Below are 52476 nucleotides of genomic sequence, written 5' to 3'. Positions count from 1 at the left end.
AACTAGAGAGTGTAGACTCACTCCCTCACCCCAAAGACTCGGTTTGCGTGGATACTCGTCATCTCACTTGGTTACTGCTTAAGCCTTGGAAACGAGTCAATTTCCTGCATTTAGCAATTTCACCATATTTAAATTTTACCAGAAAGCCGTGCTAGAAGCACGGGGTTTCAAACCCAGAGGTTTCGATGAATAATCAAGAGTTGGATGTGGGTGAGTATGTGGATCAGATGGCTTTGTTGTTGGATTTACGGTTGAGGGGTGAATATAGGGATGGAGTTATAGCAAATTTTGAGAGAATTAAAGCGATCGCTCAATTAGTAAATTCTTTTCCCCTACCACAAGATATTGAAGCAGCGCCAATATTTGAACCATGAATCTAGACTCTGCGGATGCTGTATCTATTGCTGTAGCAGTGCGTGAAGGTGAAGTTAGCGCGGTGGAAGTAACGCAAGCTGCTTTAGAAAGAATTGCAGCACGAGATCGGGAACTCAATTGTTTTACCACTGTGACTGCTGATGCTGCTTTGGCTGATGCAGAAAGAATAGATCATGAAATTGCCCAGGGTAAAGATCCTGGTTTACTGGCTGGTGTACCTTTCGCTGTCAAAAATCTCTTTGATATTGCTGGGATTACAACTCTTGCTGGTGCAAAAATTAATGCTGAAAACCCGCCAGCAACGCAAGATGCAACGGCGGTAGCGCGGTTGAAGCAAGCAGGTGCAATACTTGTAGGTGCGTTAAATATGGATGAATACGCCTACGGGTTTGTGACAGAAAACTCTCATTACGGCGCGACTCATAACCCCCATGATTTACAACGGGTTGCGGGTGGTTCATCGGGTGGATCAGCAGCAGCAGTTGCAGCTGGGTTGGTTCCACTGACGTTAGGTTCTGATACGAATGGTTCAATTCGTGTACCTGCTGCTTTATGCGGCGTTTTTGGTTTGAAACCAACTTATGGCAGGTTATCACGTGCTGGTGTAGCTTTATTTTCTAGCAGTTTTGATCATATCGGCCCTTTTGCACGTTCAGTACAGGATATCGCTACAGCTTTTGATGTGTTGCAAGGGGAAGATGAACGCGATCCGGTTTGCACAAAACGTCCTCCCGTAGAGACGCGCCATTTTTTATTACAAGATATAGAAGGTATTAAAATTGCGATCGCAGGTGATTATTTCTGCAAAGGAGCTAATCCTGAAGCTTTAGCAGCAGTGCAGAAAGTTGCCGATGCTTTGTGTGTGAGTGAGTATGTAACTATACCCGAAGCCCATCGCGCCCGCGCCGCCGCCTTTGTGATTACTGCTTGCGAGGGAGCAAATTTACATTTGGAAAAGTTGCGTCAACGTCCCCAGGATTTTGATCCAGCCACACGCGATCGCTTTCTTGCAGGTGCATTAATTCCTAGTCATTGGTATATACAAGCGCAGCGCTTTAGAAAATGGTTTCGCGATCAAATACGAGAAATATTTGAAAAAATTGATATCATTATTGCCCCAACTACACCTATTTCTGCACCGTTAATTGGGCAACAAACGATGATTTTAGATGGAGAAGAAATTCTCGTTCGTCCCCATTTAGGATTATTTACTCAGCCATTATCATTTATTGGTTTACCTGTTTTATCAGTACCAATTCAATATGCAAATGCTTTACCTTTAGGAGTGCAATTAATAGCTGCACCTGATCAAGAAGCGTTAATTTTACGAGTCGCCTCGGTTTTACAGACAAAAGGAATAATTTCTGCGTTTGTCGTTTCATAAAAAGTATTTCACAGGTAAATAATGTGATACTATTAGCTGAATGTTAGGGTGTAAGATGCCTCTTTACAATCGCTCTCCAAAAATTATGACTTTCTCTATGAAGTTAGTCGCATCTACCTAAGTTTCAGCAAAATACGACAATAAGATTTTTTAGAGCAAGCCTTCTGTTGGCATTTTATTTAAGAATGTCTCTTCATGCTCGGAAGGTATTAATTAGCGTTGGGTGTATTCACCAAATATTTTCTGAAATAGTATTCATGACTTTTTCAGAAAAGAGTTTTTCATCTGTTCCCCATATTATTTATCACTCCAAGCACAAGCCAAAATCTCACATCAATAATTTATTGAATAGGAAGATAGTTTCATGACCATTTTCAACAAGTTATCAATGATGACTGCTGGAGCCATATTAACTGCTTTGGGAACAATAGCTACATCATCATCTGTTCATGCTGCGACAACTTTTTTTGGTCCCAGTCCTTACCAAAGTTTCAATGACAGCCCTTTGAAAGGAGGTGACTATTCTTACTTTTATCTGGAAGATTTTGAGGATGGCGCTTTGAATACACCAGGCGTTACATCTTCCAATGGACAAGTAAACGGGCCTGAACCATTGAGAGATTCTGTTGATGCTGATGATGGCTTAATAGATGGTAATGGCGTAAATGGCTATAGTTATTACTTAGCTGATAATAGTGTAATTTTCACCTTTGATCAGAATGTTCTGGGTTCGCTTCCAACCGATGCAGGTATAACTTGGACAGATAGCTTTCCTATTGGTGATGTTGTGTTTGAAGCCTTCAATGCTGACAATGTTTCTTTAGGGACAATAGTAGCCTCTTATCTTGGCGATGGTTCAGTTGCTGGAGGAACAGCAGAAGATCGCTTTTTTGGGGTGTTTAATACAGATGGTATTTCTGCGATTAAAATCAGTATGCCCAACAGCACTGACTGGGAAGTAGATCACTTGCAGTATGGTTTAAGTAATTCTAAACCTGTACCCGAACCTGTAAGTATATTAGGTTCGCTGGCTGCTGGTGCAATTGGTGTATGTTTACGACAACGCCAACAAAAAAATTAGCTAGCAAACGCAAAACAATTGTATAGAGTTTTGCTAACCAAAGCATGTATATGCTTTGAAATAAATTTGAAGTAGGGTGTGTTATGCCGTAGGAATCGCACACCCTGAACTCGAATTGATTAACATAGTTTGAAATATTAGCACTGACTTAGCTTAAGCAGAATTTGCATTCAAGGAAAGCAGAAAATTTTGAAACTTTAAGTAACAAAAATTACACTCGCCAAAAAGCTAACCTGTGAAGATACTCCATTTTTTTTTGTAAAAATATTTTTATTTCCTTCTGTTTTATGAGACTATGCTTATAGTCAAAATAGAAAATTTTTGGCTAATTTTGTGGCTCGTTCAACAAAAAAGAATCACCAATTAGTTTAGTTATCAAGGGGTAATCTCGTGCGTAGCAGAAGAATGCAGATGGTCATGGATAAAGCTGCGATCGCGCTGTCAACTACGTGTGCAATCCATTGTATGTTTTTACCAGTTTTGCTCGTCATGCTTCCTGCACTAGCAACAACCTCTCTTGGTAGCGAAAACTTTCACCGTCTTATGCTGTGGTTTGCTTTTCCTGTCAGTGTTTTAGCTCTCACACAGGGGTGTCGTCGTCACAAAGATCGAATAGTGCTAACGGCTGGGATCTTAGGGTTGGTACTTCTCGTCACAACCGCAGTTTTTGGACATACCCTACTAACAGAAGATGGTGAGCGTATTGCCACAGTCTCAGGGGCAACGGCCTTAGCCTTTGGTCATATTCGTAACTATAAGTTATGCGGCAAAAATAAATGCAAAACTTGATACAAAATATAGCTGACCAATAATTTCTTGATGTAAAGAACTCCTCACCGCTAATTATATTAGAAAACACTTTTGCAAGAGTTCTTAAGATTTGGTGGAATTTTTACAGTTAGCGATCGCAGCTCTGAGATTACCTTGATTTTCAGAAAGTAGTTCTAGACCTTGTTCTTGATCTAAGCCTGTCCAGTGCATTAACAGCGCCAACTTTACCCATTTACCACTGCGTTCTAATAACAAATCTGATGCTTCACGACTTAAACCTGTTAAGTCTTGCAAGATTCTTAAAGCGCGATCGCGTAATTTGTTATTGGTCACGGCTACATCAACCATGCGATTTCCGTAGACTTTGCCCAAACGCACCATCACACCCGTAGACAGGATATTTAAAGCAAGCTTGGTTGCGGTTCCTGCTTTGAGGCGAGTAGAGCCAGCAAGCACCTCTGGGCCTGTTAACAGGCGAATATCAATATCTGCTTCTATATTCACTTGTTCAGCAGGTACACAAGCCATAAAAATTGTAGTAGCTCCCCGCTGACGAGCAGCATTGATAGCACCATGAACATAAGGTGTTGTCCCACCAGCAGTAATACCAACGACTACATCTAGTTGGGTTATCTGTCGTTGGGCGATCGCCGCTTCTCCATCTTGAAAGCGATCTTCTAAATCTTCGGAACTGCGTAACAGCGCCCCAGCACCACCAGCAATAATTCCTTGTACAAGTTCTGGAGGTGTACAAAAAGTTGGTGGACACTCAGCAGCATCTAAGACTCCCAATCGACCACTCGTCCCTGCACCAACATAAAACAGCCGTCCTCCGTGTTGCAAACACTCGGCGGTTAGTTCAATAGCTTGAGCCAATTGCATCTTCGCACCAGCAACCGCAGCTACCGCATTCTCATCTTCGCGATTAAAAATTTCTACCAACTCTAAACAACTGAGTTGGTCTAGATTCTGACTATTAGGATTAATTTGCTCTGTGAGAAGATGGCCACGTTGCTGTAAATCAGTCATTTGTTTTTTGTCCTTAGTCATTGGTCAATGGTCTAGAGACGCGATGAATCGCGTCTGTACAATAGTCATTGGTCATTGGTCATTGGTTGTTGGTCTAGGTAATGGTTGAAGTCCTGAGTCGCCAGAGGTGTGATGTTCCTCGTGTCTATTAGTCCAAGATAATTGGCTAATGACAAATGACCAATGACAAATGACCATTGACTAATGACCATTGACTAATGACTATTTATAGTAACCCTTCTAATCGGCGACGAATACTATCTAGTTCGGAATCAGACAATTCTGATTTTGGTGGTGATTCTTGGTTACTAGACTGGGTGTTAGTCTGTGTTTGCTCGATTTCAGAGTCTGGTTTCCAATCGGTTTCTTCTACGTTTATTTCTGGGGGAACCATTAAAGCACTATTTTCTGTCACCATTTGCCAATCATAGCCAGTACTTTGACAAAACTCTTTGATTTGTTCAGCATCAATTGCTTCAACTGCGGGTGTAGCAAAATCTTGGGCTTCTAGCATCAAGGCAAAGCGCGTGGCGTCGTCTTCTGACTCAAACATCAGAATTGTATTGCGATCGCCTACTCGAATCGTGTGAATTCCTTCGTTATCTGTGCCAGCGTTAAATATCAACACAAAAACACGCATGGGTGTAATCATCTTTCCTTTTTTTGGGTCTACTGTTAATTAAAGTTCTAGCTGGTCACTAAGGAAAAGGTTATGAGCTAATAGGGTTTAGTTAAGATTTTAAGTCTTTGGAAAAAAGGGTCTGCCTTTCTTGGTAATCGTGGTTTCGGTTTGAGCTGAATCTGTACCTCTGTGGAGGAGGGTATCTCGGTGTTAAATGGGGGGTGGTAGATTGCAACTATCCGTAACTCTGGCGACTCATAAAACTCTGAATTTATCCTAGCGAAACTTGGTGCTTACGAGTAAAATTTTCTCCGCAAAAATTTGGGTGCGATCGCACTCTCAATTCTTTCATGCAGACTCTTCTGGGAGATTTACGGAAATTCCACACAAATAGATTAATATGCTTTATGTTAGGTATGGGCTTAATATAAATTTAATAAAATTTGATTTGAGCTTGATTGAAACTTTATTCAGGCTTTGTGCGTCTACCAAAATGGGTCAAACTCATTATTTATAGAGCATTCTACGACACTGTGTTTCTACCAACACAATACATCGTTCTCACTATTTACATATAAAGCGCTCTAATTACTGATTTGAGTGAGTTGTTTGACCAGCATAAACAGCACTTATTAAATACAAGGTGTAAAAAATGACTTTTTTGTTCATTTGGTTGAAAAAAGCCTGCCCAACTTAATGGTGGAAAAGTATTCAAGATACTGGATATCTAATTTGAGTAAGCCGAATAAGTTAAGTGTGGTCGTTTGAGGATTCAAACATGATTCGGATTAAAGATGTTGTGCAAAAGGCTTTATCAACAGGATACCTGACTATAGAAGCAGAAAATCAGCTACGGCAATTATTGAGTACACAATATGATCTTGAAGATTTTAATGCTTTTATGAGTTTGCAAGAAGCTGCTATGACAGGTAAAGTCAAGCAGGAGTCTCGCGAGCGTTGTGGGATCAAGTAGAGATTTGACTTGTGATGTCTCTATTGATTAACGCTCACGCTGATCATCCTCACTATCGTCTAAAAACCCCCAATCCTCTTCATCTGCTTGATTCTTTTTATCGGTTGGATTATCTTTATCGGTGAAATCATCGCTTGATGGTTGATATGGGGGAATAATTACCCGATAGTCTGCATCATAAATTGATTCAGTTTTGCCCACTCCAGAGTTTTTAGGTTCGCGGTAGCTGTAAGAATATGAAGAACCTGCTCGGAAACTGTCTGTAGGTTCTTGTCGGCGTTCATAGCTTTTTGAGTCTCTGACTTCGGTATTTTGAGAACTTGTGGCGTCTGGCTTTTCCTCAAAATCCCAATCTTCGTTGTCGTTTGTGTCCCAATCATCATCTGGATTAGATGGAGATGGAGTTTTAGTCGCTGATGGTGGGGGACTAGTATAACTACTATAACTACTATAACTGTCGGCAGATTTTTCTCGCGTTGAGCGATCGCTCTTTGCTGTAGTTCTCCGAGATTTGGATGCAGCAGAAGTTGGGCGTTGTGGTACTGCCAAATAACTGGACAATTGAAATAAACCAGAGATCACCAAAGAAGTAGCAGCACCAGCAGCTGTGCTGAACAAAATCCATATTGCTAAAGGTAATGATTTCGTCTGCACACCTAAAAAGACTAATGGGAGGATAGGGGACCAATTTTGCGCTAACAACAGCGCCAGTCCTCCCATAATTGCTACTAACAAAATTAATCGCAAAAGAGCCATAAGGAATAGAAAGGATGAAGGATGTAGACGCGCCTACGTGTGACGACCTTGCCAACGTTGAATGGGAATACAATCAATATCTAATTGATCTAAAGCACGGGCGACTACAAAATCAACTAAATCCTCAATACTTTGAGGATTGTGATACCAAGCAGGAATAGCAGGTACAATTCTCACTCCGCTTTCTGCAAGGGTGGTTAAGTTGCGTAAATGGATCAAGCTAAAAGGAGTTTCACGGGGAACAAGGACTAGTTTTCGTCCTTCTTTTAGCTGCACATCTGCGGCCCGTTCTAATAAGTCGGAACTTAACCCTGCTGCAAGCTTGGCTACCGTACTCATACTACAGGGAATTATAATCATTCCTAAAGTACGAAAGGAACCACTAGCGATATTCGCTCCCACATCTCCCCAAGGATGACAGCGTAGTTTTCCTCCTGTTTCAACTCCTGCTTGTTGTCGCCAAAATTGCTCTTGTTGAGCAGGTTCTACAGGCATACGAATATCCTGCTCAGATTGCCAAACCATGTAGGTTGATTTAGAAGCAACTAATTGAATTTCATAATCAGCACAAAGCAAATATTTTAAAGCGCGAACCGCGTAGATTAAACCAGATGCACCTGTAATTCCTAAGATGAGTGGCTTGTTATTGTTGGACATATTTTTCAAATATGGGGCATTGGGCATTGGGCATGAATCAGTTAACAGTTAACAGTTACCAGTTTAATTTGATAACTGATAACTGATAACTGATAACTGAGAAGTTGTCCCCCTTGTCCCCGATCTCCGATCCCCGTTGCCCCTTATCCCCAGAGGGGGCCCCACCTGCCCCTTATCCCCAAAGGGGACCCCTACCTTCCCCGATCCCCGATCCCTAACCTTTATTCGTCGTCTTCATAGGATTCTAAATCGTCTGGTTCCATGTCGTCACGTAAGTACATATCTGATTCTTCACCAGTTGTATTGATATCTTGGCGATAAGGAATACCATCACTACCAACTGTGACTAGATCAATTTGTTGACGGTAGTAATCGACGCTTTTAACTTGTACTGCAACGCGATCGCCTAATCGATAGGAAGCGCGATTTTTTCGTCCAAACAACGCCTGTTGTCTGGCGCGATATTCGTACCAATCGTCTTTGAGGGAGCTGACGTGTACTAGTCCTTCGACTCGTAAAGGTACATTTTGCTCACCACCATCATCTTTTGGCGGGACTTCAATTTCCACAAAGAATCCGTAAGATTGGACGCCTGTAATCACACCACTGAAAACCTCGCCGATGCGCTGTTTCATTAAAGAGGCTCTTTGCAAACCCTCTAAGTCGGCTTCGGCTTCTTGAACTTCTTTTTCTCTGTCGTTGATTTGGGTAATTACTCTTGTCAGTTCGCTTTGCAACTCTTGTTGCAATTCTGGCGGTAAAACGTTCCAGTTAATTTCCCCGTGGCTAGTAGAAGAACGTAAGTTTACACGCTCTTTGACACGAGTGTTGCGGCGATCGCGTCCGTGTTCAAGTAGTGCATAATATACCCTCTGCATCAGCAAATCTGGGTAACGTCGTAAGGGTGCGGTAAAGTGGACATATTCTGGTAGTGCCAAACCAAAGTGGGGTGCTTTGTTGTTGGTGCTGTAAACTGATTGTTTGAGGGTGTCTTGCAATAAATAAGTCAAAACTTGCTCAGATGATGACTCAGCAAACACTCTTGTCAATTGTTGATAATCTAGAGGTTGAATATCAATATCTGGCTCTAGTGACAATTCGATCCCCAAATTGATCGCCAGTTTCAACATCTCTTGTACATCTTCGGGATCAGGTGCGCCTTGGACTCGCCAAATGCTGGGAATACCTAAAGCACTCATGTGGTTTGCCATGATTTGATTCACCAGCAATACGAATTCTGTGAGCAGTGATCGCACGGGTGAATCTTTTTCTACTACGCATCCGAGAATACCTTCATCATAGAAGGGGTTTTTATTTGTGGGCAGATTTAACTGCAAACTTCCGCGGGAGGTGCGTTGTTGTTTGAGAAACATCTGCAACTTTTTCAACTCTTGCAGCATTTCTACTGCTTCAGTAGGGATTTTGGTGACTTTTTTACCCAGAAGAATTGTTTCTGCTTGCTGAGTATTTACTGAAGCATCTACTTTCACTACACTGGGTTGAATTTCCCAATCCAGTACTTCTCCTGATTGCGGGTCAAAGGTAACTAGACAAGAAAGACTCAGGCGATCGCTTCCTGATACTAGAGAACACCGATCTATCACATTTTCCGGTAACATTGGCAACACTAAATCACCAAGGTACACAGTTCTACCCCGTCTGAGTGCTTCCCGATCAAGTGCTTCATCTGGCTGTACGTAGTGGGAAACATCAGGAATATGAAAGCCTAACTGTAAGTTACCACCACTAGTTGTTTCCAAGGAGAAAGCATTTTCTACTGTTTTTGTGTCAATATTATTACCTAGTATTGTAATTGTAAACTTGTTACGTAAATCTAGCCGATCTTTGAGATCAGCTTTTAAAATCCTTTTTGGTAGTTTAGTAGCTGCTTCTTGGACGTTATCTGAGAAAGTACGGGAAAGGTCATGCTTGCAGGTAACTAAATCAATATCAGCGGCTGCTTCTGCATCGCTTCCCAGGATCTGTACAACTCGCCCTAATGGGGGATACTGTGCTAGTGGGTAACGTAGAACTTCTACATGAGCCAGATGGTCGATCGCTTCTTGTAATTTTAGACCATTGGCGTAAAGTTTCAGTTCAAATAGCAGTCGATCATCTAAAGGTACAGCCCGATAGCCCGCTTCTACTTGTTTGATGCGTGCGAGTAAAGTGTGATTGGAGCGCTCTAAAATTAGTTTCACTTCGCCTTCAGGAGAACGACGGCGACTACCTTCTTTGAGAACCCGCACTAAAACGCGATCGCCATTCCAAGCATTACTCAAATGGCTTTCTCGAATATAAATATCCTCAGTTCCTTCTACGTCTTGAATTGCAAAGCAAAACCCTTTGCTGGAACAGCGCAACTTCGCTTCTATTAACCCTTCTTCTGTGATGCGGCGATACTTACCGCGTTCTTTTACTAAAATGCCAATTTTCTCTAATACCTCCAAGATGATGTGAAGTGTCTGTAAACTTTCTTCATCTTCACAACCAAGTTTCTTTTCTAGAAGTTTACGAGCTACCAATTTATCATCAGTAAAATTGGCAAGGAGTGTAGCGATTGAAAATTCCATGCAGTGAACCGACCTTTGGTCAAAACATCTTTTTTTTGTTGAGGACAATTGTGTGTGGGGGTTCCCCTCCACCTTTGCAATGTATCCGTTGTTGAATTTGGTTCTTGGTTGATTACCTCACACCCACAGACACTAGCGGTGAACGAACTTCCCAACAGGTAGGGCGCTACACAATCATCTTTTGAGTACCAGTTCGTTCAAGTCCCTTCACTTGGCCAATCTGACAAGGCAATCCTGATTGCGGATTTTACCCTACTAGGTTGTGACGCAACGGGTTTTTGAGAGGCTGTGTTCGGATCGTTCTCAGTGGAACCGCCCAAACGCGCTACGCAGGGAAAACCACAGGTGTTCAATTGCCTAGTTGAAAGGTACTTTACGCGATTAGACTCTGATTTTTCACTAGGAGAAACTGCTGATCAACCTAAATGTTCCATATGTAGAATCAGTAACAACTAGGTAGCAGTTTAATAATCTGTGAGCACGAACCATTACTTCATTATTGTAGATTTAGTCGTACTTCCAGAAAAGATTTCTGGATATTAAATTGGGTAAACAGTATAGCATTGCTTGCAATAACACTTAAAATTAGTTTGTGGTAGCCAATAATTTACCCAAAAAAATTTATTTTACAAACAGTATACCCAAATTTTTAATACAATTTCGGTAACTCAGGGTTGCATGATCGATCTCAGGGTGCGAGGTACAAGAAAATTATTGGTAGTGTAAAGTTTAAAATAGATCCATACCCAATCGTGAATCCACAAGATAAACAAAACAAGAATGGGTGGGCAACTCAAAAGCAATACTTAAATTAGTTATCAGCTTTATCAATTGGATAAAATTATTCTGCTGATTGAATATCTTACCTGCTTCTTTCTTGCCTCTTGCCTGTTGCTTCTGACTTGAAATTATTCTGACGTAGATTTGGTGAAATTATGATGTTGGCTCAACTTCAGAGCTTGTATCCCACAGCTAGTTTAATCTCTGAATTAGTGCAAATTTATCATGGTAAATATATTGTTCGGGCAAGCTTACAAATAGAAGGTATCACTCGCGCTACTGGTATGGCAGCAGCCGCAACAGTAGAGGAAGCAGAAGATCAAGCCAGAACTAGAGCTTTGATGGTTTTGGGAATTGCTACTACCTCACAAGTACAGACAGGAAGTTTGATTGAGACCAACAGCGTAACTGATGTTGAGACTACCACTTCACCAGTACAGACGGGAAGTTTGATTGAGACTAAGAGTGCAACTGATGTTAAAACTACCGAAAGTAGTGGACCTGCTCAAACAGAAGAAAACGTCTCCGCTTCTGACCATCTGTGCGTTTCCGTCTCTTCTTTTACCCAAACTCCCATTGATACCTCCAATCTGGAAACCCAAGCAAGCACACCCATTAAATCAACTGTTTCTTTAACTTCTTCAAATTTTTCAACTTCTTCAAGACACACAATTGATACCTATGGTCAGGATCAGGATTTAGAGCCAAATTGGCCTGCGAACGCACAACCAGAACTCCCCTTAGATATTCAAGCAGAAGACTTCGGGGAAATTTCTAGCAACCAGAGTGAAAGCAAACCTTTACCAGAGATTAAATCTAGTAACGTCACACCATTTCCCCAACGCAGTTATCACAATACTCCTACCGAAGAAGTAGTACCTGCGACGTCACCAGCACCGACAACGAAGAAAAAGAAGAAAAGCGAACCAGTGGATCAATCAGACGATATCGCCAAAATCGGCGTAGAAATGCAGCGCTTGGGTTGGACAACAGAACAGGGTAGGGACTATTTAATTCAAACCTACGGTAAGCGATCGCGCCATTTACTCGATTCCGAAGAATTACGTGATTTCCTCAAATATTTAGAATCCCAAGCTACACCTGTAGATCCACTAGCAGGATTTTGATAAATTATTTGTCATTTGTCATTTGTTATTTGTTATTGGGGATCGGGGATTGGGGATCGGTGTTTATTCTCTCCCTTGTCTCCCTTGTCCTCCTTGTCTCCCTTGTCCTCCTTGTCTCCCTTGTCCTCCTTGTCCTCCTTGTCTCCCATGTCTTCCCTGTCCCCTTTCCCCGATCCCCGACCCCTATACTCCTACACAACCGCCATTGGACGGCTACCAGCAGCGTGACGATCAATCACCTGGTCGATTAAGCCATAATCTTTGGCTTCTTCGGGTGACATAAAAAAGTCTCTTTCTGTGTCTTCGGCGATTTTCTCTAACGGCTGACTGGTATGTTCGGCTAAATATTCGTTTAGCCGTCGCTTGTGGTAGAGAATTTCGCGGGCTTGGATTTCAATATCAGTTGCTTGTCCGCGAGCGCCCCCCAAGGGTTGGTGAATCATAATCCGCGAATGGGGAAGACTCATTCTTTTACCCTTAGCACCTGCGCTCAGGAGAAAAGCACCCATACTCGCCGCTAGTCCGGTACAGATGGTACAGACATCTGGACGAATGTGCTTCATCGTATCAAAAATACCCATTCCTGCTGTCACCGAACCACCAGGAGAATTGATGTACATATATATGTCTTTCTCTGGATCTTCAGCATCTAAAAACAGTAGTTGGGCAACAATCAAGTTAGCAACGTTGTCATCAATCGCTTGTCCCAAAAAGATAATACGTTCACGTAAAAGGCGTGAGTAGATATCAAAGGCGCGTTCGCCACGACCTGATTGTTCAATAACGATAGGAATCATTTAGCCAGCTTGTAACTAATGTAGATACATTCTATCGATTACAAAGGCTGATTGTTTTCCGAAACCATATCATCCACTGTGTAGTCATATATAGCAGATGGTGCTTACCCGATTAATTCGGCTGTTAGCCAGTATTATTTTTTAATAGTTTTGTAAAAATTGCCATATTTTTACTGAGAAAATTCCTGATATTTCTACCTAATGGGGAAAATCATTAGTACGAGGGGCATCTAAGCAGGACACATCCCAATCAAAAACATCCACCGAAAGAGAGGAAGCTGCCATGCTGGAAAAATTGTTACAAGCTGCTATTATTACCTTTTTACTGCACTTGATCGTCGGACTGAATACAAACACTACAATGAGTACCAAAGCAGCACCTCCCTCTGGTACGGCGCTTACACCAGTGGCTAGTTCTTTTTTGCGTTCTTTAGAATAAAAAATCACTGGTTGAATCAAAATGTATATTGATTTAGTGTCAGTTATTTGTTGGTAGTTGTTTGTTCTCAATCACTACCAACTACCAAAAAAATTATTAATCCCCATTTTTGAATCCAAAATCTAAAATCTAAAATCTAAAATCTTTCGAGGTAGACTGAACAGAGAAGGCAAATTCTAGTGTCTAATCATGACTAATCGCCTTGCTGAAGCAAAAAGTCTATACCTCCGTAAACACGCCGAAAATCCGATTGATTGGTGGCCTTGGTGCAACGAAGCACTTACAACCGCAAAAGCAGAGAATAAACCGATTTTCCTCTCGATTGGTTACTCCAGTTGTCACTGGTGTACTGTTATGGAAGGAGAAGCGTTTTCTGACCTGGGCATTGCTGAGTACATGAATGCCAATTTTATCCCGATCAAAGTAGACAGGGAAGAAAGGCCAGATATTGACAGTATTTACATGCAAGCTTTGCAGATGATGAGTGGTCAGGGGGGTTGGCCTTTAAATGCTTTTTTATCTCCAGATGATTTAGTACCATTTTATGCAGGTACTTACTTTCCAGTTGAACCACGCTATGGTCGTCCTGGTTTTTTACAAGTTTTACAAGCGATTCGCCGCTACTACGATACAGAAAAACAAGATTTGCGCGATCGCAAAGCAGTAATTCTCGAATCTCTCCTCACCTCTGCGGTATTGGAGCAACAAGGTAATACCGCAACTCAAGACAACGAATTATTAAAAAAAGGCTGGGAAACCAGTACGGGGATCATTACTCCCAACCAGCATGGTAATAGTTTCCCCATGATCCCCTACGCAGAATTAGCATTACGGGGAACACGATTTGAGGTGACATCTAAATATGATGGCAAACAAATTTGTACCCAACGGGGTTTAGACTTGGCATTAGGCGGTATTTATGATCATGTGGGCGGAGGCTTTCACCGTTACACTGTTGATCCCACCTGGACAGTACCACATTTTGAAAAAATGCTCTACGACAATGGTCAAATTGTAGAGTATCTCGCAAATCTTTGGAGTACAGGTATAGAAAAACCTGCTTTCCGTAGAGCGATCGCTCTTACTGTAGAATGGTTAAAAAGAGAAATGACCTCACCTGAAGGTTATTTCTATGCGGCTCAAGATGCTGATAGTTTTACAACACCAGTAGAAGCAGAACCAGAAGAAGGTGCTTTTTACGTCTGGACTTTCAGCGAACTCGAACAACTGCTGAATGCTGAAGAACTCACACAATTACAACAACAGTTTACAGTCACAGCTAACGGTAACTTTGACGGTCAAAATGTCTTACAAAGACGCCATAGTGGAGAACTGAGTGAAACCGTAGAAACAGCGCTCAAGAAATTATTTGTCGCGCGTTACGGTACGACCCCCGAATCACTCGCAACGTTTACTCCAGCACGCAACAACCAAGAAGCTAAATCTCATAACTGGCCTGGTCGAATTCCGGCGGTGACAGATACTAAAATGATTGTGGCTTGGAATAGCTTAATGATTTCTGGCTTGGCAACCGCGTATGCTGTTTTCCGAGAACCCGTGTATTTGAAACTAGCAACCACAGCCGCAGACTTTATTTTAGATCATCAATTTGTTGATGGGCGTTTCCACAGATTGAATTATGAAAATCAACCAACCGTATTAGCTCAATCAGAAGATTTTGCCTTTTTTATCAAAGCACTGCTGGATTTACAAACTTGTAGCCCAGAGCAAAACAAATGGTTAGAAAGAGCGATCGCACTCCAAGAGGAGTTTGACGAATATCTCTGGAGCGTGGAATTAGGAGGATATTTTAACGCCTCAATTGACGCGAGTCAAGATTTAATTGTGCGCGAACGTAGTTATGCAGACAACGCTACACCCTCAGCCAATGGAGTAGCGATCGCCAATCTTGTACGTCTGGCTTTGTTTACAGATAATCTACATTATTTAGATTTAGCCGAACAAGGCTTAAAAGCATTCCGAAGTGTAATGAATAGTAGTCCACAAGCCTGTCCGAGTTTATTTACAGCTTTGGATTGGTATTGCAACAGTACCCTGATTCGTACCACCACTGAGCAAATACACTCACTCATGTCTCAATATTTACCAAGTGTTGTGTTTGCGATCGCCTCAAAACTACCAGAAAACAGTGTAGCCTTAGTTTGTCAAGGGTTAAAATGCCTACCAGCAGCAGAAAATGTAGAGCAAATGTTGCAGCAAGTTCGCCAAAGTCAAGTGAGAGGGTGATATCAGTTATCAGTTATCAGTTATCAGTTATCAGTTATCAAATTAAACTGTTAACTGATTCATGACCAATGACCAATGACCAATGACTAATGACTAATGACTAATGACTAATGACCAATTAACAGCCATCATCTTAGCAGGTGGTAAGAGTACGCGTATGGGTAGGGATAAGGCTTTGATCCCGATTGAAGATGTCCCGATGTTGCAACGAATCTGTGAAATTGCGGAAGCTTGTACAGAGCAAGTATATGTGGTTACTCCCTGGCCAGAACGTTATCAAGATTTGCTACCACCCAAAAGTCAGTTTCTTCAGGAAGTACTTTTACCAGATGAAACTGGTAAGGAATCGAAAACTCATGGACCACTGGTGGGGTTTTCTCAAGGATTGACGCAGGTAACAACAGATTGGGTGTTACTGTTGGCTTGTGATTTACCTAATTTGCAAGTAGAAGTTTTGCAAGAGTGGATAGCTGGATTAGAACAAGTACCAGAAGAAGCGATCGCAGCTTTGGTTTATAGAAATAATAGATGGGAACCATTGTGTGGTTTCTATCGCCGTCGCTGTTTACCAGAATTAAATAAGTATATTGAGCAGGGTGGGCGATCGTTTCAGGAGTGGTTGAAGCAATATCCTGTACAAGCATTACCTTTGCTTGATTCAGAGATGCTTTTTAACTTCAATAGTATGATTTGAGAGAGGCGTTTCAGTTTAAAATATATAATCTCTCCTCTCCCTAGCCTCTCTTGGCGACAATGAAACATACCCTATCAGTACTTGTAGAAGATGAAGCGGGTGTTCTTTCCCGCATTGCTGGTTTATTTGCTCGTCGTGGCTTTAATATCGAAAGTCTTGCAGTGGGACCAGCAGAACAGTCAGGAGTTTCTCGGATCACAATGGTTGTACCCGGTGATGATTGGGTGATTGAACAACTCACCAAGCAACTATACAAGCTAATTAACGTTCTCAAAGTGCAGGATATTACTGAAATTCCCTGTGTAGAACGCGAATTGATGCTACTCAAGGTGAATGCTACCAGCAGTACCCGTTCGGAAATAGTCGAGTTATCGCAAATTTTCCGGGCGCGAGTGGTAGATGTAGCCGAAGATTCTTTGACTTTGGAAGTTGTCGGCGATCCAGGAAAAATGGTGGCGATCGTGCAAGTGTTACAAAAATTTGGCTTGAAGGAAATTGCTCGCACTGGCAAAATTTCCTTAACTCGCGAATCGGGAGTAAATACAGAGTTGCTAAAATCTTTGGAAGCCAAAGCTTCGTAGCAAGGGGTAGCTGTAACTGGCAAAATATACTTTTAATCAAGAAATTATCGAGGTTTGGATGATTATGTCACAATAAATCCAAACCTCTGTGATTATTAACCGATGACTTGGGTTACGAACCACGGCTCTCATTTAAGACTGCTTATAGAATAAAATCATTTTTGAAGACATCATTTTCTTATTCATCAATCACTAATCTGCTTAATATTTCGTTCCATTTTTCTTTGTGAATTTTTTGTATTTCGTTATCTGACTCTATGAGTTGAGAGTATCCATCAATAAAGTCTGTTATAGACATTATTAGCCTCAAATAATATTTGATTGTAGGAATAATTCCATTAAGAATTACTTGACATCCATGTTCAGATGCGATTTCTTTAATTAAATTGTTAATTTTATCTGACTCTGATTGCCTGATATCTTTTGAAGCAAAAATGTAATATCTACTAGGATTATATCTAATAATTTTTTCTTTAGCTCGGTAAACGAATTGCAAAGTTATTTCTTGACCATGCTTTACTTCTATAGCTTCAATTAGAGCATTATTTTTGTTTAAGATTTCAATATCTCCAGCAGTCTTGGCAGTTCTATCAGAAGCTGTATGACTACCTAATTTTCTTAACTTACATGAACTATATCTAGAGATTTCTCTAATTAAAAGTTGATAGATAGCATAGAAAGCAATAACGGGTAATTTTGAACCACCAACAGTTTTATAGTCATAATTAAAATGTTCTTCTAAAGCATTTACTACATTTTTTATATCTAGTTTTTCATAATTCGTTAGTTTAATGATTTCAACAACGCTATCATTTTTAGCTGCTCTGACCAATTTAAGAAGCAGCTTTAACACATCTTCAGCTTTTTCAGGAGATGTTTGTACAAAATCAATTATATTTAAAAAGGCGATTTTTAGAGGTTTAGGAGTTATATTTCCGTTGTAATTTAAAGTATAAGGGTATGGTTGTTCAAGAGAGCGAGTTAACCAACCACTTTCGGCCATTGCAGGTAGTCCTAACTCCGTCAATGTAGGAGTGATGTACTTTGTATCTATAATTCTTGCGGAAAAACCATCTTGCATTTCAGCCTGGTGATATCTAATATCCTGAGATGGATGCAAAATTTTATGTACTAAAAGAGTAATTAATGCTGTATAAACCCCTTTTCTCATAAAGCAGTTTTTAGCAATTTCTGAAACATACGCTTGATACTCTTCTGGAACTTGTATTTGATTAAATTCAAGTTCAGATGTGATTTTATAAATCTGTAGAAATTTTTCTTTGTGATTCATTATTAAAGGTAGCTCTAGTTGAATTGCTTGTTCAGTATTATTTTTATTATTAAGATTGATGATTTCATCTTCCATCTTTTGAGAGGAAAAAACTTGTTCTTTAATCTGATTAGCAAGTTCATAAACTACTGGTATAGCAACAGAATTGCCTATCTGTTTATAGCACTCTCCTAAATTACTATGGGTCTTGAAACTATCAGGAAAACCCATAATTCTGTAACATTCTCTAATTGTTAATTTCCGAACTAAATTTTCTTCTGGTATATAAATAAAAAATCTACCTGAAGTCTCTTGAGATGGTATTGTTGGATGTACTCCATATATAGAATAAATTCTATTTGGTTGATGGTGAACTCTGGATAAATGTTCCGTATTTGGTCTAATACCAGTTTTCCAAATGTTTTTATTACGGTATCCCACAAAAATCAAACCAGAGGATTGTTGTTTAGGGTTATCTATCAGCGTATACTCTTGAGGATTTAAGTATTCAAAATCTCCTGAATCACATAAAAATGTTCTTAGAATTGGGAATGGGTGGGTTTTTCTGAGCAAACCAAAATTAAATTTTTTATTTTTAGTACCAACGAAAATTACTCGTTCTCTATTTTGCGGTAATCCAAAATCTTTAGAATTTAATATTTCATAGTTAACCACGTAACCTAAATCTTCTAAAGCATACAGTATTACTTCTAATGTTCTACCTTTATCATGATGTAATATATGCTTAACATTCTCAAGTACAACTACAGGAGGATGAACATGCTCAATTATTTCACAAATATGAAAAAATAATGTTCCTCTGGTGTCATGAAAACCTTTCCTTCTTCCACAGATACTAAAGGGCTGGCAAGGAAAACCTGCTGTTAGAACGTCAAAATAAGGGAGATTTTGTATGTCAATTTTTCTAATATCATGAGCGGGAATTTCTTCAAAATTATTGTAGTAAACTTTTTGGCACTCCTCGTTAATTTCACAGGAGAATACACACTCATACTTAGCTTTTTCAAAAGCTAACCTAAACCCTCCAATGCCAGAAAATAAATCAGCGAACTTAAGTTTTACATCCTCCATAAATAAGTTAAATATAAAATAACGACAAGATTAGACATTATAGCAAAAAAATCTTCTCTCTTTAAAGATTTTAATTCTTAGAGCCTAAGCATATTTAAAATAGCGAAATAATGTTTGGTGTTGTATTGAATCATAAAATGAGCAGTCACCTTTAATTACACCAGAGATCCAAAAGCCTATTTATGCTGCAATTATTGGGGAGTGCAAAAAACTCGGATGCACTGTGATCGCAATTGGTGGAATAGAAAATCATGTACATCTATTGACAGCTTTTCCCACAACCATAACAGTATCCCATTTAATTAAACAAGTAAAAGGTAGTTCTTCCCATTTAGTTACTCACGAAATCCAACCAGGTAAATTTTTTAAATGGCAAGGTAGCTATGGCGCTTTTACTGTTAGCCATGATGGTATAGATAAAGTAGCAAACTACATTAGGAATCAACCAATTCATCATCAACAAAACTCTCTGATTTCCACTTGGGAACTAAATAATTGAAACCCGCGTAGGCGGGTTTTGTTTGTGTAGCCGAGCCAGTGCGTTGCGGAGGTTCCACGCCACCTGCTTTATGCCGGGGAACCCGTCCACCGCAGTGGCTCCTCCGTTGTAGCACCTGGCGTGCGATTTCCAATCGCCGGGGCTTTTTTTATTTCTTTGTATACTTATCGATTCAAAAACCTATCAACACAGCGCACAAACATCTCTACACCCATCGCCAACGCTGTTTCATCAAAATCAAAACGGGGATGATGATGAGGATAAGCTAAATTCTTCTGTTGATTAGCAGAACCCAAAAAGAAATAACAACCGGGAACTTCCTGCAAAAAGTAGGACATATCCTCACCGCCCATTGTTTGACACTCCGGTACAATACCCACGGGCGTTTCTACCACTTCTTCTGCAACCGATCGCACTAATTCCGCCATCCCTGCATCATTAATTGTGGCTGGGTAGAGTTCGCAGTATTGAAAGTCATAATTAGCACCAAGAGTTTGACAAACGCCAGCAATAATTTGCTTGATCCTTTGGGAGAAAAAGCCCTGCAAAGCCGGATTAAAGTACCTAACAGTACCACTCATTCTGGCTGTATCTGCAATCACATTGCATTTTGTACCTGCATGGAGTTCACCGACTGTCACCACTGCTGAATCAATCGGATTGACGTTACGAGCCACAATTGTTTGTAGAGCATTGACGATTTGGGCTGCAACTACTACTGAGTCTACAGTTTGATGGGGCATAGCGCCGTGTCCGCCTTTACCAAAAATCGTGCAGTTAAAGGTTTCTACAGCTGCCATTAATGCACCTGCACGTACACCCAGGGTTCCCAACGGCAAATTATTCCACAGGTGCAAACCGATAATGGCATCGACATCAGGATTTTTCAACACCCCAGCATCAATCATTGGTTTTGCGCCTCCTGGTCCTTCTTCCGCAGGTTGGAAGATGATTTTCACAGTCCCGGCGAAGTCTTGACGATGTTGCTGGAGATAATAAGCTGTACCCAGAGCGATCGCAGTATGTCCATCGTGTCCACAAGCGTGCATGATCCCGTCATGCTGAGAACGATAGGCTACTTCGTTCTGTTCTTGGATGGGTAAAGCATCCATATCCGCACGAATCGCCAAGACTTTCGATTTTGGATTTTGGATTACCCTGCGCTTCGACACGGAGTGGCTTCCGTAGGTAGCCGCAGAAGCGTCTATAGATTTTGGATTGGATGCTTCTGGTTGTTTTTCACCCCGGATAATCGCAACGATACCAGTCTCTGCAATACCTGTTTGATGCTCAATTCCCCATTCTTGTAATTTCTGGGAGACAAATTCAGCAGTGAGTTTTTCTTGAAAACCGAGTTCTGGTTTTTGGTGTAATCTACGTCGCCATTCGACTAATTGCGGTTGCAATGAGCGAATCGCAAGGCGAACGCGAGATAAGTCAATATTGGTAGAGTTGGGAAAGGTCGAAACCATTTTCTTTAAATTACTGTCGGTTATTTATATTGTGAATCGGGATAGTTATTTGTCATTTGTCATTTGTTCTTTGCTAATGACTAATAGGTTTCATTACACATTCTTTAAGCTGTTCGCCGTTCCCCATTCCTTATTCCCTGTTCCCCGTTCCCTGATCTAATGACTAACAAACGCTCTAAATCTAAATTTGAAGCGACTTGTGCAAGTTTGTCTATATCTGCTGGATTTTCTAAATAGGGTAAACAGCCTAAAACACGGGTATTTGTCAAAGACTGAATTAAATCTGCTGGCGTCCAGTTGGCGATTTCCTCATCTGTGCGGGGTTGGACACAATTTAGAACAATTCCCAGCAATTGGACTCGTGTTTGTTTTGCTAAGGCGACATTCGCCACTGCTTGAGCGATCGCGCCTAATCTGACTGGTACGACTAACACCGTAGGTAAGCGCCATTCACCTGCTAAATCTGCTACTGTCAATTCCTTAGTTACAGGTGAACCCAATCCACCTAAAGCTTCTACTAAAACAAAATCTCGACGCTGACATAAAGCTGTGTAAGCTTGCCAGACTACTGCTAAATCTACATGGCGATTTTCTTGAATTGCGGCAATTGGGGGGGCTAGAGGTGCTTGAAAATACAAAGGTGTGATTTCATCAGGAGATTGTTCCAAGCTAAATAGTTGTTGATACCATTCGCGATCGCCCACTCCTGATTGTATGGGTTTCATAATACCCAAACTACGAGCAGAACAATATTTTTGCCAATAGGCTGCTAATGCTGTTGTTAAAACAGTTTTGCCTGCTTCTGTATCTGTTCCAGTGATTAGTAGTGCGTTCAATTGTAATAGTTAGTGGGTAGTAGATAGTAGTTAGTGGAGGAAGTTTGAATTATTGCTAGCTGCTTCTTCTCTTTTAATATTGTCAATATATTATCGTTAAATCAACCTATCGAGAGTAGAGACGTAGCATTGCTACGTCTCTACTAACAATTTCTTAGTCAAGTTCGTAGTAAGGACTTAATTCCTTATTTTTTAAGCACTAAAGTGCTTACTACAAACTCTCATCTTCTTAGCAACTAATTAGACGTGCCATTAGTCGGTTGATTATTGGGATTTTGATTGGGAATAGGTAGAAATGGAGTATTAGTAGGTGTTTCTGTAGGTGTTTCTGTTGGGATATCGGTGGGTATTTCTGTTGGGGTTTCGGTGGGTGTTTCTGTTGGGGTTTCGGTGGGTGTAGGCTGAGGTGGACTTTCTACTTGGATATTGAGGCTATAGTCGCCTTCACTAATTCCTAAAGGTAGAGTTAAATCAATCGTATATCTACCATTAACAGGTAATGTACCTTGATAGAAAGTGGTATTTTTAGCAGAGTTTTCAATTGGTTCTCTATCTGGGTCTAAAACAGTTAATACAACACCACTTTCTTGTGTTAACAACGCAATTATATTTTGCCCTTCCTGACCCCGGAATGTGTATCGGATGATTTGATTGGCTGTGATTGTACCCTCAACTTTGGTACCACCAGATGCATCTAAAGTCAGGCGTCTACTTATAATTGTTGGCTCGTTTGTCGTAGGTGTAACTGTGGGTGTGGGTGAAATTGTAGAACCGTCAGGAACTACTGGAGAAGGAAAAGTTTGTGTTGGTACTTCAGTTGGTTGTGCTGATGGTGTCCCGCGAATAGTACGCACCAGCGCCCAAGAGCCGATTCCTGCTATACTCACCACGGCAACAGTAATCAATCCGACTGCTAACGGGTTATCTAAAAATGACCTACTAGCAGGTTCTGGAATTGTGTTAGCGGGTGTATTAGGTGTTGATGGTGATGCTGGGTCAGGAGGACGAGCAACGGGAATTGTTTGGACGTTGGAGACTCCTGGGCTGGATGCAGCTGGTATAGAGGCTGAAGCTAGGGGTGTTTGTTGCCCACCAGATGCCAATGCTTGTGCTACTTGCGTTGCACTTTGGAAGCGATCGCTCGGTCTAAAGCTCAACATCCGATTTAAAATATGAGTTAAGTGTGGACTCACACTCACCCAACGTTGCCAATTCCAAGTCAAGAGATTTTCATCAAATAATTCTTGAGGTTCTTTACCACTCAGCAATACTATTGCTGTCACTGCCAGTGCATATAAGTCACTGCTGGGATAAGCTTGTCCTGTTTGCATTTGCTCACTGGGGGAATAACCCAATTTTCCGACATAAGTTGCTGGTACTGTCGGATTAGCAGATTGCAATCGTGTCGCTAGTTCTTTTACCACCCCAAAGTCAATTAAGACGGGCTGATTGTCAAGATCACGCAAAATAATATTGTCTGGTGAGATATCCCGGTGAATAATGCCTCGACTGTGAATATGTTCTAGTACTGGTAACAAAGAGCGCATCAACTGTAAGACTTCTTGTTCTGTGAATGCACCACCAACAGCTTTACGTTCATCCAGCAAAGTATGGTAGGTTTTACCAGCTACATAGTCTTGCACCAAAAACAATCGTTGGTCTTGTTCAAATCTTTCCCGGAATTTTGGTATTTGCGGGTGTTCTATTTGATACAAAATATTTGCTTCTCTGAGGAAAAGCTCTTGTGCCTTTTGCCAAGCAACAGGATCTGTTGTGTTCGGAATTAATTCTTTGATGGCACAAAGTTCGTTAAAGCGCCTCTGGTCTTCTGCCAAATAGGTTCTACCAAATCCCCCTTGACCAAGAATTTGAATAATTTGATAACGGTTTTGCAAAACAGTACCAGTTGAAATTGGTGGTTGCATCTTTTAGTTAATTGAGTGTAACGGCACTACTCGGAGTAACTCACTCGCAAAAATCATATCCAACAGTTGTAATTTGTCAACTGCTGTAATTGTACGTATATTAAAGAAAATCTTAATACACTTGCTTATAATCTATTTTCGCACTGCTTTTCCGGTACAAAATAGTAAAAATGATCAAAAAATCCCTATTTTAGTTCCCATTGCTTTGTGAGCTTCGATTCATTTCTTTTTCCTTGGTGGTGGAAAACTATCTTGCAAGTCTGGTAATCTATTTATTTGCAGCTAGTATCATAGGATATCTAGACGACTATAATTAATTGATTCATAGGTGTTTTTACCATTACAAGTAAACTAGAATAGTCTTCTCCTATCTGTAAATAGGGTGCAAAAAAATAAAGTAGTCCGTCCAAGCAATCTATATGAGACTTCAGGTTTTGAGAGCGAGTTAAAACTCTCGACTACAGGTGTGAGCTAGTAAAAGTGTGTTTACCACAAAAACAGAAAAATGAGAACCTTGTAGTTTCATGGAGGTATGTATCAAGTTTTGATGAAAGCTTCAACAAAACTCACAAATGTTTTTCGGACTATTGCTCTTAAACAATCTAAATATCTGATGATAATATTGCCATGAATGCACATCGAGGACCTGCTGTGCTAAGTACTGCAACTTTCAAACTGCCATCAACTGCAACAGGAATAGCTGAAAATAATCGCCTGCGGCTGTTCTCTGGTTCTGCTAATGTACCCTTATCTCAAGAAGTAGCTCGTTATCTAGGCATGGACTTGGGGCCAATGATCCGCAAGCGATTTGCCGATGGAGAGCTTTATATTCAAATTCAGGAATCTATTCGGGGCTGTGATGTTTATTTAATCCAACCCAGTTGTCAACCGGTAAATGATCATTTGATGGAATTACTCATCATGATTGATGCTTGTCGGCGAGCATCGGCTCGACAGGTAACAGCAGTAATTCCCTATTATGGCTATGCTCGTGCTGACAGAAAAACAGCAGGAAGAGAATCAATAACTGCCAAGCTGGTTGCTAACCTGATCACTCAAGCAGGTGCGAACCGGATTTTGGCCATGGATTTGCATTCAGCACAGATACAGGGATATTTTGATATTCCCCTAGATCACGTGTATGGTTCACCAGTTATTCTGGATTATTTAGTTAGCAAAGAACTGTCTGACATTGTGGTAGTTTCACCGGATGTTGGCGGTGTGGCAAGAGCAAGAGCATTTGCGAAAAAGCTCAATGATGCTCCTTTAGCAATTATTGACAAGCGTCGTCAGGCTCACAACGTCGCTGAAGTGTTGAATGTCATCGGTGATGTGAAGGGTAAAACAGCAGTGCTGGTAGATGACATGATTGATACTGGCGGCACAATTACAGAAGGAGCCAAGCTACTTCGTGAAGAAGGAGCGCGTCAGGTATATGCCTGTGCTACCCATGCAGTGTTCTCCCCGCCTGCTATCGAGCGGTTGTCAAGCGGTATCTTTGAGGAAGTAATTGTGACTAATACAATTCCGATTCCAGAGAGCGATCGCTTCCCGCAATTACAGGTGTTGTCAGTAGCGAATCTCTTAGGAGAAACGATTTGGCGGATTCATGAAGATAGCTCTGTAAGTAGTATGTTCCGCTAGTATCAAAAGTTACGATTATACAGAAGATCGCAGGCTTGTTTTGCCTGCGTTTACTTAATTTATATCTATTCAGGGTGTCATCTTTTTAACAAACCAACCGCGAGCGATCGCTTGATTAAAGCAAACCTAAATCTTTGAAACTGCGTCGTGTGATCTCAATCCTCATAGGTGCGTCTGATGGTTGACGCATGTCCATTGTCGTTGCAAAAAAATAGACATTTTTGTTCTGTTCTAGATAACCCACAAACCAACCCAATTCTGGTTTAGTACTGTTTAGCCATCCTGTCTTACCTCGCAAAGTATATTCTGGAGTCTGTTCGCGCACCATGATATCTTTCACTAGATCCATTGTCCGTTGCGAAAACGGCAGGTTATTTCGATGCAGCCGTTGTAAAAATTGAATCTCTGCTTTCGGTGAAATTTGCAATGGCCCCTCTAACCAAAAGCGATCAATATCTTCAGCAGTACCAATCTGACGATTACCGTAGCCTACTTGATCAATAAATTCTTGCATTCGCTTATATCCGGCTCGACGTGCCAACACTTGATAAAACCAGACAGTAGAATCTTTGAAGGCTTGACGTAAATTCGTATCGTGATTCCATTCCTCAATTGGACGTTTAATTCCATCCCAGGTCAAAACAGCTACATCATCTGGTATAATGCCAGTCTCTAACGCCACCATTGCATTAAAAATTTTGAACGTCGAACCGGGAAACATTGCTGTAGCGTTGCGTGGAGGATTGTGTTCATAGGTGCGGTTGTTGTTCAAATCGTAAATTAAGATTGAGCCTTCTAGTCCTAATTCCTTGAAATGTCTTCCTAAATTTGGTGCTTGAGCCGTAACTGTAGTTAGATGTTTAGGTGTGGTGGAATTATTTTGAGCAAGAACACGTACACCAGAACTAATTGCGAACGTTAAGATAAGACATCCAATAGCTGTAAAAATAATAAAACGCGATCGCCACAAACGAAACGGCATTTTTTCCCCTCACAAATTGCATCAATAACAAGCAGGAAATTTTATCCTTCTTCTACTAATTTCTCCAATTCTGACACTACCCGTTCTAATTCTTCAAAAATTGGACTAGAGCCAGTTTGGGAAAAAGCAGTTACCAATGCCCGATAATACCAAAGTGTACCTGCTTTACCTCCTTGAAAGCGTTGCCAAAGTGATTCACCCAAAATCCGATAATCCTTGAGAATTGATTGGGCATTGTAGAGTTTATCAGCAGCACTCACAAGTAACACAGAAGGCGAAGCTGTAGGAATGTGAGCAATGTATGCTTCTTTACGTTCTCGCCACGGTGGTTTAGGTATTGTATCGGCGTCAGTGCAACCGTCCACAATAGCAGTCACATTGTCACCAAAGCGACAGCGAATTTCTTCTCGTGTTGCAGCACCGCCTTGATCTTCGACGGCGTCATGCAAAAGCGCAGCGATCGCTTCATCTTCATTCGCCCCATATTCTAAGGCAATACTAGCAACACCTAATAAATGAGCTACATAAGGAACACCCGATCCTTTACGAACTTGCTTGGCGTGCAGTTGAGTAGCATAGGTAAGAGCTTCAGTAAAGTGTTCTGATAGCATTTCAAATTAAACAACTATTACTTTTGTTTATTTGTTTGGATTTTTTAACTAAACTCAGCCTTTTCAATGGTGGCGCGAAAGAATTCAAGATAACGTTCTGTACCAAACCACCAACCCGCATTCATCTGGGATGGAATTGTGAAGCCATCAAACTTTTGTTCTGCTTGAAATTCTACTCCAAATGGAATATAATTCCAACTACCATTATCTGTCTGATCTCCCCAACGCAGCAGAGAAAGCTTTAATATTTTGCCTTCGGCATCTACAGCCAGTGTTAGTGTTACAGATTCATCATCAATTACAAGATTTGCTTGTATAGTCTTCTCATCAATTGCTTGCCAAATGACCCCGTGTTGAGGTAACAACGCAGAAGGTAGCCAGACAAATTCTCCTGCAAGTCTACCAACCCCAGAACGAGCAATATCTTGAGTATGAGCATTAACTAAAGGAACTAATCCCCAAAGAGAAAACCGCATTCTCCCCGAACCATTACTGTAATAATCAGCACCCACTACTTGAGACAAACCACGACCGATCGCAGCTTGCCAAACAAATCCTTTGAGTACTGAAATTCTTTGTTTAGCTTGCATGGGAACCCAAGGTTTATCTTGTCCCAGCCTAAAACTACCACTCATTTCCAGAGTTACAGAAGACGCCAAGGGAGTTCCTGGTGCGATCGCATGTAAGAAATAGCGCTGTACAGGTGCTGGTAATCCTGCAACCATATCTTCTGTAAAAACATTTTCTGTGGGTAAATCTGCTAGCTCTTGCCAGATTTTACTTACTTCATTGTCATTTTTAATTCTCACAACTACCAAGATCAAGAATGCGATCGCTAGTAATGCTGCAATACTAAGTAATATTTTGGTCAACATTTCGAGTTCAAACCAGGCTGAATTAATTTCCAAATTAGGAGCAAAAAATGAGAAACTTTTGAGGAAGTGAACTATAGGGTTTTTTGAATGATGGAACTAAAGTTCCATAAAACGCGATCGCAAAGTCAGTAACCCTCGGTAAAAATGAGAAAAAATCGTAAGTTCCCTCACACTCGGTACTCCCAACTTATTCAGACAACTCTGATTGTATTGGTATTGTTGATCAGTTTCCTATTAGCACCTGTACAAGCACAATCTGTAAAGTATGCACCTGTTGCTGTAGATGGTCGGTTGGTTTTTAGAGTCAGCAGTAATGAACAATCGAAAGCTCAAGAACGAGCGAAATTCATTAGTTCTCAATTGCAAGCAGTTGTTAAATCCGATGAAGCGCCTGATATCAAAATTGAACAACGCAACGATTCTCCAATTATCGTAGTTAATGGTCGGTACTTGTTGACCGTCACCCAGAACGATATAGATTCTGCTGCTACTCCCGAAGAACAAGCTAGGATCTGGGTTCAAAAAATTGAAGATGCAATCCAAAAAGCTCATAGCGAGAGAGGTGCAGAGTTTATTCGCAATACATCAATTTTGAGTGTTGTGATTGTGTTGATGGCGATCGCACTACATCGGTTATTAGGAATTGTATGGCAACTCACCCAAAACCGCCTCTCACAAATGCTAGTTTCGGCTGATTCCTCTAGCGATAACCAAATCCAAAATACATCAAGATTCCTGTTTAAAGCTACCCTGCTGTTAGCACGGATAGGACTTTGGGTAGGGGTTGTTCTCTATATTACTAATCTCTTTCCTCTCACCCGCAACTTGAGTTATGATATCGCGACCAGGATATTTGCTAGTCTTACCTCTCCAATTTTTTCCTTGGGACAAAAGTCCTATTCTCTGACCAATATTTTAATTTTGATTATCTTGCTCTTGGGGCTAATGATCTGTGCAGGTACAGCAACAAACTTGCTACGCTCCCGCATTTTAAGTCGGACACGCATCAGCAGAGGAGCGCAAGAAGCGATCGCCATTATTTGCAAGTATGCATTTATTAGTTTTGGTACAATTGTTTTGCTACAAATTTGGGGACTAGACCTTAGTTCTCTAACAATTGTAGCTAGTGCCTTGGGTGTGGGAATTGGTTTTGGCTTCCAAGACATTGCTAAAAACTTTGGTAGTGGAATTGTATTATTATTTGAACGTCCCATCCAAGTAGGCGATTTCATCGAAGTGGGCGAATACATGGGAACAGTGGAATACATAGGAGCGCGGAGTGTAGTAATTCGCACACTAGATCGAATTTCAATTATCGTCCCCAACTCTCGATTTCTAGAGACCGAAGTCATTAACTGGAGCCATCGCAACCCTGTTTCTCGGATTCATTTACCAGTGGGTGTTGCTTACGGTTCAGACGTAAACTTGGTAAAAACAGCACTCATTGAAGCTGCTGTACATCACCCCGAAGTTTTAAAACTACCCCAACCCCAAGTATTTTTCAAAGGGTTTGGTGAAAGCGCCATAGATTTTGAACTTCTAGTATGGATTGACAAACCCCACCAACAAACACCGATTAAAAGTGATATATATTTTCTCATCGAAGCCTCTTTGCGAAAATACAACATTGAAGTTCCCTTCCCACAAAGAGATTTGAATATGCGTACCGGCGACTTACCCATCAAACTTTCATCAGAATTAGAACAAGCTTTGTTACGCTTGACTCAAGGAGTGAATGGAAATGGGAAATCGGTGAAGTAGGGGATCGGGGATTGGGCTTTAAGAGTTGTCTTTCGTAAACAAGTATTTGTATTTCGCTAATGAGTGTTTGATCCTCGACGACGAGTGTTTGATCCTCGCTGACAGTGTAGAGTAAAAGACAAGGGAGAATCTATCAAAAATATTCGACCTGTCCCCCCACACACCCTTGTCTCCCGTGTCCCCTTATGATCCCTTTTAATATTGAGTTAAATCTTTGTGTCCTTTGTGTCCTTTGTGGTTCGTCAAATAGATATTCTGTGAGTGGGAAGAGAATGACTGACTCAAACTTATGACACGAACAAAGAAGACAAATCGCTTCTTCGCCCTAATACTATTAACTACCTTACTCTGCTTGAGTATCTCACCAGTTTTAGCAAAAATTCCTAACCCTCCTGCTTCTACTTCCCCCACAATCTCTGCTGATTTACAACAAGGGAAAGCACTCTACGATCATGGCCAGTTTGCACAAGCAGTACAAGTATTGCAGCAAGCAGCCCAAAATTATCGCCAGCAGGGAGAGACAAAAAAACTTGCTGTGACTCTGAGTAATCTTTCTCTGGCTTATCAACAACTCGGTGCGTGGAATGAAGCCAAGCAAGCAATTACAGAAAGTCTAAATCTCCTCAAAAGTACAGACGATCGCAAAATATTAGCTCAAACTCTCGATATTCAAGGTCGTCTGCAACTTGCAATTGGACAACCTGAAGAAGCCTTGAAAATTTGGCAACAGGCAGAAAATATTTATACTCAGATAAATGATCAAAATGGTGTAGTACGATCGCAGATTAATCAAGCTCAAGCATTAATCTCTAGTGGATTTTACCGTCGGGCAGAAGAAATACTATTACAAGTAAACCAAACATTGCGATCGCAAAGTGACTCACCAGAAAAAACAGTAATGTTGCGATCGCTAGGCGATGTCTTACAATTAGTAGGCAAATTTCCAGAATCTCACACTATTCTTGAACAAAGTTTAGCAGTAGCCAAGCGCCTGCAATCACCTAATTATATTGCTGCGAGTCTTTTCAGTTTAGGTAATAATGCTCGCGATCGCCAGCATACACAGCAAGCGATTGATTTTTATCAACAAGCAGTTAAAGAATCTCCCTCAACTCTGTTAAAAGTCCAAGCCCAGCTCAATCTTCTCAGTTTACTAATTGAAGAGCAAAAACCAACAGATGCTCTGACTTTGCTACCACAAATTCAATCCCAAGTCAACCAACTTCCCGCCAGTCGCGCCAGTATTTACGCCCAAATTAATTTTGCTCACAATCTCGTCAAATTAGGACAGGGGGATATGGGGACAAGGGGGACAAGGGAGATTGTCTCGGCTTTTTCAGAGGCGTCTTCCACTGTTCTTCTCCCTGCTCAAATTCTCGCCAAAGCTGTGCAACAAGCCCGTAGTTTAAACGATCAACGCTCCTTAGCTTATGCTTTGGGAAGTCTAGGTAGTTTGTATGAACAAACCAGACAATGGTCTGAAGCACAAAAGTTGACCGAACAGGCGTTACTTTTAGCACAGAGTAGTAATGTACCTGATATTGCTTACAGATGGCAATGGCAGTTAGGTAGATTGCTAAAAGTACAAGGGGATATTCCAGGAGCGATCGCAGCCTATGATTCAGCAGTCCAAACCCTTGAATCAATTCGTAATGACTTGGTAGCAGTCAATCGAGAAGTACAATTCAGCTTTCGCGACAGCGTCGAACCAGTATACCGACAATCAGTAGAATTACTGTTAAATTCTCAAAAAACACAACCAGAAGCAAAAACTTTAGAAAAAGTACGCCAACGAATTGAAGCCCTGCAAATAGCCGAATTAGATAACTTCTTTCGGGAAGCTTGTCTACAAGGTCAGCGTATATTATTGGATCAAGTTGTAGACAAAGAAAATCCTACAGCTGCGATTTTATACCCAATTATTCTTCCCAATCAACTACAGGTAATTGTCAAAATTCCTAAACAACCTCTACAACACTACAGCACCCAAATTTCCCAAACAGAAGTAGAACAAATAATTACTCAATTGCGGCAAAATCTTCTAAATCCTGCGGCGATCAAAGCTACAAGAACCCAGTCACAGCAGGTTTACAACTGGCTGATCAAACCAATTGAATCGCAATTATCAGCTAGCGGAGTCAATACCCTAGTATTTGTACTTGATGGAGCATTGCGTAATTTATCCATGTCTTCTCTGTATGACGGGAAACAATATTTGATAGAAAAATACGCCACAGCTTTGAGCGTCGGTTTGCAAATCTTTGATCCCAAGCCATTACAGCAACAAAGGTTACAAGCCTTAACTGCGGGGTTAACTCAACCACCACAAGCATACTCCGAATTCGCACCCTTACCCGCGATCAAAACAGAGATAGAGCTAATTAGCGAATCCGGTATATCCACAACCAACTTATTAGATCGACAATTCACCAGTAAAGAACTAGAGAAAAAAGTTAATACTAATCCTTTTAACGTCGTGCATTTAGCAACCCATGGTCAGTTTAGTTCCCGTGCTGATCAGACATTTATCTTAGCTGCCGATGGCCCAATTAATGTTACTCAATTTGATAGTATTCTTCGTAGTCGGGATGACACCAGAGCAGAAGCACTACAACTATTAGTATTAAGTGCTTGTCAGACAGCAGCAGGAGACAAACGTGCGGCTCTGGGTTTAGCTGGCGCAGCTGTACGCGCCGGCGCACGCAGTACTATCGCTTCTCTTTGGCAAATAGATGACGAGTCCACCGCTCAGTTTGTCGGTGCTTTTTATCGAGAACTTCAAGAAAACAAGATTAGCAAAGCAGAAGCGCTGCGTCGCGCCCAGCTACAATTGCTCAAGCATCCCAATTACAACGCACCCAGTTTTTGGTCTGCTTATGTATTGATTGGGAATTGGTTGTGAAAACTTGAATAACTACAAACCATTAACAATTAATTCCTGAATCAGCGACAATTTTTTTGCGTAATTTTTGTAATGATGAACGACATGTATACAGCAGCATTAAACTTTGGGGAATGATCCATGTCACACCAAGCCTATCGTCTTGAAGATATCGCTTTAACACTGCCCATCACGAAAGCAGCCTTCACTACTGCCCAGCAATTTGCCCGTCAACTGCCACATCCTCAAACTGGAGAACGAGTCCGTTTGAATACTTTGTGTATATTAGCAGTTAATGATTATTTACAAATGATGGGTATTCCTACAGATTTGGCAGCTAGCGACAGTTGGAATCCGATTATGCGTTTGTGTGCTGATGTGGCTGATTTAGAATTACCAGGAATTGGGCGTTTAGAGTGCCGTCCTGTGCTATTGGATCAACAAATTGCTTATGTCCCTCCTGAAACTTGGGAAGAACGAGTGGGTTACGTGTTTGTGCAAGTCGATGAATCTCTGCAAGAAGCAAAATTATTAGGATTTATACCCAGTGTCGCCACCGAAGAGATACCTTTAACTGAATTGCAACCTCTAGAAGAATTAATCGAACATCTAGCACCTGCTTTTGAATTACCAGTTCCGGAATTGGTAAATTTGAGCCAGTGGTTTACAGGTATATTTGAAGCAGGATGGCAAACTATAGAATCCTTGTGGAATCAACCTGAAATGTCGCCAGCTTTTGCATTTAGAAGCGGCAACTTGATTGGAAATGAAACTAATGATCAGCAAGAAGCAGTAGTCAGACGAGGAAAATTAATTGATTTAGGAATTCAGATTGGCAAACAACTAGTCATGTTAGTTGTAGAAATTAGTCCCCAACCTGATCAACAAACCAACGTTCTGGTGCAACTGTATCCTGCTAATAATCAAAAGTACTTAACACCAGAAGTCCAACTTACAGTCCTAGACAAATCAGGATCAGTGTTTTTGGAAGCCCAAGCGAGAAATGCAGACAATTATATGCAATTAAAATTTGCCGGAGAACCCAAAGAAGAATTTACCGTTCAAGTCGCATTGCATGATGCGTGTGTAAAAGAACATTTTGTAATTTAGTTCTTTGTCATTTGTCATTTGTTCTCCTTTTTTTGGTGTCTCCATTTCTGTTACTGATACTTCTTTGATGGTACAGAGCAAGCAGATTTATCTGTGGAGTCAATCCAAAATCCAAAATCTAAAATCCAAAATCCAAAATCGAATGACTCTCTAATTTATGGGTAAGTTAGTAGTTCTGAAATTTGCAGACGGTAGCTTTGAGCAAGGATTTGCCGTTACCTTACAAATTGGTGAAGAAGGCGAATTACCTTCTTCAGAAATTGCGGGTAAGTTACCAGCAGCAACAGAATTATTACAGAAATATAAAGAGTGGCAGTCTAGCTATTCAAGATTAGGTAATCGTTATCGTCTGTCTGCGGAGAAGGTGCAAGTCACAAATGTATCGATCCTCAAAGACTGTAATAAAACTGCTCATGTATTGCGATCGCATCTTAATTCCTGGCTACTGACTGCGGAATTTCGTCCGGTGCGTGAAAAATGGCTAGAAAGATTATTGCCTACAGATATAGTACGAGTCATTTTACAAACAGAAAATCGTGATTTGCAGCGTTTACCTTGGCATCTTTGGGATGTACTTGAACGCTATCCCAAGGCGGAAATTGCCATAGCACCTCCAAGAAACGAGCGTATTGCTGCTAAGAAAACTCATAATAAAAAAGTAAATATTTTAGCAATTATTGGTAATAGTCAAGGAATTGATACTCAAGCAGATACAGTTTTACTCCAAGGATTACCCGCAGCTGAAGTCAGCTTTTTAGTTGAACCCCAGCGTAAGGAATTAAATGATTATCTCTGGCAAAAAAACTGGGATATTCTCTTTTTCGCTGGACACAGTTCTAGCAAAGGAAATAATTATACTGGCAAGATTTTTTTAAATAAAACTGATAGTCTCACAATTGACGAATTAAAATATGCTTTAAAAAAATCAGTGGAACGAGGTTTACAACTGGCAATTTTTAACTCCTGTGATGGCTTGGGATTAGGAGAAAAATTAGCTGATTTGCACATCCCTCAGATGATAGTGATGCGCGAACCTGTTCCTGATTTAGTCGCACAAGAATTTTTAAAAGGTTTTCTGGATAGTTTTGCTGGTGGTGAACCTTTATACTTAGCAGTGCGAGAAGCACGGGAAAGATTACAAGGATTAGAAGATAAATTTCCTTGTGCTACTTGGCTACCAGTAATTTGTCAGAATCTGGCAGAATCACCCCCCACTTGGCAAGAGTTCACAGGCTGGATTACTCCAAGCAAACCTGTTAAACGAACTTATAATTCTTCTAATTTATTACGTATAATTATTTATTTTTTAATAAATACTGTATTAATTACTGCAATTCCTACAGGCTTGAAATTTTTGGAAGTCCTACAAAATTGGGATTTACAAGCCTTTGATTTGATGATGCGATCGCGTTCAGTTCTCATCAATGAAAACCCCGATCCACGCCTGTTATTAGTCACCGTTGGTGATGCTGATATTGCAGCGCAGCGTCGCAGAGGTGAATCTTTGAAAGGAACATCTGTGTCTGATCAAACCCTCAATAAAGTTTTGGAGAAACTTCAACAATATCAACCGCGAGCGATCGGTCTAGATATTTACCGTGATTTTCCAGCAGAGTCAGCAAATTTACTCAATCATCTCCAACAAACTAACAACCTATTTGGAGTCTGCAAAGGTAGCGATACAACAATCAATACTAATGGCATTGAACCACCACCAGAATTCCCCCAACACCGTTTAGGTTTTAGCGACTTTGTTTATGATGCTGATGGTGTAGTGCGTCGCCATTTGCTATTTATGAACCAAGAAGCAACTTCACCTTGTCCTGCTTCCTATTCTCTCAGCTTACAACTCGCACTACGCTATTTAGAGGCTGAAGGAATTAAACCAAAGTTTACTCCCAGAGGTGATTTTCAAATTGGTAATGTTAATTTCCCACTCTTAAAACCACGAACAGGCGGTTATCAAGGTATAGATACTAACGGTGGTCAAATTTTACTCAACTATCGTTCTTCAAAGCGAATTGCTGAACAAGTAACATTGACACAACTGTTATCTGCTCCGATCAACCCCAACGCAATTAAGAACAAAATAGTCTTGATTGGTGTAACCGCTAAAGGTGATTTTCCAGATTATTGGGCTACACCCTATAGTGCTGAGTTAGACCAACAAATGCCAGGAGTATTAGTACAAGCTCACATGGTTAGTCAAATTCTCAGTGCTGTTCTAGACCGACGACCACTTCTGCGGTCATGGAATCCCTTTGCTGAAGTGATGTGGATTTGGATTTGGTCAGTAGCAGGAGGATTACTAGCTTGGCAAATGCGTCACTCTTTGACACGCTTGCTAATTTTTGTCGTAGTTGGCTCAGGAATTCTTTATATTTTCTGCTTTGGTTTATTTATCCAAGGTTACTGGGTACCTTTTGTACCATCAGCTTTAGCACTCATAGGAACAGCTGGCATAACAGCAATTAATCAAGAGCCAAAATAATTTGTCATTTGTCATTGGTCATTGGTCATTTGTCCCCCTGCTCCCTTGTCCTCCTTGTCCTCCTTATCCTCCTTGTCCCCGCTCCCCGTTCCCCACATTATGAAGTTAAATTTAGATCCAATTAAACTTGTTTTGCTATTGACTCTCAGTAGCACCAGCTTATTGAGTAGTTTTTCGTTGGTTGTCGCGCAGTCAACGCCAACTCAACCCTCACAACCAACTTCACCTCAGTCTCCTAAGAGTGGAACTGTTAAGGTTGATTTACCTAATTTGCCACCTGGCCCTCCTCCTGGAGGTCGCCGCTTTGGGGGAGCTAGAAGAGGTAGCTGTCCAGATGTTAAAACACCTCTAACTGCTTTGGTTCCCTCGACAGAGCAGCCGTCATCGGTAACAAATGTTTGGGGATTAACAACAGAAGAACATCCTCAACTATGGTTTTATCTACCGTACACTAAGAGTTCTGGTTATCCGGCTGAATTTGTCTTGCTTGACGATGAAACCAAAGATTCAGTTTATAAAACTGCGATCGCTCTACCTGCAAAAGCAGGTATTATCAAAGTCCCCATACCCGAAAACGTTCCGTCACTGCAAGTCGGTAAACAGTATCGTTGGTTCTTCAACGTTTATTGTTACCCACAAAAGCAATCAACTCCTATTTATGTAGAAGGAGTAATCATCCGTAAAAGTCCCAGTCAAACTTTAGTTCAACAGTTACAAAAATCACAGCCAATCCAACAAGTTAATATTTATGCCAACAATGGCTTTTGGTACGATGCGCTCACCACATTAGGACAACTGCGCCAAACAAATCCCCAAAATAATACACTTCAAACACAGTGGAGAGATTTACTAGCCGCTATTGGCTTAGGTGAATTAGCAATTCAACCATTGCTTCAACCGTAGTGATTAGATCGGGGATCGGGGATTAGGGATTGGGAAGAAACAAGGTAGAGCTGAGAGTCGAAGACGCGGTGAACCAATCAAAAATATTCTCCCTTGTCCACGCCACGTGCTACAACGCTCTTAACCCGCAAGGGCGCAGTGGCTCCCCTTGTCTCCCTTGTCCCCGTACTCTGTGAGAAGCCGCTTGCGCGTCTACGCGTAGCGTCTCCTCTGGAGAATCCCCAATCCCCACACTTCTCTCTTCCCCTAGATGCTTGAACATAAAACTCAATTCGGTTTAGGTTTTTAGACAATCCTTAATCAATATTTGTTTGTTGTGGATGTGTCTGTTCTGATCAAAACTTTTGTTGCTGTTTTTGTACTTGCTGATGCGATCGGTAATATACCAATTGTTTTGGTTCTCACTAAAGGTATGGAACCAGAACAAAGAAACAAAGTGATAGATAAAGCCATTTTAGTAGCAATAACAGTACTTTTGCTCTTTGCTTTTGGTGGACAATATCTTTTGAGTTATTTGGACATCAGCATGGGATCATTAAGAGTCGCTGGGGGATTGCTACTATTATTAATTTCTTTACAAATGCTTCAAGGCGACTTAGATACTCCAGTGATAGATAAAGATCGCGATGTAGCAATTACTCCCTTGGCTTTACCTCTACTGGCAGGACCTGGCACACTCACAAGCGTGATGTTACTGATGTCAGAATCTCCCCATCCGCATATTAGCGTGATCGTGGGAATTGTTGCTGCAATGTTCGTCAGTTGGTTAATTTTGCGACAGGCAAACTTTATTGATAAGTGGTTCGGTGCTGAAGGAGAGGTTATTGTTACTCAACTTTTAGGGTTTTTACTGGCAGCATTAGCAGTGGAAATTGGTAGTGCAGGGATCAGGGAGTTATTTTTAAGTTAAGTATTTGCTGGCGATCGCTTGGTTGCTAACTTGAAGCACTAGTATAAAATCGTAATGCAAACTGCCAAAACTGATTAGCAACAAAAAATAGCAGTACAGCCAGTAATCCCGCACCCAGCATCCAAGTAATTTCGCTGCGACCTAACATTGCTTCTGCTGGTACTGTGGTTAAAAATGCAACGGGTACTATAAAAGTGAAGAAGAAACGATAAGCCGCAGGATAGGCTACCATCGGATACCTACCAGCTTCCAACAAACCACGCAGTACCTCAGTAACATTATAAATTTTGACAAACCAAATACTGGTAGCTCCCAGCATAAACCACAGGCTGTAAAGTATGATTAAGCCAAAACACAAGGGTACAGCACTTAACAGGTAATCGCTTATCTCTAAATTGAGTCGTCTACCTGCATAGATAATCAATATGGTGCCAAAAACCAAATCTGGTAGTCCCCAAGGTGAAAGAGTATGGGTAGAAAGCCAAAACTGACTGGGGATTGGTTTTAGTAAAACAAAGTCGAGTGTTCCTTCTTGGACATGGCGAACAATGCGATTCAGGTTAGGAGCAAGAAAAGTTGCTGAAAACCCCTGCAATAAAGTGAAAATTCCCAGTACTAGCAATGCTGCTTCCCATGACCAACCAGGGAATGTGTAGCCTTTTCCGTAAAATAAGAATAATCCAAATAAACTGCCTGCTAAATTGCCTATGCTACTAAGGGCAGCTAAAAGGAAGTTAACACGATACTCCATTTCAGCCGCCATAGCTGTACTCCAAAATATTCCGATTAATTTCAGGTGTTTGAGCATGATTTATACCTGTATTGGGGATTGGGGACTTGTCAATTAAAAATTAAAAATTGAGAAGAAGGAGCAGGGAGAAGTGGTGACAAAGGAGAATAACTAATGCCATTGACCATTGATCATTAAAATCATTTAAACTTTATACTATTTTTTATTTGCAGCAGATCAATACCCTTTAAAATGTGGATTTAATCTCGTTAATTTTGTGAGTTTATATGCATTTTGATTTGCTACAACTAATTAAATCATTAGGATACTTTGGAGTTTGGGGAATTATTTTTGCTGAATCTGGTTTATTGATTGGTTTTTTCCTACCTGGAGATAGCTTACTTTTTACTGCTGGATTTATCGCCTCACAAAATTTGCTCAATATTTGGATTTTAATTATTGGTTCTTTTCTATTTGCAGTAATAGGTGATAATCTTGGCTATGCAACTGGGAATAAACTTGGTCGGAGATTATTTCAAAAAGAAGATTCTTGGTTATTTCATAAAAAACATTTAATAAAAACTCAAAAGTTTTACCAACAACACGGAAAGAAAACAATTGTTTTAGCTCGTTTTTTACCAATTATCAGGACTTTTGCGCCGATTGTGGCAGGAATTGGTGTCATGCATTATCGGACATTTATGTTTTATAACCTAATTGGCGGCTTAGGTTGGACTTTTAGCATTACTTTGTTAGGTTTTTTCTTGGGTAAGTCTTTACCAGCAGAAGAGGTGGATAAGTATTTATTACCCATAATTGGTTTAATTATTATTGTGTCGTTAGTTCCATCGGTGTTACATGTGATAAAAGAAAATAGAACAAAGCGACATTAAGCAAGTATTTTATAGCACTCCTAAATCATTTAAGACTAGGTTGGGTTGAACGGAGTGAAACCCAACAATTATAAGACTTTGATGTGTTGGGTTACTCTGCGAGAAGCCGCGCAGGGCGCGTCTACGTCCCTCAAACGCCAGGTGCTACAACGGGGGGGACCCCCGCAACGCACTGGCTCCCCAACCTACATTCGTATCATATTTTTCGTGAAATGATATGACACGCCATTACAGTAATCTAATCTCCCAAGTTTAAAACCAGAACTTTCAGGGTTAAAACCAGAACTTTCAGGGTTAAAACCGAATTTCCGAGGTTGAAAAAACAATAGCCGGATTGTCTGAGAATCTTCCCTTCAGAATTCCTCGCTCACACGTTAAGCTTGATTAAGGTAGCAATTTATTGCGCTTTTTAGATTAATTCCTCTGTTACTGGTAACTTTTAACAGTTATCAATTTTATTCCTTTGGTAAGGGTTTCCCCACCATATACCTAATAACTGCTGCTGGTACTGTTCACTGATTTAATTTTCACTGCTTGAGAAACTCGGAATGCTAGACCAAATTTTTGACTACCTTAATCTTCATCTCAGCATTGAAACGACTATAGTTTTGCTGATTTTGATGTTTTTGGAAGCGGTGCTATCTGCTGATAATGCTATTGCTCTTGCTGCGATCGCTCAAGGACTAGAAGACAAAAAGCTGGAAAACCAAGCACTCAACATAGGTCTAGTTTTTGCCTATGTCCTGCGAATTACCTTACTGCTCACCGCTACTTGGGTGCAACAGTTTTGGCAATTTGAGTTACTAGGTGCAGCTTACCTGCTGTGGCTAGTATTTCAACATTTTACTTCTGAAGAAGACGACGAACATCACCATCACGGCCCGCGTTTTAGTTCATTGTGGCAAGCGATCCCCGTAATTGCTTTGACAGATTTGGCTTTTTCTTTGGATAGTGTCACCACTGCGATCGCTGTTTCCCAAGAAACTTGGTTAGTACTGACTGGGACAACGATTGGTGTGATTACTCTGCGATTTATGGCAGGCTTATTTATTAAGTGGTTAGATGAATTTGAGAATCTAGAGGACGCAGGTTATATCACTGTTGCACTGGTGGGGTTACGCCTATTAATCCGCGTCGTCAATGAGGATTTAGTACCACCACAATGGTTGATGATTACTGCGATCGCCCTAATTTTAACCTGGGGATTTTCCCAACGCACCCTACCCCCATCAGTATCGACGAAATCGCAGAAGGCAGAAATAGTTCAGTCTAAAGAAGTTGAGGAAGTGTGAGAAGTGTGGGGTGTGCTTGGAGTGTGGGGACACGGGAGGCAAAACAAGTCAAAAGTCAAAAGTCATAGACGCGCAAGCGGCTTCCCGTTCGACAAAGTCGTTCCCGCAGGGTAGGGTAAGTCAAAAGTCAAAAGTCAAAAATTTCTTAATTATGCCCCATGCCCAATGCCCAATGCCCAATGACAAATGACCAATGACAAATGACCATTGACCATTGACCAACCACTAACCGTGAAAGCGCAGCTTTTGTTAATTTTTACCTTATTGGTTCTCAATTCTGGAACAGCACATTCACAAACGCCTGTACCAAGCCCACAGATCACAGCCACTCCAAAAGTTACTCCCGCAATAACTGTTACACCAAAATCTTCGAGTCCGCCTAAGAATACAAAGGCTTCTGAGAAGGATTTGGTGAAAACCTTTGAGGAGCTAGATAAGGGATTTACTACTGTTGTCTTTTTATTGGTAAAAATCTTAGTAGGATTACTGAGCTTATTTGTTATTAGGCGATTCTTTTTACTAATTATTAACCGCTCTTCCCAATTGATAATTGATAATTTCAGTAATGCAACTGGCGCAGATGAAATCGAGGGTGTTTTACCAGGATTATCACAATTGGCACGGGAAAGATTAGCCAGAGAGATGAAAAGCGTCTACCAACGGTCAAAGGAGCATATCACTAGTGTGGGGCCAGAAATCAATCTCTCTTCTACTAGATTTCCCCTACCACAAGCTACTGCAAATCAACAACTGACTAATTTTATATCTTCTGTCAAAGAGTTAACCCCTGACCAAATTGATCCGTTAGTACAATTACTTGCAGTAGTATTCCCACCCTATGGCACTAAAGTTACTGGCATCTTACAAAGCCAGGGTGAAGAACATAAAAGAATTGGTATCACATTTGAAATTCAGGACATAGATAACCGCATTGCTGCTCAGATTTACACTGTCTGGGAACTCCCTGATTCCGAAGCAGATAAACAGTCAAAAATAGCACTCAAAGATCGTTATAGACAGCTATTGCGGACAGCTAGTCGTTGGCTAGCATTAGAACTCTCTAAGCGTGAGATGATCAGAGGTATACCCAAACTTTATTTGGGTAGCAAGCGTCAACGCTATCTAGGACAAATTCATAATTTCTTCGGTGTTCTTAATCAATCTAGCGCCCAAACTCATGGTAAATTTTTCTACCCATTGGCGATTGAGGAGTTACAAGACGCTATAGAATTTTACCCAGATTGGTATCAACCATACTATAACTTGGCTGATACTTACAGCCTTTTAGCACGCACAGAAAAAGGTGACAGAAAAGTTAATGATCTCCAGAGTGCGATCGCTCACTATGAAGAAGCACTCAAAAGAGTTACAGAACCAACTGTGGAATTACGGATCAAAGTTGCTCGTGCGATCGCCCAACTACTCACAGGAAAAGAAGATTTGAGCTTGGCAGCAAAACAGGAAATACAAAACCTGGAAACAGCAAAAAATTGGGATGCTACCACAGTATTAAATTACCAATTACTGTATTATCTTGCTTGCTGGTATGCCCTAGCTTATCGTTTGGATGTTGCCGATGAAACCCAAAAACAAGCCTATATTTACTTAACTTACAGCCTAGCTAGATACAAGAATAAAGATTTTTGGGAGTGGATCAGTAAAGATCCGGACTTAGAAAGTATCCGTGGATGTTTTCCGGAACTCAAATCTACGCTTTTGAAGACATTGAATGAAAAGCCGGAACTACCAAAGCAAACAGGCAAAGATTTTGCCGAATCCATAGAAAAAGTTTTACAGGGAGTTGATTGAGAATTGGGGATCGGGGATAAGGGGCAACGGGGATCGGGGACAAGGGAGACAACTTCTCAGTTATCAGTTATCAGTTATCAAATTAAACTGTTAACTGTTAACTGATTCATGCCCAATGCCCAATACCCGTTCCCTATCTCCACGAATGACTTTAATTTTGCTTAACTACTGTAACTACTGTAACTACCAACTACCAACAAATTTAAAATGAGCCAAGCCGATTTTGAAAAAGCCAAGCAGCGTTTAGCACAAGCAAAACAAGATATTATCTGGGCGCTCAATGTTTTAGACGATGCTGCGAAGAACCTCAGCGATTACAAACTTACTCCTGAAGAGGTAGTTCAACTCGGCTACCAATTTCAGCGAGACTTGCAGGATATCCGTAAAACTCTAGAGCAAAAAACTGACTTACAAAAAGATTCAAAATCATCAACAACTAAATATTCTTTTCCTGCTCCAAATATTAATGCAAATATTGGCGAATCTAGGGAAATATCTCCGAGAATAACAGGGCAAATACCCCCCTTCGATGATCCTGATGAAGATAATGATATGGGCGTAAGCCGTTCTATCTTTTAGAATTCTAGGGTGATAGGCGCTGTATTTTCCAATTGCCATTATCTAAAAGAGTATATAGTATGCGATCGTGCAGGCGACTAGAACGTCCTTGCCAAAACTCTATTTCTGTGGGGATCACCCGTAAACCTCCCCAATGAGGTGGTCGGGGTACATCCTGATTTTTATACTTAGCTTGTAGTTCTTGAAACCGTTGCTCTAAGAGTGTTCGGCTTTCTATGATATCGCTTTGATTAGATACCCATGCACCAAGACGACTGTTAAAAGGGCGACTTTGAAAGTACCTGTCGGAATCATTTTCCGATACTTTTTCTACATGCCCACAGATCCGGACTTGCCTTTCTAATTCTGCCCACCAAAAAACGAGGGCCGCTTGGGGATTTTCAGCTAATTCTTGCCCTTTATGACTGTTATAGTTAGTGAAAAAAACGAAACCCCTTTCGTCAAAATCTTTTAGCAACACTATTCTTGCTGAAGGTTTACCGTCTGGAGTTGTAGTAGCAAGGGTCATGGCATTTGCTTCTAGCAACTGTGCTGTTAGTGCCTCGTCAAACCATTTTTGAAACTGTATAAAAGGATTAGCTGCAACATCAGTTTCATTTAACCCCTGTAAGGTGTAGTCTTTGCGAAGATCAGCTACAGTTTTGTCCATAGGGTTTTTATCCTGGTAGTTTTGTCAAAAATAATTATGATGATAATCAGCGCTAAGTAACTTTGCTAAGTAACTTTTTCCAATCCAGCCAAGGAGTTTTGTAAAGAACATTGCATCAAATGCGACGTTGGGCTTCTGTTCAAAATCTATTAATCTATGGTCTGGGCGGTCCAATCATCGCGCTGAATGTTTGGCTACTGTCTGTACTGTTTAGCTATTTTCAGCATCCTATTACAATTTTCAGTATTGCCACAATACTTGCTTTTTTACTAAATTATCCGGTGAAGTTTTTTGAGCGCGCTCGTATTTCTCGCGCCCAAGCAGTAATCATCGTATTGTTGCTGGCTTTAACTGTGTTTGTAATTTTGGGTGTCACACTCGTACCGATGGTTATTGACCAAACCAACCAATTGTTAAATAAAATTCCTGATTGGTTAAATGGTAGTCAAGACAATTTAGAGCGATTGCAAATCTTGGCAAAGAGACGACGTTTGCCCTTAAATTTTAGTGTTATTAATCAGCAAATCAATGCCAACATCCAAATATTAGTACAGCAAATACCTTCTGGTGCTGTAGGATTTGCGGGAACGCTGTTATCAGGATTGCTGAATGTTGTATTGGTAATTGTGTTAGCTTTTTATATGCTTTTGTATGGCGATCGCCTTTGGTATGGTTTAGTCAGCCTTTTACCATCTCAAATCCGTGTACCTTTCACTACATCCCTACGACTCAATTTTCAAAACTTTTTTTTGATTCAATTTTTGTTAGGTTTGTTTATGGTGGTGAGTCTAACTCCCATTTTTTTGATTCTCAAAGTTCCCTTTGCGCTTGTATTTGCTATCTTTATTGGCATAGCCGAACTTATTCCCTTTGTGGGAGCAACTTTAGGTATCGGTAGTGTCACAATTTTACTATTACTACAAAATTGGTGGCTAGCAGTACAAGTGGCAATTGCAGCCATTTTCATGCAGCAAGTAAAAGATAATTTGTTAGGGCCAAAATTACTTGGAGATTTTATCGGGATCAATCCCATATGGATTTTTGTAGCGATTTTAATGGGATTTGAGATTGCTGGGTTTTTAGGATCACTCTTGGCAGTGCCAATTGCTGGGACTATTAAAGGTACTTTTGATACGATGAATTACACTAAAAGTAAACAAGCTGTATCAAAGACAACATTTGAGGTAGATTAATTCACTATTTAGCTAAGTACCCAATTTACCTACAAATAAGGTCACTCAATTTTAGATTAATCAGTAATGGATTTTGTTTTTTGTTGATGGTTGTTTGTTAGTTGGAAAACTTAAAACAACCAACAACTAACAACTAACAACTAGCAGCTAAACTTAATGAATGCTTCTGAGCTACTGACAACAATTGAAAATCTCATACATCAGGCCGAAGAAGGAGAAATAGATCCTTGGGATGTGCAGGTGATTGAGGTTATTGACCGCTATATAGAATTAATGGCACCAGAAACAACAAAAAAAGGCTATGAAGCTGATTTGTCTCAATCAGGGCAAGCTTTTTTATCTGCATCAATGTTGGTGTTATTCAAAGCCAATACTTTGATGCAATTACAATCTGCTGCGGATGAACAAGAGACTTTAGCAGATGATATGCTGCTGGAGGAAATAGAAAATGGGGCATTGTACCAGGCTCATCGCCTGCAATTTGAGCGACATTTACGTCGTCGCCCAGCCGCAATGCCTCCACCAAAGCGTCGCGTCACTCTGCAAGAGCTGATAGAGCAATTGCAGGTGATGGCAGATCAACTGAAACTGGTGGAAAAAGTAAATAAACCACCGCGTTCTCGACGCCAACCTAGCTTGCAGACAATGCGAGCCGCATTAGAATTAGCTCACCAAGAAAATCTGACTGAAGTTGCTGGAGAATTAGAGCAGGTTTTGTACCGTTGGTCAACAGAGCTTTGTCTAGAGCAAAATTGGTTGAATTTGGAACAACTAGTGCAGCTGTGGACACAAACAAAACAATCACAACATCAAACTGGTCATGATTCACCAAACAGCCATAAAGTCAGTGTTTTTTGGGCGTTACTATTGCTTTCGGCTCAATCTAAAGTGGAGTTATGCCAAGAGGAGTTTTACCAAGATATTAAAATTAGATTGATTACAGAGAAAGAAAATAATATCAGACAATTAGAACAGTTGATGAAATAAGCAATATTTAATCTAGAAATGATTGATATTTCTAGAATTAATGCTTCAGATCACACCAAAATCTGGGTAAATTGGAAGGATAAGCGATCGCTTGTTGACTATGGAGAAAGTTGTTACTCAAGAAACGCCTCCCCCGTTCCATAAGAACGGGGTAAGCATTTTGGATGTCCTACGCGAACATATGTCATCTTGCTATGCATATGGTTATACCATGTCCGACAATTCCCGTATTCCGTGGTTTTAAGGATGACTGGGAGCAAAAACAAACCGATGATTAAGTATCACTCACTTAAAGTTAACTGGCTTGTGGTTGAGGAATAAGTATATTATGAAGGCGATGATTCTGGCAGCGGGCAAGGGAACTAGGGTACGTCCGATTACGTACACTATGCCCAAACCGATGATGCCCATCCTGCAAAAGCCAGTGATGGAATTTTTACTAGAACTGTTACGACAACATGGATTTGACCAAATTATGGTCAATGTGAGCCATTTGGCTGAAGAAATAGAAAGTTATTTTCGTGATGGTCAGCGCTTTGGTGTACAGATTGCTTATTCTTTTGAAGGGCGAATTGTTGAAGGTACGCTAGTGGGTGAAGCTATTGGCTCTGCTGGCGGGATGAAAAAAATCCAGGATTTCTACCCATTTTTCGATGATACTTTTGTAGTGTTGTGCGGAGATGCCTTGATTGACCTGGATTTGACAGAAGCAGTCAAGTGGCACAGAGCAAAAGGGTCGATTGCTACCATTATTATGAAATCCGTACCACGGGAAGAAGTTCCGAGCTACGGTGTGGTTGTTACCGATGAAGAGAATCGCGTTAAAGCTTTCCAAGAAAAACCGAAGGTAGAAGAAGCCCTCAGTACCAATATCAACACAGGTATCTATATTTTTGAACCAGAGGTACTAAATTACATACCTTCTGGTGTAGAGTATGACATCGGTAGCCAATTATTTCCCAAATTAGTAGAAATGGGTGCGCCTTTCTACGCCATTCCTATGGATTTTGAATGGGTAGATATTGGTAAAGTCCCGGATTATTGGCGAGCAATTCGTGGTGTGCTATTGGGCGAAATTAAAAATGTCCAAATTCCTGGTCATCAAGTTGCCCCTGGCATTTACACTGGCTTAAATGTAGCTGTGAATTGGGACAAAGTTGATATCACAGGCCCAGTTTACATCGGTGGCATGACCAAGATCGAAGATGGGGCAAAAATCGTTGGTCCGACAATGATCGGTCCCAATTGCTGGATATGCAGTGGCGCAACGGTGGAAAACAGCGTCATTTTTGAATGGTCGCGCCTGGGGGCAGGAGTGCGACTAGTCGATAAGCTGGTATTTGGACGCTATTGTGTCGATAAGACGGGCGCAACTATCGATGTCCAAGCAGCCTCTTTAGACTGGCTGATTACCGATGCCCGTCAACTACCACCATCTCACACTCCTGTTGAGCATCAAGCGATCGCAGAACTTTTGGGAACGAATGCGAGTTAGGGATCGGGGATCGGGCATGAATCAGTTATCAGTTATCAGTTATCAGTTATCAGTTATCAAATTAAACTGTTAACTGTTAACTGTTAACTGATAAGTCCCCCTTCCTTTGTCCCTTAGTTAGTATCTACGAAGATAGATACGTATACCTCCGCAAACTCTGTTCATAGGTTTGCAGCAATCGCTGAGATTCCGCTAGTGTAATGCGATTTTCTTCTAAAGCTAATTCGCAACGCTGGCGGATATTTTCTACCATATCTTCGGAATCGTATTGGACGTAACTTACGACTTCGGTCATGGTATCACCTTTGACTACGTGCTGAATTTGGTAGCCTTTGGGTGTCAATTGGATGTGAACGGCGTTGGTATCACCAAACAAGTTGTGTAAGTTCCCCATAATTTCCTGGTAGGCTCCATTGAGGAACATCCCCAGATAGTAGGGTTCTCCGGCTTTAAAGGGATGAAGTTCTAAAACTGACTTCACATCCCGCAAATCAATAAAACTGTCGATTTTGCCATCACTATCACAGGTTAGGTCTGCTAGAATACCCCGTCGTGTTGGTTCTTCATCTAAGCGATGGATCGGCATAATTGGAAATAACTGATCGATCGCCCAACAATCAGGTGCTGATTGAAACACAGAAATATTTACGTAGTAGATGGAAGCCATGATTTTTTCTAGGTCTTCCAATTCATCAGGTACGTATTCTTCTTTTCTAGTAATACTCAGTATTTTTTGACAGCAAGCCCAGTATAGACGTTCCGCCTTAGCGCGTTCAGTCAGGCTCAATATTCCCAAATTGAAGCGGCTGATAGCTTCTTCTTTGAATTGGGTAGCGTCGTGGTAAAACTCCTGATAATTTTCTTGGTTGATTGATTGGTAAGTTTCCCAAAGGTAACTAATGATGTGGGATTCTCCTTCTTTGGGCGGTTCAGGTAATTCTGTGAGAACTTCGCTGGTACTGAGAACATCAAAAATTAATACCGACTGGTGAGAAGCGATCGCTCTGCCACTTTCGCTAATCAGTGTTGGTACAGGTATATTCCGCTCAGAACATGTATCTTTTAACTCTGCCACAATATCATTAGCATAGTTCTGCATGTTGTAATTTTTGGAAGCGTAGAAGTTGGTTTGGGAACCGTCGTAATCTACACCCAAGCCACCACCAACATCGAGATACTTCATGTTTGCCCCCAAAGCTGCTAATTCTACATATATACAGCTAGCTTCTTGGATAGCATCTTTGATGACGTTAATGGCAGAAATTTGTGAACCAACATGAAAATGCAGCAGTTGTAAAGAATTCAACAAATCAGCAGCACGTAACTTTTCAACTGCATGAATAATTTCGGGAATTGTCAGACCAAATTTAGCGCGATCGCCACTGGAGGTTCCCCAGCGTCCCATCCCTTGGGTACTGAGTTTTGCTCTCACCCCCACAATTGGCTGAATACCTAACTGGCGACTCGCCTCAATCACCAAATCGACTTCTTCAATTTGTTCTAAGACAATGATCGGTGTTTGCCCTAATCTTTGGGCTAGCATCGCTGTTTCGATATATTCTTGGTCTTTGTAACCGTTACAGATTAACAATGCTCCTGGTGTATCTAGCATGGCTAGGGCAATCATTAATTCAGGCTTAGAACCGGCTTCTAAGCCAAATTGATGCGGTTTACCAAAACGCACCAAATCTGCGACTAAATGACGCTGCTGGTTACATTTGACCGGAAATACACCCCGATAAACACCAGGATAGTTGTAGCGAGCGATCGCTTTCGCAAAACAGGCATTTAACCGCTCAATCCGGTCTTCTAAAATATCAGAAAACCGAATCAACATCGGCAATCCCAGGTTACGCTGTTTGAGAGCATTCACCAACTCATATAAATCCAGAGAACCGCCGCGATCGCCTTTTGGGGAAACAGTAATATGACCTGCTGCGTTGATGGAAAAATAAGGCTGTCCCCAACCTTCAATGCGATACAGCGCCTCGCTATTTTCTATTTTCCAGACGCTTGTTCCTTCTTGTGTGCTGGCAGGTAGCAGCAATTTTTTGTGCTTGTGATTTTTCAATTCAGATTTTTTACCATTATGGGACGGCGGTTTCACCACCTCATCAGATGCAGCAGTAGAATCAAGACGCATTTTCCTGACCTTTATCTTTCACCCACGAATTTACAATTTAATCGATTCGTATTTCAACGCAATTAAAGTAGAGACGCGATGTTCCTCGCGTCTCTACAATAGTCATTGGTCATTAGTAAGGGTTTGGTGCATGTATACTTTTCGTAAGATATTCTGTGATTGGTCATTAATCATTGGTCAATTGACAAATGACTCATGACAATTGACAAAGGACAACTTTATTCAGTTTGAGGAGATCGCTTTGGAACGCACATTTATTGCCATTAAGCCCGACGGCGTACAGCGCAAACTAGCTGGTGAAATTATCCGTCGTTTTGAAACCAAAGGCTTTACCCTAGTTGGCTTAAAATTCTTGAAAGTGAGCCGAGAACTAGCTGAAGCCCACTACGATGTTCACAAAGAAAGACCATTTTTTTCAGGGTTAGTTGATTTTATTACTTCTGGCCCAGTAGTAGCAATGGTGTGGGAAGGTGATGGCGTCGTAGCTGCGGCGAGAAAAATGATTGGTGCAACAAATCCTTTAACAGCAGAACCTGGGACAATTCGGGGTGACTTTGGTGTCAATATTGGCCGCAATCTGATTCATGGTTCCGACGCGATCGAAACCGCACAGCGCGAAATTTCTTTGTGGTTCAAAGATGAAGAATTAGTGAATTGGCAACCACACATCATGCCTTGGTTACACGAGTAATCTTATTTTAGACCTATTGCCAAAGTTCTTTTTGCGCTCTTGTGGGGAAAAGGGAAAAGTTAAAAGATAAAGGGATTGTTCTTTCCTTTTCCCTTTACCTTTTCCTGACTTCTGCAAAAAGTCTAGTCTCCTAGCTAACCTTCAGTTGCTGCTGTTTTGGAGGCAAACTGAATTCTGGGATCTGGCATAAATTTATACCGTAGATAATAGCCTGCCCCAACAAACAACACAATCAACAATGTACCAATACCTAAAGGACTAGGAAGCCAGAAAACAGCTTCTATGTGATTGAGTTCACCAGGGTTAAGATGCCATACTAGCTGATTGTTATTTTTTTCTGGTAAAGGAGCGTTTTCTGTTCTTTGAATACTTTTTGCTCCCCAAGGAGTCTTTAAGCTAAAGTCTAAATCAAGAATCGAACCAGCATTTGCCAAAACATTACCATCGCTGGAAATTAAAGCGAGCGATCGCAAATCTAAATCATAAATCAAGTGGTTCCGCACCAATAGCAAAAAATTATTCTGATTTAGCAGTAAATTTGATTCTACTTTTGGCAATTGTGAGTCAGATTCGCTACTGACAGCTTTTTGATTTAGAGTAGGGTGAAAAAATTGATTGAATTTTGTTTGCAATTCTTCACCATTACTGAAAGGAATTGTTACAATCACTTCTTCTTTAGAAGGTCGTCGTACTTTACCTTCTTCTTGACGCGCGCGACGTTCTATACTATTCAACCATTCATACACAGGTTCACCACTAAAGCTGGTAAGGCGTTCTCCCAACTTAATATGCTGTACCAACTCACCACTATTAGAATTATCAAAACGTACCCCCACGTCATAATCCACGCAACCAGAAAGCAGCAAAGTTGCTATCAGCACCAAGCAAATATATTTCAGACGCGCTAAATTTATCACTATAAAATCTCCTCAAACGTCAACATTGGGGATCGGGGATCGGGGATCGGGGATCGGAATAAATTCTTCCTTGTTCCTCTTACCAATTTTTAATTTTTAATTTTTAATTGATAAGTCCCCCTTGTCCCCAATCCCTAAAAATTCAACCAGATTAAACTCAATAATGTTAGAGCGATCGCAATCAACGCCACCCAGATAAAGCGATTATCTTTAGTATTGACCTGGCTAAGGTCAACAAATTCTCGCTCAGGTGGCTTTTTAGATGCTCCCGATTTGTTAGGCTTGGCAGAAAAACTTATTTTACTTTCATTGTCAGCAATATTACTAAAATCAGGAATTTGAGTCATCCATTCTTGAGGACGTTGCAATCTGGGTGCTTTGAGAATGTATTGCAGTCGCCGTGCTTCTTTACTAGTTTCTGAATGGGGATGACGTTTGAGTTGTTCACACAAGGCGATCGCATCATCTGTACGCCCTGCTGCTTCGTAAGCTGTCGCCAACCAAATTTGTACTTCACCACTAAGGCGAGTATTACGAGCCAACAAGGCGCTTGCTTTTTCTAGTTGTTCAATAGCTTCTCGGTATAGCCCACTTTCAAAAGCTACTCTTCCTTGCTGATAGCGATTTTTGGCAATTTCTATACTTTCTGAACTCACGTTTTACTCACAAATTCAGCACTGTCTTCATTGTGCCAACGGTAGCAGTATTTGTGAAATCCTTTGGGCTAACCAGTCAAAAAATGGGGGTATCAGGGAAAGAAATTTGTTGTTCGTAGGCAGAAAATAATGATTTATTATATATATCTCTATTTGACATCTCCCCTTACTAGAAGTATGGGGATTCTAAACTGATGTTGCTACGCCGGATAAAATGCGAGCTACGCAACGTTTACGATATGATTTATTTAATCGCGTAAACAAGTCATATCGTTGTGGCACTGTCAAAGATGC

Annotated in this window: 44 protein-coding genes; 26 read left to right on the top strand and 18 right to left on the bottom strand. The window is 40.9% G+C overall.

All coding sequences use genetic code 11. The annotated features are described in order from the left end of the window. Positions 1 to 185 precede the first annotated feature (185 nt). The 4 genes from ACE1AT_RS09970 to ACE1AT_RS09955 all read left to right on the top strand — a co-directional run bounded on the left by ACE1AT_RS09970 (position 186) and on the right by ACE1AT_RS09955 (position 3629). Positions 186 to 374, top strand: a complete 189-nt coding sequence (locus ACE1AT_RS09970) for a DUF4089 domain-containing protein (protein ID WP_374867781.1) — start codon at positions 186 to 188, stop codon at positions 372 to 374. Beyond that, entirely contained in the window at positions 371 to 1759 is a 1389-nt protein-coding gene (locus ACE1AT_RS09965) for an AtzE family amidohydrolase (RefSeq protein WP_374867779.1), read from the top strand. The genes ACE1AT_RS09970 and ACE1AT_RS09965 overlap by 4 nt, the downstream gene beginning before the upstream one ends. A 364-nt stretch (positions 1760 to 2123) precedes the next feature. Beyond that, the gene (locus ACE1AT_RS09960) at positions 2124 to 2840 is read left to right on the top strand and encodes a hypothetical protein (protein ID WP_374867777.1); all 717 of its coding nucleotides are present in this window, start codon (positions 2124 to 2126) and stop codon (positions 2838 to 2840) included. 390 nt (positions 2841 to 3230) lie between these two features. After that, the gene (locus tag ACE1AT_RS09955) at positions 3231 to 3629 is read left to right on the top strand and encodes a MerC domain-containing protein (RefSeq protein ID WP_374867775.1); all 399 of its coding nucleotides are present in this window, start codon (positions 3231 to 3233) and stop codon (positions 3627 to 3629) included. A gap of 84 nt (positions 3630 to 3713) precedes the next feature. Here ACE1AT_RS09955 and murQ read toward each other — a convergent pair whose 3' ends face one another. Together murQ and ACE1AT_RS09945 are read right to left on the bottom strand one after the other, a co-directional pair. Further along, positions 3714 to 4640: an N-acetylmuramic acid 6-phosphate etherase gene (murQ, locus tag ACE1AT_RS09950; RefSeq protein ID WP_374867787.1), complete on the bottom strand. Its 927-nt coding sequence runs from the start codon at positions 4638 to 4640 to the stop codon at positions 3714 to 3716. A 226-nt stretch (positions 4641 to 4866) separates the two neighbouring features. Then, positions 4867 to 5292 (bottom strand): DUF3110 domain-containing protein, encoded by a 426-nt coding sequence (locus ACE1AT_RS09945; RefSeq protein ID WP_374867773.1) that lies wholly within the window; start codon positions 5290 to 5292, stop codon positions 4867 to 4869. A 748-nt stretch (positions 5293 to 6040) separates the two neighbouring features. Here ACE1AT_RS09945 and ACE1AT_RS09940 point away from each other — a divergent pair. Then, positions 6041 to 6235 carry a hypothetical protein gene (locus ACE1AT_RS09940; RefSeq protein ID WP_026719524.1) on the top strand — a complete coding sequence of 65 codons (195 nt, stop codon included), beginning with the start codon at positions 6041 to 6043 and terminating at the stop codon, positions 6233 to 6235. A gap of 27 nt (positions 6236 to 6262) precedes the next feature. Here the strand turns inward: ACE1AT_RS09940 and ACE1AT_RS09935 are convergent, their stop codons facing one another. The 3 genes from ACE1AT_RS09935 to ACE1AT_RS09925 all read right to left on the bottom strand — a co-directional run bounded on the left by ACE1AT_RS09935 (position 6263) and on the right by ACE1AT_RS09925 (position 10221). Beyond that, the gene (locus tag ACE1AT_RS09935; RefSeq protein WP_374867771.1) at positions 6263 to 6991 is read right to left on the bottom strand and encodes a LapA family protein; all 729 of its coding nucleotides are present in this window, start codon (positions 6989 to 6991) and stop codon (positions 6263 to 6265) included. Positions 6992 to 7024: 33 nt separating this feature from the next. After that, positions 7025 to 7648 (bottom strand): flavin prenyltransferase UbiX, encoded by a 624-nt coding sequence (locus ACE1AT_RS09930; RefSeq protein WP_374867769.1) that lies wholly within the window; start codon positions 7646 to 7648, stop codon positions 7025 to 7027. A gap of 221 nt (positions 7649 to 7869) precedes the next feature. Further along, positions 7870 to 10221: a ribonuclease R family protein gene (locus ACE1AT_RS09925; protein WP_374867767.1), complete on the bottom strand. Its 2352-nt coding sequence runs from the start codon at positions 10219 to 10221 to the stop codon at positions 7870 to 7872. Positions 10222 to 11159: 938 nt separating this feature from the next. On the opposite strand from ACE1AT_RS09925, the gene ACE1AT_RS09920 reads away from it, so the two are divergent. Further along, positions 11160 to 12128 carry a hypothetical protein gene (locus tag ACE1AT_RS09920; protein ID WP_374867785.1) on the top strand — a complete coding sequence of 323 codons (969 nt, stop codon included), beginning with the start codon at positions 11160 to 11162 and terminating at the stop codon, positions 12126 to 12128. A gap of 191 nt (positions 12129 to 12319) precedes the next feature. Here ACE1AT_RS09920 and clpP read toward each other — a convergent pair whose 3' ends face one another. Beyond that, positions 12320 to 12925 carry an ATP-dependent Clp endopeptidase proteolytic subunit ClpP gene (gene clpP, locus ACE1AT_RS09915; RefSeq protein ID WP_026719529.1) on the bottom strand — a complete coding sequence of 202 codons (606 nt, stop codon included), beginning with the start codon at positions 12923 to 12925 and terminating at the stop codon, positions 12320 to 12322. Positions 12926 to 13208: 283 nt separating this feature from the next. Between clpP and ACE1AT_RS09910 the strand changes: the two genes are divergently transcribed. From ACE1AT_RS09910 to ilvN, 4 genes are all read left to right on the top strand, one after another. Further along, positions 13209 to 13364 (top strand): hypothetical protein, encoded by a 156-nt coding sequence (locus tag ACE1AT_RS09910; protein ID WP_374867765.1) that lies wholly within the window; start codon positions 13209 to 13211, stop codon positions 13362 to 13364. A gap of 189 nt (positions 13365 to 13553) precedes the next feature. After that, positions 13554 to 15611 carry a thioredoxin domain-containing protein gene (locus ACE1AT_RS09905; RefSeq protein WP_374867763.1) on the top strand — a complete coding sequence of 686 codons (2058 nt, stop codon included), beginning with the start codon at positions 13554 to 13556 and terminating at the stop codon, positions 15609 to 15611. A gap of 103 nt (positions 15612 to 15714) precedes the next feature. Beyond that, positions 15715 to 16305: a molybdenum cofactor guanylyltransferase gene (locus tag ACE1AT_RS09900; protein WP_374867761.1), complete on the top strand. Its 591-nt coding sequence runs from the start codon at positions 15715 to 15717 to the stop codon at positions 16303 to 16305. A 59-nt stretch (positions 16306 to 16364) separates the two neighbouring features. After that, on the top strand, positions 16365 to 16886 hold the full coding sequence (gene ilvN / locus ACE1AT_RS09895) for an acetolactate synthase small subunit (RefSeq protein ID WP_016859689.1): 522 nt from the start codon (positions 16365 to 16367) through the stop codon (positions 16884 to 16886). A gap of 178 nt (positions 16887 to 17064) precedes the next feature. Here the strand turns inward: ilvN and ACE1AT_RS09890 are convergent, their stop codons facing one another. Continuing rightward, entirely contained in the window at positions 17065 to 19248 is a 2184-nt protein-coding gene (locus tag ACE1AT_RS09890) for a DNA cytosine methyltransferase (protein WP_374867758.1), read from the bottom strand. A 154-nt stretch (positions 19249 to 19402) separates the two neighbouring features. On the opposite strand from ACE1AT_RS09890, the gene ACE1AT_RS09885 reads away from it, so the two are divergent. Continuing rightward, a complete protein-coding gene (locus ACE1AT_RS09885; RefSeq protein WP_374867783.1) occupies positions 19403 to 19747 on the top strand; it encodes a transposase in 345 nt (114 codons plus the stop codon). Positions 19748 to 19911: 164 nt separating this feature from the next. Here the strand turns inward: ACE1AT_RS09885 and ACE1AT_RS09880 are convergent, their stop codons facing one another. The 3 genes from ACE1AT_RS09880 to ACE1AT_RS09870 all read right to left on the bottom strand — a co-directional run bounded on the left by ACE1AT_RS09880 (position 19912) and on the right by ACE1AT_RS09870 (position 23980). Then, positions 19912 to 21219, bottom strand: a complete 1308-nt coding sequence (locus ACE1AT_RS09880) for a M20 family metallopeptidase (protein WP_374867756.1) — start codon at positions 21217 to 21219, stop codon at positions 19912 to 19914. A 104-nt stretch (positions 21220 to 21323) separates the two neighbouring features. Beyond that, on the bottom strand, positions 21324 to 22055 hold the full coding sequence (gene bioD / locus ACE1AT_RS09875) for a dethiobiotin synthase (protein ID WP_374867754.1): 732 nt from the start codon (positions 22053 to 22055) through the stop codon (positions 21324 to 21326). A 236-nt stretch (positions 22056 to 22291) separates the two neighbouring features. Further along, on the bottom strand, positions 22292 to 23980 hold the full coding sequence (locus tag ACE1AT_RS09870) for a protein kinase (RefSeq protein WP_374867752.1): 1689 nt from the start codon (positions 23978 to 23980) through the stop codon (positions 22292 to 22294). A 627-nt stretch (positions 23981 to 24607) separates the two neighbouring features. Between ACE1AT_RS09870 and ACE1AT_RS09865 the strand changes: the two genes are divergently transcribed. Further along, the gene (locus tag ACE1AT_RS09865; RefSeq protein ID WP_016859694.1) at positions 24608 to 25624 is read left to right on the top strand and encodes a ribose-phosphate pyrophosphokinase; all 1017 of its coding nucleotides are present in this window, start codon (positions 24608 to 24610) and stop codon (positions 25622 to 25624) included. A gap of 115 nt (positions 25625 to 25739) precedes the next feature. Here ACE1AT_RS09865 and blaOXA read toward each other — a convergent pair whose 3' ends face one another. Genes blaOXA through ACE1AT_RS09850 form a run of 3 tightly spaced genes read right to left on the bottom strand, consistent with a single transcriptional unit; the run spans position 25740 to position 28092 of the window. Beyond that, entirely contained in the window at positions 25740 to 26606 is an 867-nt protein-coding gene (gene blaOXA / locus ACE1AT_RS09860; RefSeq protein WP_374867750.1) for a class D beta-lactamase, read from the bottom strand. A gap of 41 nt (positions 26607 to 26647) precedes the next feature. After that, positions 26648 to 27217 (bottom strand): HD domain-containing protein, encoded by a 570-nt coding sequence (locus ACE1AT_RS09855; RefSeq protein ID WP_374867748.1) that lies wholly within the window; start codon positions 27215 to 27217, stop codon positions 26648 to 26650. Between the two features lie 44 nt (positions 27218 to 27261). Further along, complete coding sequence (locus tag ACE1AT_RS09850) at positions 27262 to 28092, bottom strand: DUF6544 family protein (RefSeq protein WP_374867746.1); 831 nt, start codon at positions 28090 to 28092, stop codon at positions 27262 to 27264. Between the two features lie 144 nt (positions 28093 to 28236). Between ACE1AT_RS09850 and ACE1AT_RS09845 the strand changes: the two genes are divergently transcribed. From ACE1AT_RS09845 to ACE1AT_RS09820, 6 genes are all read left to right on the top strand, one after another. Then, positions 28237 to 29853, top strand: coding sequence for a mechanosensitive ion channel family protein (locus ACE1AT_RS09845; protein WP_374867744.1), 1617 nt, complete (start codon positions 28237 to 28239; stop codon positions 29851 to 29853). 289 nt (positions 29854 to 30142) lie between these two features. Further along, positions 30143 to 32755 (top strand): CHAT domain-containing protein, encoded by a 2613-nt coding sequence (locus ACE1AT_RS09840; protein ID WP_374867742.1) that lies wholly within the window; start codon positions 30143 to 30145, stop codon positions 32753 to 32755. A 120-nt stretch (positions 32756 to 32875) separates the two neighbouring features. Then, positions 32876 to 33844: a DUF1822 family protein gene (locus ACE1AT_RS09835; RefSeq protein ID WP_374867740.1), complete on the top strand. Its 969-nt coding sequence runs from the start codon at positions 32876 to 32878 to the stop codon at positions 33842 to 33844. 157 nt (positions 33845 to 34001) lie between these two features. Beyond that, complete coding sequence (locus ACE1AT_RS09830; RefSeq protein WP_374867738.1) at positions 34002 to 36335, top strand: CHASE2 domain-containing protein; 2334 nt, start codon at positions 34002 to 34004, stop codon at positions 36333 to 36335. A 99-nt stretch (positions 36336 to 36434) separates the two neighbouring features. Continuing rightward, positions 36435 to 37238 (top strand): DUF928 domain-containing protein, encoded by an 804-nt coding sequence (locus tag ACE1AT_RS09825; protein ID WP_374867736.1) that lies wholly within the window; start codon positions 36435 to 36437, stop codon positions 37236 to 37238. 316 nt (positions 37239 to 37554) lie between these two features. Further along, positions 37555 to 38148, top strand: coding sequence for a MarC family protein (locus ACE1AT_RS09820; RefSeq protein ID WP_374867734.1), 594 nt, complete (start codon positions 37555 to 37557; stop codon positions 38146 to 38148). Between the two features lie 25 nt (positions 38149 to 38173). On the opposite strand, the gene ACE1AT_RS09815 is transcribed toward ACE1AT_RS09820, so the two are convergent. Beyond that, positions 38174 to 38956 carry an ABC transporter permease gene (locus tag ACE1AT_RS09815; protein ID WP_374867732.1) on the bottom strand — a complete coding sequence of 261 codons (783 nt, stop codon included), beginning with the start codon at positions 38954 to 38956 and terminating at the stop codon, positions 38174 to 38176. Between the two features lie 209 nt (positions 38957 to 39165). Here ACE1AT_RS09815 and ACE1AT_RS09810 point away from each other — a divergent pair, with 209 nt between their 5' ends. The 4 genes from ACE1AT_RS09810 (at position 39166) to ACE1AT_RS09795 (ending at position 43451) form a co-directional block, all read left to right on the top strand. Beyond that, positions 39166 to 39771, top strand: a complete 606-nt coding sequence (locus ACE1AT_RS09810; RefSeq protein WP_374867730.1) for a DedA family protein — start codon at positions 39166 to 39168, stop codon at positions 39769 to 39771. Positions 39772 to 40319: 548 nt separating this feature from the next. Then, on the top strand, positions 40320 to 41063 hold the full coding sequence (locus ACE1AT_RS09805) for a TerC family protein (RefSeq protein WP_374867728.1): 744 nt from the start codon (positions 40320 to 40322) through the stop codon (positions 41061 to 41063). Positions 41064 to 41270: 207 nt separating this feature from the next. Next, positions 41271 to 42872 carry a hypothetical protein gene (locus ACE1AT_RS09800; protein ID WP_374867726.1) on the top strand — a complete coding sequence of 534 codons (1602 nt, stop codon included), beginning with the start codon at positions 41271 to 41273 and terminating at the stop codon, positions 42870 to 42872. Positions 42873 to 43079: 207 nt separating this feature from the next. After that, positions 43080 to 43451, top strand: coding sequence for a hypothetical protein (locus ACE1AT_RS09795; RefSeq protein WP_374867724.1), 372 nt, complete (start codon positions 43080 to 43082; stop codon positions 43449 to 43451). Positions 43452 to 43455: 4 nt separating this feature from the next. Here ACE1AT_RS09795 and pdxH read toward each other — a convergent pair whose 3' ends face one another. Further along, positions 43456 to 44100 (bottom strand): pyridoxamine 5'-phosphate oxidase, encoded by a 645-nt coding sequence (pdxH, locus tag ACE1AT_RS09790; RefSeq protein WP_374867722.1) that lies wholly within the window; start codon positions 44098 to 44100, stop codon positions 43456 to 43458. A 119-nt stretch (positions 44101 to 44219) separates the two neighbouring features. On the opposite strand from pdxH, the gene ACE1AT_RS09785 reads away from it, so the two are divergent. From ACE1AT_RS09785 to ACE1AT_RS09775, 3 genes are all read left to right on the top strand, one after another. Further along, the gene (locus ACE1AT_RS09785; protein ID WP_374867720.1) at positions 44220 to 45293 is read left to right on the top strand and encodes an AI-2E family transporter; all 1074 of its coding nucleotides are present in this window, start codon (positions 44220 to 44222) and stop codon (positions 45291 to 45293) included. 156 nt (positions 45294 to 45449) lie between these two features. Continuing rightward, positions 45450 to 46280 carry a segregation/condensation protein A gene (locus ACE1AT_RS09780; RefSeq protein ID WP_374867718.1) on the top strand — a complete coding sequence of 277 codons (831 nt, stop codon included), beginning with the start codon at positions 45450 to 45452 and terminating at the stop codon, positions 46278 to 46280. Positions 46281 to 46608: 328 nt separating this feature from the next. Further along, complete coding sequence (locus tag ACE1AT_RS09775; protein ID WP_016859712.1) at positions 46609 to 47775, top strand: NDP-sugar synthase; 1167 nt, start codon at positions 46609 to 46611, stop codon at positions 47773 to 47775. Positions 47776 to 47899: 124 nt separating this feature from the next. Here ACE1AT_RS09775 and speA read toward each other — a convergent pair whose 3' ends face one another. Then, positions 47900 to 49918, bottom strand: a complete 2019-nt coding sequence (speA, locus tag ACE1AT_RS09770; RefSeq protein WP_374867715.1) for a biosynthetic arginine decarboxylase — start codon at positions 49916 to 49918, stop codon at positions 47900 to 47902. 241 nt (positions 49919 to 50159) lie between these two features. Here speA and ndk point away from each other — a divergent pair, with 241 nt between their 5' ends. Further along, entirely contained in the window at positions 50160 to 50609 is a 450-nt protein-coding gene (gene ndk, locus ACE1AT_RS09765) for a nucleoside-diphosphate kinase (protein WP_026086739.1), read from the top strand. 134 nt (positions 50610 to 50743) lie between these two features. Here the strand turns inward: ndk and ACE1AT_RS09760 are convergent, their stop codons facing one another. Next, the gene (locus ACE1AT_RS09760) at positions 50744 to 51526 is read right to left on the bottom strand and encodes a DUF3153 domain-containing protein (RefSeq protein ID WP_374867713.1); all 783 of its coding nucleotides are present in this window, start codon (positions 51524 to 51526) and stop codon (positions 50744 to 50746) included. Positions 51527 to 51660: 134 nt separating this feature from the next. After that, the gene (locus ACE1AT_RS09755; RefSeq protein WP_374867711.1) at positions 51661 to 52182 is read right to left on the bottom strand and encodes a tetratricopeptide repeat protein; all 522 of its coding nucleotides are present in this window, start codon (positions 52180 to 52182) and stop codon (positions 51661 to 51663) included. Between the last annotated feature and the right edge of the window lie 294 nt (positions 52183 to 52476).

Origin of the sequence: Pelatocladus sp. BLCC-F211 (genome assembly GCF_041928655.1) — a bacterium.
GTDB lineage: Bacteria > Cyanobacteriota > Cyanobacteriia > Cyanobacteriales > Nostocaceae > Pelatocladus.
Note: the sequence above shows the minus strand (reverse complement) of the source record. Positions and strands in the feature narration are given on the sequence as shown.

What these genes read in the sequence shown, in the direction of transcription:
- ACE1AT_RS09945 (WP_374867773.1), bottom strand. Translation starts at nt 5,292, where the DNA reads ATGATTACACCCATGCGTGTTTTTGTGTTGATATTTAACGCTGGCACA.
- ACE1AT_RS09850 (WP_374867746.1), bottom strand. Translation starts at nt 28,092, where the DNA reads ATGTTGACCAAAATATTACTTAGTATTGCAGCATTACTAGCGATCGCA.
- ACE1AT_RS09940 (WP_026719524.1), top strand. Translation starts at nt 6,041, where the DNA reads ATGATTCGGATTAAAGATGTTGTGCAAAAGGCTTTATCAACAGGATAC.
- ACE1AT_RS09880 (WP_374867756.1), bottom strand. Translation starts at nt 21,219, where the DNA reads ATGGTTTCGACCTTTCCCAACTCTACCAATATTGACTTATCTCGCGTT.
- ACE1AT_RS09810 (WP_374867730.1), top strand. Translation starts at nt 39,166, where the DNA reads ATGCATTTTGATTTGCTACAACTAATTAAATCATTAGGATACTTTGGA.
- ACE1AT_RS09970 (WP_374867781.1), top strand. Translation starts at nt 186, where the DNA reads ATGAATAATCAAGAGTTGGATGTGGGTGAGTATGTGGATCAGATGGCT.
- ACE1AT_RS09825 (WP_374867736.1), top strand. Translation starts at nt 36,435, where the DNA reads ATGAAGTTAAATTTAGATCCAATTAAACTTGTTTTGCTATTGACTCTC.
- ACE1AT_RS09905 (WP_374867763.1), top strand. Translation starts at nt 13,554, where the DNA reads ATGACTAATCGCCTTGCTGAAGCAAAAAGTCTATACCTCCGTAAACAC.
- ACE1AT_RS09815 (WP_374867732.1), bottom strand. Translation starts at nt 38,956, where the DNA reads ATGCTCAAACACCTGAAATTAATCGGAATATTTTGGAGTACAGCTATG.
- ACE1AT_RS09830 (WP_374867738.1), top strand. Translation starts at nt 34,002, where the DNA reads ATGGGTAAGTTAGTAGTTCTGAAATTTGCAGACGGTAGCTTTGAGCAA.
- ACE1AT_RS09795 (WP_374867724.1), top strand. Translation starts at nt 43,080, where the DNA reads ATGAGCCAAGCCGATTTTGAAAAAGCCAAGCAGCGTTTAGCACAAGCA.
- ACE1AT_RS09920 (WP_374867785.1), top strand. Translation starts at nt 11,160, where the DNA reads ATGTTGGCTCAACTTCAGAGCTTGTATCCCACAGCTAGTTTAATCTCT.
- ACE1AT_RS09840 (WP_374867742.1), top strand. Translation starts at nt 30,143, where the DNA reads ATGACACGAACAAAGAAGACAAATCGCTTCTTCGCCCTAATACTATTA.
- blaOXA (WP_374867750.1), bottom strand. Translation starts at nt 26,606, where the DNA reads ATGCCGTTTCGTTTGTGGCGATCGCGTTTTATTATTTTTACAGCTATT.
- ACE1AT_RS09780 (WP_374867718.1), top strand. Translation starts at nt 45,450, where the DNA reads ATGAATGCTTCTGAGCTACTGACAACAATTGAAAATCTCATACATCAG.
- ACE1AT_RS09865 (WP_016859694.1), top strand. Translation starts at nt 24,608, where the DNA reads ATGAATGCACATCGAGGACCTGCTGTGCTAAGTACTGCAACTTTCAAA.
- murQ (WP_374867787.1), bottom strand. Translation starts at nt 4,640, where the DNA reads ATGACTGATTTACAGCAACGTGGCCATCTTCTCACAGAGCAAATTAAT.
- ACE1AT_RS09890 (WP_374867758.1), bottom strand. Translation starts at nt 19,248, where the DNA reads ATGGAGGATGTAAAACTTAAGTTCGCTGATTTATTTTCTGGCATTGGA.
- clpP (WP_026719529.1), bottom strand. Translation starts at nt 12,925, where the DNA reads ATGATTCCTATCGTTATTGAACAATCAGGTCGTGGCGAACGCGCCTTT.
- speA (WP_374867715.1), bottom strand. Translation starts at nt 49,918, where the DNA reads ATGCGTCTTGATTCTACTGCTGCATCTGATGAGGTGGTGAAACCGCCG.
- ACE1AT_RS09845 (WP_374867744.1), top strand. Translation starts at nt 28,237, where the DNA reads ATGAGAAAAAATCGTAAGTTCCCTCACACTCGGTACTCCCAACTTATT.
- ACE1AT_RS09785 (WP_374867720.1), top strand. Translation starts at nt 44,220, where the DNA reads ATGCGACGTTGGGCTTCTGTTCAAAATCTATTAATCTATGGTCTGGGC.
- ACE1AT_RS09960 (WP_374867777.1), top strand. Translation starts at nt 2,124, where the DNA reads ATGACCATTTTCAACAAGTTATCAATGATGACTGCTGGAGCCATATTA.
- ACE1AT_RS09835 (WP_374867740.1), top strand. Translation starts at nt 32,876, where the DNA reads ATGTCACACCAAGCCTATCGTCTTGAAGATATCGCTTTAACACTGCCC.
- ACE1AT_RS09930 (WP_374867769.1), bottom strand. Translation starts at nt 7,648, where the DNA reads ATGTCCAACAATAACAAGCCACTCATCTTAGGAATTACAGGTGCATCT.
- ilvN (WP_016859689.1), top strand. Translation starts at nt 16,365, where the DNA reads ATGAAACATACCCTATCAGTACTTGTAGAAGATGAAGCGGGTGTTCTT.
- ACE1AT_RS09870 (WP_374867752.1), bottom strand. Translation starts at nt 23,980, where the DNA reads ATGCAACCACCAATTTCAACTGGTACTGTTTTGCAAAACCGTTATCAA.
- pdxH (WP_374867722.1), bottom strand. Translation starts at nt 44,100, where the DNA reads ATGGACAAAACTGTAGCTGATCTTCGCAAAGACTACACCTTACAGGGG.
- ACE1AT_RS09965 (WP_374867779.1), top strand. Translation starts at nt 371, where the DNA reads ATGAATCTAGACTCTGCGGATGCTGTATCTATTGCTGTAGCAGTGCGT.
- ACE1AT_RS09935 (WP_374867771.1), bottom strand. Translation starts at nt 6,991, where the DNA reads ATGGCTCTTTTGCGATTAATTTTGTTAGTAGCAATTATGGGAGGACTG.
- ACE1AT_RS09900 (WP_374867761.1), top strand. Translation starts at nt 15,715, where the DNA reads ATGACTAATGACCAATTAACAGCCATCATCTTAGCAGGTGGTAAGAGT.
- ACE1AT_RS09855 (WP_374867748.1), bottom strand. Translation starts at nt 27,217, where the DNA reads ATGCTATCAGAACACTTTACTGAAGCTCTTACCTATGCTACTCAACTG.
- ACE1AT_RS09805 (WP_374867728.1), top strand. Translation starts at nt 40,320, where the DNA reads ATGCTAGACCAAATTTTTGACTACCTTAATCTTCATCTCAGCATTGAA.
- ACE1AT_RS09775 (WP_016859712.1), top strand. Translation starts at nt 46,609, where the DNA reads ATGAAGGCGATGATTCTGGCAGCGGGCAAGGGAACTAGGGTACGTCCG.
- ACE1AT_RS09925 (WP_374867767.1), bottom strand. Translation starts at nt 10,221, where the DNA reads ATGGAATTTTCAATCGCTACACTCCTTGCCAATTTTACTGATGATAAA.
- ACE1AT_RS09910 (WP_374867765.1), top strand. Translation starts at nt 13,209, where the DNA reads ATGCTGGAAAAATTGTTACAAGCTGCTATTATTACCTTTTTACTGCAC.